Origin of the sequence: Trichormus sp. NMC-1, from assembly GCF_001858025.1 — a bacterium.
Classification (GTDB): domain Bacteria; phylum Cyanobacteriota; class Cyanobacteriia; order Cyanobacteriales; family Nostocaceae; genus Anabaena.
Genome location: NZ_LZQD01000002.1, coordinates 218,557 through 276,227, shown reverse-complemented (window position 1 = coordinate 276,227; position 57,671 = coordinate 218,557). Strand labels below are relative to the sequence as shown.

Annotated in this window: 48 protein-coding genes, 1 pseudogene and 2 riboswitches; of the genes and pseudogenes, 20 read left to right on the top strand and 29 right to left on the bottom strand. The window is 38.7% G+C overall.

Annotated elements, in window-relative coordinates:
- The first annotated feature begins 24 nt into the window (after positions 1-24).
- From A9Y75_RS08140 to A9Y75_RS08125, 4 genes are all read left to right on the top strand, one after another.
- Complete coding sequence (locus A9Y75_RS08140) at positions 25-627, top strand: helix-turn-helix domain-containing protein (protein WP_071189066.1); 603 nt, start codon at positions 25-27, stop codon at positions 625-627.
- 18 nt (positions 628-645) lie between these two features.
- Positions 646-3,696, top strand: a complete 3,051-nt coding sequence (locus tag A9Y75_RS08135) for an ABC transporter transmembrane domain-containing protein (RefSeq protein WP_071189065.1) — start codon at positions 646-648, stop codon at positions 3,694-3,696.
- Positions 3,697-3,912: 216 nt separating this feature from the next.
- On the top strand, positions 3,913-5,436 hold the full coding sequence (locus A9Y75_RS08130) for an HlyD family efflux transporter periplasmic adaptor subunit (RefSeq protein WP_071189064.1): 1,524 nt from the start codon (positions 3,913-3,915) through the stop codon (positions 5,434-5,436).
- A gap of 412 nt (positions 5,437-5,848) precedes the next feature.
- Positions 5,849-6,634 (top strand): peptidylprolyl isomerase, encoded by a 786-nt coding sequence (locus tag A9Y75_RS08125; protein WP_071189063.1) that lies wholly within the window; start codon positions 5,849-5,851, stop codon positions 6,632-6,634.
- A gap of 154 nt (positions 6,635-6,788) precedes the next feature.
- Here A9Y75_RS08125 and A9Y75_RS08120 read toward each other — a convergent pair whose 3' ends face one another.
- From A9Y75_RS08120 to A9Y75_RS08080, 9 genes are all read right to left on the bottom strand, one after another.
- The gene (locus A9Y75_RS08120) at positions 6,789-7,088 is read right to left on the bottom strand and encodes a HetP family heterocyst commitment protein (protein ID WP_071189062.1); all 300 of its coding nucleotides are present in this window, start codon (positions 7,086-7,088) and stop codon (positions 6,789-6,791) included.
- A gap of 111 nt (positions 7,089-7,199) precedes the next feature.
- Entirely contained in the window at positions 7,200-8,297 is a 1,098-nt protein-coding gene (locus A9Y75_RS08115) for a T3SS effector HopA1 family protein (RefSeq protein ID WP_071189061.1), read from the bottom strand.
- Between the two features lie 25 nt (positions 8,298-8,322).
- Positions 8,323-9,489, bottom strand: coding sequence for a phosphotransferase (locus A9Y75_RS08110; protein WP_071189060.1), 1,167 nt, complete (start codon positions 9,487-9,489; stop codon positions 8,323-8,325).
- A 171-nt stretch (positions 9,490-9,660) separates the two neighbouring features.
- On the bottom strand, positions 9,661-9,876 hold the full coding sequence (locus A9Y75_RS08105; RefSeq protein WP_071189059.1) for a hypothetical protein: 216 nt from the start codon (positions 9,874-9,876) through the stop codon (positions 9,661-9,663).
- 154 nt (positions 9,877-10,030) lie between these two features.
- Positions 10,031-10,261 (bottom strand): hypothetical protein, encoded by a 231-nt coding sequence (locus A9Y75_RS08100; protein ID WP_071189058.1) that lies wholly within the window; start codon positions 10,259-10,261, stop codon positions 10,031-10,033.
- A 53-nt stretch (positions 10,262-10,314) separates the two neighbouring features.
- Positions 10,315-10,545, bottom strand: coding sequence for a hypothetical protein (locus A9Y75_RS08095; protein ID WP_071189057.1), 231 nt, complete (start codon positions 10,543-10,545; stop codon positions 10,315-10,317).
- A 651-nt stretch (positions 10,546-11,196) separates the two neighbouring features.
- Entirely contained in the window at positions 11,197-11,445 is a 249-nt protein-coding gene (locus tag A9Y75_RS08090) for a hypothetical protein (RefSeq protein ID WP_071189056.1), read from the bottom strand.
- Between the two features lie 217 nt (positions 11,446-11,662).
- A complete protein-coding gene (locus tag A9Y75_RS08085) occupies positions 11,663-13,174 on the bottom strand; it encodes a pitrilysin family protein (RefSeq protein ID WP_177176135.1) in 1,512 nt (503 codons plus the stop codon).
- 114 nt (positions 13,175-13,288) lie between these two features.
- Complete coding sequence (locus tag A9Y75_RS08080; protein ID WP_071189648.1) at positions 13,289-14,791, bottom strand: pitrilysin family protein; 1,503 nt, start codon at positions 14,789-14,791, stop codon at positions 13,289-13,291.
- A gap of 290 nt (positions 14,792-15,081) precedes the next feature.
- On the opposite strand from A9Y75_RS08080, the gene A9Y75_RS08075 reads away from it, so the two are divergent.
- On the top strand, positions 15,082-15,696 hold the full coding sequence (locus A9Y75_RS08075) for a TetR/AcrR family transcriptional regulator (protein ID WP_071189055.1): 615 nt from the start codon (positions 15,082-15,084) through the stop codon (positions 15,694-15,696).
- A gap of 419 nt (positions 15,697-16,115) precedes the next feature.
- On the opposite strand, the gene A9Y75_RS08070 is transcribed toward A9Y75_RS08075, so the two are convergent.
- The 9 genes from A9Y75_RS08070 to A9Y75_RS08035 form a co-directional block, all read right to left on the bottom strand.
- Positions 16,116-16,634, bottom strand: coding sequence for a DUF4332 domain-containing protein (locus tag A9Y75_RS08070; RefSeq protein WP_083389523.1), 519 nt, complete (start codon positions 16,632-16,634; stop codon positions 16,116-16,118).
- Positions 16,635-16,673: 39 nt separating this feature from the next.
- Positions 16,674-17,477 (bottom strand): PhzF family phenazine biosynthesis protein, encoded by an 804-nt coding sequence (locus tag A9Y75_RS08065; RefSeq protein WP_071189054.1) that lies wholly within the window; start codon positions 17,475-17,477, stop codon positions 16,674-16,676.
- A 12-nt stretch (positions 17,478-17,489) separates the two neighbouring features.
- Complete coding sequence (locus A9Y75_RS08060; RefSeq protein WP_071189053.1) at positions 17,490-18,257, bottom strand: MBL fold metallo-hydrolase; 768 nt, start codon at positions 18,255-18,257, stop codon at positions 17,490-17,492.
- Positions 18,257-18,859, bottom strand: a complete 603-nt coding sequence (locus tag A9Y75_RS08055; protein WP_071189052.1) for an aminodeoxychorismate/anthranilate synthase component II — start codon at positions 18,857-18,859, stop codon at positions 18,257-18,259. The genes A9Y75_RS08060 and A9Y75_RS08055 overlap by 1 nt, the downstream gene beginning before the upstream one ends.
- A gap of 117 nt (positions 18,860-18,976) precedes the next feature.
- Entirely contained in the window at positions 18,977-19,432 is a 456-nt protein-coding gene (locus A9Y75_RS08050; protein WP_071189051.1) for a diacylglycerol kinase family protein, read from the bottom strand.
- Between the two features lie 240 nt (positions 19,433-19,672).
- Positions 19,673-20,179, bottom strand: a complete 507-nt coding sequence (gene ybeY / locus A9Y75_RS08045; RefSeq protein ID WP_071189050.1) for an rRNA maturation RNase YbeY — start codon at positions 20,177-20,179, stop codon at positions 19,673-19,675.
- Positions 20,180-20,192: 13 nt separating this feature from the next.
- Positions 20,193-20,348, bottom strand: coding sequence for a DUF3285 domain-containing protein (locus tag A9Y75_RS26305; protein WP_016950466.1), 156 nt, complete (start codon positions 20,346-20,348; stop codon positions 20,193-20,195).
- Between the two features lie 138 nt (positions 20,349-20,486).
- Positions 20,487-21,609 (bottom strand): peptide chain release factor 2 gene (prfB, locus tag A9Y75_RS08040; RefSeq protein WP_127051668.1). Its coding sequence is split into 2 segments (ribosomal slippage): positions 20,487-21,536 and positions 21,538-21,609, totalling 1,122 coding nucleotides; the frame shifts between segments, so codons are not numbered across the junction.
- 254 nt (positions 21,610-21,863) lie between these two features.
- Positions 21,864-22,592, bottom strand: coding sequence for a Bax inhibitor-1 family protein (locus tag A9Y75_RS08035; RefSeq protein ID WP_071189048.1), 729 nt, complete (start codon positions 22,590-22,592; stop codon positions 21,864-21,866).
- A gap of 403 nt (positions 22,593-22,995) precedes the next feature.
- Here A9Y75_RS08035 and A9Y75_RS08030 point away from each other — a divergent pair, with 403 nt between their 5' ends.
- Entirely contained in the window at positions 22,996-23,787 is a 792-nt protein-coding gene (locus A9Y75_RS08030) for an RNA polymerase sigma factor SigF (protein ID WP_071189646.1), read from the top strand.
- A gap of 122 nt (positions 23,788-23,909) precedes the next feature.
- Here the strand turns inward: A9Y75_RS08030 and bchD are convergent, their stop codons facing one another.
- Positions 23,910-25,934 (bottom strand): magnesium chelatase ATPase subunit D, encoded by a 2,025-nt coding sequence (gene bchD / locus A9Y75_RS08025; RefSeq protein ID WP_071189047.1) that lies wholly within the window; start codon positions 25,932-25,934, stop codon positions 23,910-23,912.
- A 111-nt stretch (positions 25,935-26,045) separates the two neighbouring features.
- Between bchD and A9Y75_RS26300 the strand changes: the two are divergent.
- The 3 genes and pseudogenes from A9Y75_RS26300 to rnc all read left to right on the top strand — a co-directional run.
- Positions 26,046-26,551 (top strand): annotated as a pseudogene (locus tag A9Y75_RS26300) (Uma2 family endonuclease); the annotation flags it as partial.
- Positions 26,552-27,048: 497 nt separating this feature from the next.
- On the top strand, positions 27,049-27,819 hold the full coding sequence (locus tag A9Y75_RS08015) for an NYN domain-containing protein (protein WP_071189045.1): 771 nt from the start codon (positions 27,049-27,051) through the stop codon (positions 27,817-27,819).
- A gap of 136 nt (positions 27,820-27,955) precedes the next feature.
- On the top strand, positions 27,956-28,642 hold the full coding sequence (rnc, locus tag A9Y75_RS08010; protein WP_071189044.1) for a ribonuclease III: 687 nt from the start codon (positions 27,956-27,958) through the stop codon (positions 28,640-28,642).
- Between the two features lie 55 nt (positions 28,643-28,697).
- On the opposite strand, the gene A9Y75_RS08005 is transcribed toward rnc, so the two are convergent.
- Complete coding sequence (locus tag A9Y75_RS08005) at positions 28,698-29,891, bottom strand: HAMP domain-containing sensor histidine kinase (RefSeq protein ID WP_071189043.1); 1,194 nt, start codon at positions 29,889-29,891, stop codon at positions 28,698-28,700.
- 284 nt (positions 29,892-30,175) lie between these two features.
- Between A9Y75_RS08005 and A9Y75_RS08000 the strand changes: the two genes are divergently transcribed.
- From A9Y75_RS08000 to A9Y75_RS07975, 6 genes are all read left to right on the top strand, one after another.
- Positions 30,176-30,589: an NYN domain-containing protein gene (locus tag A9Y75_RS08000; RefSeq protein ID WP_071189042.1), complete on the top strand. Its 414-nt coding sequence runs from the start codon at positions 30,176-30,178 to the stop codon at positions 30,587-30,589.
- Between the two features lie 361 nt (positions 30,590-30,950).
- Positions 30,951-31,162: riboswitch (cyclic di-AMP (ydaO/yuaA leader) on the top strand.
- Between the two features lie 98 nt (positions 31,163-31,260).
- Complete coding sequence (ntrB, locus tag A9Y75_RS07995) at positions 31,261-32,106, top strand: nitrate ABC transporter permease (RefSeq protein WP_071189041.1); 846 nt, start codon at positions 31,261-31,263, stop codon at positions 32,104-32,106.
- A gap of 278 nt (positions 32,107-32,384) precedes the next feature.
- Positions 32,385-33,827 carry an ABC transporter substrate-binding protein gene (locus A9Y75_RS07990; protein WP_071189040.1) on the top strand — a complete coding sequence of 481 codons (1,443 nt, stop codon included), beginning with the start codon at positions 32,385-32,387 and terminating at the stop codon, positions 33,825-33,827.
- Positions 33,828-34,039: 212 nt separating this feature from the next.
- On the top strand, positions 34,040-34,876 hold the full coding sequence (locus tag A9Y75_RS07985; RefSeq protein WP_071189039.1) for a nitrate ABC transporter ATP-binding protein: 837 nt from the start codon (positions 34,040-34,042) through the stop codon (positions 34,874-34,876).
- Positions 34,877-34,893: 17 nt separating this feature from the next.
- Positions 34,894-35,026: riboswitch (cyclic di-AMP (ydaO/yuaA leader) on the top strand.
- Positions 35,027-35,212: 186 nt separating this feature from the next.
- Positions 35,213-35,857: a universal stress protein gene (locus tag A9Y75_RS07980; protein WP_071189038.1), complete on the top strand. Its 645-nt coding sequence runs from the start codon at positions 35,213-35,215 to the stop codon at positions 35,855-35,857.
- A gap of 114 nt (positions 35,858-35,971) precedes the next feature.
- Complete coding sequence (locus A9Y75_RS07975) at positions 35,972-37,309, top strand: SLC13 family permease (protein ID WP_071189037.1); 1,338 nt, start codon at positions 35,972-35,974, stop codon at positions 37,307-37,309.
- Between the two features lie 490 nt (positions 37,310-37,799).
- Here A9Y75_RS07975 and A9Y75_RS07970 read toward each other — a convergent pair whose 3' ends face one another.
- Entirely contained in the window at positions 37,800-38,003 is a 204-nt protein-coding gene (locus tag A9Y75_RS07970) for a chlorophyll a/b-binding protein (protein ID WP_071189036.1), read from the bottom strand.
- A gap of 520 nt (positions 38,004-38,523) precedes the next feature.
- Here A9Y75_RS07970 and A9Y75_RS07965 point away from each other — a divergent pair.
- Positions 38,524-41,571 carry a hypothetical protein gene (locus tag A9Y75_RS07965; RefSeq protein WP_071189035.1) on the top strand — a complete coding sequence of 1,016 codons (3,048 nt, stop codon included), beginning with the start codon at positions 38,524-38,526 and terminating at the stop codon, positions 41,569-41,571.
- A gap of 138 nt (positions 41,572-41,709) precedes the next feature.
- Here A9Y75_RS07965 and A9Y75_RS30375 read toward each other — a convergent pair whose 3' ends face one another.
- Positions 41,710-43,533 (bottom strand): hypothetical protein, encoded by a 1,824-nt coding sequence (locus A9Y75_RS30375; RefSeq protein ID WP_343232380.1) that lies wholly within the window; start codon positions 43,531-43,533, stop codon positions 41,710-41,712.
- Positions 43,534-43,696: 163 nt separating this feature from the next.
- A complete protein-coding gene (locus A9Y75_RS07950) occupies positions 43,697-44,395 on the bottom strand; it encodes a rhomboid family intramembrane serine protease (RefSeq protein WP_071189034.1) in 699 nt (232 codons plus the stop codon).
- Positions 44,396-44,577: 182 nt separating this feature from the next.
- Between A9Y75_RS07950 and A9Y75_RS07945 the strand changes: the two genes are divergently transcribed.
- The gene (locus A9Y75_RS07945; protein WP_071189033.1) at positions 44,578-46,680 is read left to right on the top strand and encodes a serine/threonine-protein kinase; all 2,103 of its coding nucleotides are present in this window, start codon (positions 44,578-44,580) and stop codon (positions 46,678-46,680) included.
- Positions 46,681-46,731: 51 nt separating this feature from the next.
- On the opposite strand, the gene A9Y75_RS07940 is transcribed toward A9Y75_RS07945, so the two are convergent.
- Entirely contained in the window at positions 46,732-48,513 is a 1,782-nt protein-coding gene (locus A9Y75_RS07940) for a protein kinase (RefSeq protein WP_071189032.1), read from the bottom strand.
- 400 nt (positions 48,514-48,913) lie between these two features.
- The gene (locus A9Y75_RS07935; RefSeq protein WP_071189031.1) at positions 48,914-50,467 is read right to left on the bottom strand and encodes a GTP-binding protein; all 1,554 of its coding nucleotides are present in this window, start codon (positions 50,465-50,467) and stop codon (positions 48,914-48,916) included.
- Positions 50,468-50,632: 165 nt separating this feature from the next.
- Here A9Y75_RS07935 and A9Y75_RS07930 point away from each other — a divergent pair, with 165 nt between their 5' ends.
- The 3 genes from A9Y75_RS07930 to A9Y75_RS07920 all read left to right on the top strand — a co-directional run bounded on the left by A9Y75_RS07930 (position 50,633) and on the right by A9Y75_RS07920 (position 51,924).
- Positions 50,633-51,130 carry a DUF937 domain-containing protein gene (locus tag A9Y75_RS07930; protein WP_071189030.1) on the top strand — a complete coding sequence of 166 codons (498 nt, stop codon included), beginning with the start codon at positions 50,633-50,635 and terminating at the stop codon, positions 51,128-51,130.
- Positions 51,131-51,336: 206 nt separating this feature from the next.
- Positions 51,337-51,573 carry a DUF433 domain-containing protein gene (locus tag A9Y75_RS07925; protein ID WP_071189029.1) on the top strand — a complete coding sequence of 79 codons (237 nt, stop codon included), beginning with the start codon at positions 51,337-51,339 and terminating at the stop codon, positions 51,571-51,573.
- A gap of 84 nt (positions 51,574-51,657) precedes the next feature.
- Positions 51,658-51,924 (top strand): hypothetical protein, encoded by a 267-nt coding sequence (locus A9Y75_RS07920; RefSeq protein WP_236721357.1) that lies wholly within the window; start codon positions 51,658-51,660, stop codon positions 51,922-51,924.
- 138 nt (positions 51,925-52,062) lie between these two features.
- On the opposite strand, the gene A9Y75_RS07915 is transcribed toward A9Y75_RS07920, so the two are convergent.
- The 4 genes from A9Y75_RS07915 to A9Y75_RS07905 form a co-directional block, all read right to left on the bottom strand.
- The gene (locus tag A9Y75_RS07915; RefSeq protein ID WP_071189028.1) at positions 52,063-52,362 is read right to left on the bottom strand and encodes a transcriptional regulator; all 300 of its coding nucleotides are present in this window, start codon (positions 52,360-52,362) and stop codon (positions 52,063-52,065) included.
- Positions 52,363-52,376: 14 nt separating this feature from the next.
- Positions 52,377-52,670 carry a type II toxin-antitoxin system HigB family toxin gene (locus A9Y75_RS07910; RefSeq protein ID WP_071189027.1) on the bottom strand — a complete coding sequence of 98 codons (294 nt, stop codon included), beginning with the start codon at positions 52,668-52,670 and terminating at the stop codon, positions 52,377-52,379.
- Complete coding sequence (locus A9Y75_RS27385) at positions 52,654-52,839, bottom strand: hypothetical protein (RefSeq protein WP_143046379.1); 186 nt, start codon at positions 52,837-52,839, stop codon at positions 52,654-52,656. Before A9Y75_RS27385 ends, A9Y75_RS07910 begins: the two co-directional genes overlap by 17 nt.
- 139 nt (positions 52,840-52,978) lie before the next feature.
- Positions 52,979-57,671 (bottom strand): Calx-beta domain-containing protein (locus A9Y75_RS07905; protein WP_177176134.1); only part of this gene is annotated, 4,693 nt, incomplete at its 5' end.

Genomic DNA, 57,671 nt, shown 5'->3' with positions numbered 1-57,671 from the left:
AATAGACGGCAACTGGTAAGAATTATGTCATTTTCTTCGAGTCAAAACAACGCATTTGATATTTACGATGCACACGAGAGCAAGTTTTTAACACCTTTTCAGCGAAAGGCGCTGTTGAAAAACTTGCAATCTAATATACAACCCGAATATCGGCGACGAATTGAAATTATGTTGTTAGCAGATATGGGTAAATCTCAATCTCATATCTGTGAAATTATCAGTTGTTCTCATGAGATGGCGCGGTACTGGATAGGCATAGCTGAGGCTGGTATGGCACATAAATGGAACGAGCGACCGATAGGTAGACCAAAGACTGTTAATCATCAATATATCGAACGATTGAAAGAATTAGTCAGTAATAGTCCGCGTGAATATGGCTATGCTTTTGGTTACTGGACGGCTCAATGGTTAAGTAAACATTTAGCGAATGAATTGGGAATTGAAATTAGCGATCGCCACATTAACCGCTTACTTAAACAAATGGGACTTTCGACTAAACGTAAAAGTTCCCATCCACCAAAAAATGCTCAAACTCAGGATGCTGGTATCAAAATTGGCGATTTGCAATCTAGCTCTGAACCTAGTTTCAATTGGTCATTTAATTTGATTCAGACCAATAACTATTAGTGTTTTGGAGGTAAGGAAATGCCATCAGCGTTTTCTCAGTCACAATTAGTTGAAAAAATTACCCACAGTTTGGGTGAGTCGCTATCACAACAAGAACTTGAATATTGTGTTCAAGCATTAGAAATTATTGAACCACCAATAGCCAAGCAGTTTTGGCAATCTACAACAGCAGCACCAGGAATTTATCTTGTGCTGACAGGTAAAGTTCGGCTGTTAGATGGTTTCAATAATTTAATTACCACCCTTGGATCTGGGTCATCATTTGGAGAATTGACTTTATTTTCCGAACAGGAATTTAGTTCCTATGTGGCCAGAGCTTCTGTTAATTTAAAGGTGGGTTATCTTCCCCAAGAGGTAATTCAGAAGTTTCCCAGTGTCAGCGATAACTTGCTGATTAAGGCTGAACTTTGGGATACATTGCTGTTATTGTGCCAAAACACTGCTTTACCCCGCCATGAATCAGTAGAGGAGATGTTAAAAGCACTGTCTTTATTTGAAAGGCAAAATTTAGAAACTGGTTCTCTAAACGCCAAAATTACCAAAGATATTAAGCTGTTGCTCGTGCGTCAAGGCGAACTACAGCATTCTCAAGGACAAGTACTCACACCAGGTACTATGTTTGTCAATTCCCAACAAGGAAGTTGGCAAGCAACGCAACCTGCGATCGCTTACATTTTACGTCATGATCACTGGATAGCGGCGCTAAAACACTGGCCACAATTAGCAGAATTAATTGACACTTCACAGCCTCTAGAAATTCCCATTCCCAAGCCACCAAAGCGGGAAATTCCAACCAAAAACCGCAATTTAATTCAATTTCCCCAAGCAACGATCCAGACGCAACCACAGCCGAAAAAACGCCAAACCTACTTTCCCAGTCCCACCGTTACTGCGGGAAATTGGTGGCGCAAAATTAGCAAACGTTACCCATTTTTTGAGCAACAAAGTGCTTCTGACTGTGGTGCAGCTTGCTTAGTGATGATTAGTCGCTATTGGGGTAAAAACTTCAGTATTAACCGCTTGCGGGAACTTGCCAATGTTAACCGTGCGGGTGCATCAATGGGAAGTTTAACTACAGCGGCTGAAAGTGTTGGTTTTGCTACTCGTCCGGTAAAAGCCAGTTTAGATAAATTAGCACAACAACCCCTACCAGCGATCGCACATTGGGAAGGTAAACATTACATTGTCGTCTATGAAATTACCAAAAAACGGGTAATTGTAGCTGATCCCGCTATCGGTCAACGAAACCTAACTATTAGCGAATTCAAAGCCGGTTGGACAGGTTATGCGTTGTTATTACAACCGACAAACTCACTCAAAGAAACCCCAGAATCTAATACAACCTTTTGGCAGTTATTTGATTTAGTTAAACCTCACTCCCAAGTACTTCTAGAAGTATTTGTGGCTTCGGTATTAATTCAAATCTTTGGACTGGTGACACCTTTATTTACTCAACTATTATTAGACCGAGTAATTGTCCAGGGTAGCACCATTACTTTAAACACAGTTGGCTTTGGGTTGCTAATTTTTGGCTTATTCCGTGTTGTCATCAATGGACTCAGACAATATTTACTAGACCACACAGCTAACCGGATTAGTGTAGCATTGTTGGTAGGTTTTATTAAACATACATTTCGCCTACCTCTGTCATTCTTTGAGTCTCGTTATGTTGGCGATATTGTTTCTCGTGTTCAAGAAAATCAAAAAATTCAGCGTTTTTTAACTGGGGAAGCATTATCTATTGTTTTAGATTTGCTGACTGTGTTTATTTATGTGGGATTGATGTTTTGGTACAGTCCACCTATGGCTTGGATGACCTTAGCCATTGTCCCACCTTTTGTGTTACTAGCATTAGTAGCTACACCTTTTTTGCGCCGCATTAGCCGTGAGGTTTTTACGGCAGTAACAAAAGAAAATAGTTACTTGATTCAAAGCCTATCAGGGATTTCTTCTATTCGCTCAATGGCGATTGAACAAACAGTCCGTTGGCGGTGGGAAGAATTACTGAATAATTTGACGAAGAAAACCTTTAGTGGTCAAGTAATTAGTAATCAACTGCAAATTCTTAGTTCTACTATTCAATCCATAGCGAGTACAGTATTATTATGGTTTGGAGCTTGGTTAGTTATTCAAAACCAATTAACAATTGGGCAATTAGTGGCTTTTAATATGTTGCTAGGTAACATTATTCAGCCTTTTCAAAGACTAATTGTACTTTGGAATCAAGTCCAAGAAGTAATAGTTTCTACGGAGCGAATTAATGATGTTTTAGAAGCTGAACCAGAAGAAGATTTATCAACCCAAACCCGCCAGATTTTACCGAGTTTACGCGGACGTATTTGTTTTGATAATGTGACTTTCCGTTATCATCCCGAAAGCGAGATTAACATCCTCGAAAATTTAAGTTTTGAGATTTTACCTGAGCAAACTGTAGCAGTTGTGGGGCGAAGTGGTTCAGGAAAAACTACTCTTTCTAAGCTGATTTTGGGTTTATATCTACCGACAGATGGCAGAGTGTTAATTGACAATCAAGATGTGACTAGTATTTCTTTGCAATCGCTGCGATCGCAAATTGGAGTTGTTGACCAAGAAACCTTTTTGTTTGGCGGCACAATTCGAGAAAATATTAGCATTGCTCATCCCGAAGCCAGACTTGAAGAAATCATTGAAGCAGCGCAGCTTGCAGGTGCAGATGAGTTTATTAAACGCATGGCTATGGGTTATGAAACCCAAATTGGTGAAGGTGGGGGAATGTTATCAGGGGGACAACGCCAACGCCTAGCTATAGCCCGTGCTTTACTTGGAAATCCGCGCCTTTTAATATTAGATGAAGCTACCAGTCATCTTGATGCAGAATCTGAGCGAATTATTCAGAATAACCTCAAACAAATTCTGCAAGGACGCACAAGTGTGATTATTGCCCATCGCCTTTCTACAGTACGCCATGCTGACCTAATTTTAGTTTTAGATCGCGGCGTTTTAGTTGAAAGTGGTACTCACGAAGCATTAATTGCCAAAAGAGGTCATTATTTCTATCTCAATCAACAACAACTGGCACAAACAGGTTGAGAAATCAGGTAATTTACCTGGAAATTAATTAGTCATAAATCAACCATTTATACCTGACTATAAATCAAATGTAGAGACGTTGCATATAACGTCTCTATTGTATGTGCAACATTTTTACTCTAGTCTGAATTGGGAATTTGTCCGCATACTAAATTGGGATATTTTCTGTAGCCGCCATTATTAAACTAATCCAAAATCCAAAATCCAAAATTGATTATGCCACAATCAACTTACAATTCATCAGCCTTTGTCATATCCGGACAGGCTCAATCTTCTGCTATTCCACATGATCAAAAAACAACAGATAAACCAAAGGACTGGTTTTATGGAACCGAAGAATTATTAGATGCTTTACCGAAAGCCTGGACACGCTCAATGCTGTATTTGCTAATTAGTTTTACAGCAATAGCCTTACCCTGGACAATGTTTGCCCAAGTTGATGAAACTGGAAATGCTAGTGGACGAATTGAACCTAAAGGCGCAACCCAAAAACTAGATAGTGCAGTCACTGGTAGTGTTATCGCTGTCAATTTTAAAGAAGGCTCAACTGTTAAAGCCGGACAGGTTTTAGTGGAAATGGAATCTGATGTTTTGCGAACAGAATTGCAACAAACACAAGCCAAGCTTGAAGGGTTAGTCAATCGCCAAACACAATTGGAACTACTCAAAAATCAGGTTTTGCTGGCGATTAATATCCAAGAACAACAAAATCAGTCTCAACAATTAGAAAAATTAGCTCAACTTAATCAGGCGCGGCAAAATGTGGATGCTAAACAGAGTGCATATAATTGGCAAAAAGTGGAAAAATTAGCTCAAGTTGATCAAGTAAAACAAAGCATAAATTCTAACCAAATTGCTCATAGGTTAGCCAAAAGTCGTTTGAGTCGAGATTTTTTAGAAGTTTCACGCTATCGTCTACTTTTACAGCAAGGTGTAATTCCCCAAACCAAAGTTGTAGAATTGGAAAAAGCTGCGGAAGAAAGCCAACGTTTGCAGGAAGAAGCAAAAGCTAACATTAAACAAACTCAGTTGCGTTTACAAGAAGAATTGAGTCGCTATCAGTCAATTATGAATCAAGCTAGGTCAGATATTGAACAGGCAAAACTCCGCTTACAAGAGCAGGAAAGTAGCTATCAAAGCGTGGTTCAGGCAGGTAAATTGACATTACTGAAAAACCAGGAACAGTTTAAGGACTTGCAAACACAAGTTTCTACTATTAAATCAGAAATTGCTCAAACCAAGAGCCAGATTACATCATTGCAGTTGCAGTTACAACAAAGAGTAGTGCGATCGCCTATTGATGGCATCATCTTTGAATTACCTATCAAAAAGCCAGGATCTGTTGTTCAACCCGGACAAATGATAGCTCAAATTGCACCCAAAAATGCCGCTTTAATCTTGAAAGCACAAATGGCCAGCCAACAAAGTGGTTTTGTTAAGGTGGGAATGCCAGTTAAAATCAAGTTTGATGCTTATCCTTTCCAAGAATATGGAGTAGTACAAGGGCGCGTTAACTGGATTTCACCTAACTCAAAAATTCAGGAAAATAGCCCCAATCGTCTAGAAACTTATGAAGTAGAAATTGCTTTGGAGAAACCTTATATTCAAGTTGGCAACAAACGCATCCTCTTAACACCTGGTCAAACAGCAACTGCTGAAGTAATTGTTCGTCAGCGTCGAGTTATTGACTTTATCTTAGACCCGTTTAAAAAGCTACAAAAGAACGGTCTAGAGCTTTAGTAATTAGCCATTAAGTCTAACTTCAGTAAGTAGATGATTAATACACCTAATTGGTGCGGTTGTTGACTGTTAACATAGCAATGTTAGCAGTTAACATTTAAATTTTTGATAAGTCTAGATTTTTTTCGTTGATTTTGCCCAGATAAAGTTTTTTCCTCACAAAAATATATCATCATGTTTGATTAACTTTTTTATCTATCAGGAGATAGAGATATTTTTTCATAAATTAATTAAATCTAATATTATTGAAATGCCTCAATAATTCTTGTTTACCATATAAAATTAAGAGAATAATACCAAATTGCTATAACTTGAATTGTTTCTACCTGTTCAAACTACCTAGCCAAGATTTAGCCAAAATTGCAAGTTAAAATTCACAAACAAAAATTAGTATCATTGGAGGAATTAGATTATGTCCAAGCTGGTAATTGTTTCTCCTGAAGATATTCTTTACCATATCAAAATCTCTTGCCAAATTCCTAATTTGCTAGAAGCTATTGCTACCAGAAAAATTATTGCTGATACTGCTGTCAAAGAAGGTATTAAAATCGAAATAGAAGAATTACAACAGGCAGCAGATAGCCTGAGATTAGCTAACAAACTGATTAAAGCAGAGGAAACCTGGGCATGGTTAGAAAAATATTATCTTTCTTTGGATAACTTTGAAGAAATAGCCCATACTAATTTACTATCTGCAAAATTAGCCAATCATTTATTTGCTGATAAAGTTGAACCATTTTTTTATGCTCATCAACTAGATTACACTGGAGCCGCTACCTATGAAGTGATATTAGATGATGAAGATTTAGCTCTAGAAATATTTTATGCTCTACAAGAAGGAGAAATAACTTTCCAAGAAATTGCTCGTCAATATATCCCAAATCCAGAACTTCGTCGTGCAGGAGGATATCAAGGTATTCAACAACGTAGCGATTTTAGACCAGAAATGGCCGCAGCAGTTTTTGCTGCGAATCCACCGCAAATTCTCAAGCCAATAATTACACCTAAAGGAGCGCATATAATTATGGTTGAGGAAATTATTAAACCACAGTTAAATGAACAAACGCGCCTAAAAATTATGGGTGATTTATTTACAAATTGGATACAACAACAAATTACAACATTAGAAATTGTAGTCAAGCTAGTAGAGGAAACACTTCCTCAATCTTCTTCAGAAATATTAAGTGAGGCCAGCTAATAGCTAAAATTAATTTTTTTTAAAAGAGTCGTTATTAATCGTAAAACCGAGAATCTCTAACTAATTAAGCAGAGATTCTCGGCATATTAATAACTATCAGGTATTGAAGAAAACTTTGTTAATCTGTTTTTGTAAATGACCCAATGCCTACAATTTATTTAGAGCTATTTTTACCTTTACTCAATTTAATCCAGCTTAATTTAATATTGGATAATTTCATTTTTTTTTCATTAGTTCGATGATTATCATCACCCAAAATACAGTTTTCTTTCAATAAGTTATTGTAGGTTTCATAGGGTATGTATTCAAGAGGATCATAACCTGAAAAATGAAGAAATAAAACACAAGCCCAAGAATAGTTACCCAAAATAATGGCTTTGATAATCTGTTGAAATTGTGTAGGTTTAAATATCTTATCTAGTCGGTTATTTTGCTCAAAATTTTCTTGAATCATAACATTACCTCTTTGATGTGAACTGAAACTATCAATGCTACTTAGTGCCAACATTTATGGTATGTCATTAAATATGCTTAAAATGAATCAAGCATATTTAATATAGTTCAATTACCACAAGGGAGTGTAAATATCCTGAGATTTAGCATTGAGATAAGGACGTTGCAATTGAATTTTCTGTAATGAAAAATGCTTGATAATGAATGCCAAGCGACCTTCTGGAGTATGATCACCTTGCTGCCAAGCGGCAATTAAACCATTAGCGATAATTTGACAGCGATTTGTACCAAAACTTTCTTGTTCCCCAAATTTTTGGTCTGGTTCTTCAGCACAAGATAAACCTGGTGCTAATGGCTTAGTAAACAAAGGTACTTGATCAAGAAAATAGGATTTATTTTCTGCATAGACCCTTTCTAATACTGGGTGAACTACATTATACTGGCTTTTATTAAAGTAAAGCACGGCTGAGTCATAACGTCTATAATCGGACGGATTATATAGCGCTTTAAAAGAAAAAGAAATCGGGATTTTATTTAGTTGGTCTGTTAAACTTTCCATAACTGATGCCGCCCCTTCTGGTGTTAAATTAAAGTAAACTCGCGTAATCTCATGATTATTTTGGGAGCCTGCATTAGCTACCGCCATATAAAATCCGTTTTGTACCACATTCTTAGGCATTCTAATAGATACAAACTTGCCAACAGTTACCTCTTGGTTCGTTGGTAACACATGCAAGTTGGGATCAACGTGCAATGTTAACCCATTCTTATGCACTGCCAATGTGTTATCCGTTTCTTCCCTGACTACCTGCCAGTTATGACTCCAGTAGCCTTCGCTTTTGTTCCTGGTATGTAAGCGATCATAAAATTCTAAATCTACTCCGAATAAGCTGTTATTTTCGAAATTTTGCTCCAATTTATCATTTGTTTTTATAGAGTCAGAGCCAATGTTAGGTTTTGAAGCGGCGTTATAATAAGCACTGTATAGAAAATTACGCAGTTGTAACTTCAAATGCTGTTGCTGCATCTCCAACGGTAACTGCTCAAAACGAGAGACGACTGACTCTGGCAATTCTAAGGATTTGTACTCTGGATGCTTGATACAGTGGTGGGATTCAATTGTAATCTGATTCACCATATCTTGTAGCGATGTCTGCAATGGCTCTGGCAATTCCGAAAGTTGACTATGTAGGGAATTTAATAGTTGCATGGGTCTATTAGAGTCTAGGGTGGATTTAAGCTGGAGATAAGCTTGTGGGAATTAAGTCTGATATTTCCATCCCAAAAATGGTGGTGATAGATGGTTGGGGACGGCACAATAAACTCTTGGCCACTTGGAGAATGCAGATACCCGAATTACCAAAAGTTCTCTCATGTTGCAGTTGGGCTTGAATAGACCTAATTAAGGAAAACCCGCAGAATTGTACAACTAGCGGCAAGAAATCAGGACGAAGCTCTATAATTTCCGGGAAGTTAGCCAAATAAGCAGTTACCAAAGATGTGAGGGAAGGTTGTAGCAGTTGTAAGGGAATTGCCGCTAAACGTAAAGACTCTTCAATCGGTATCGTTTTACTAGTTACCATGCTGTGTAGCCAAATTTGTAGGTAACTAGCAATTATTGCTCCTAAATCACTAGCAGGATCTCCCCAAGTAGCGCGTTCCCAGTCAATGAGGCGAATTATACTGTCACTCAAGGGTGATTGGTGATCAATTATGGTTTCCCAATTTAAGGAGATCAGAATATTGTTCAGCTTGAGATCATTGTGAGTTAAACAACAAGGAGTAAAAGCATCACTCAAATTTGCGATCGCTTTTCCGAGATTATCGTAACGTTGATAGAGTGCAAAAAATTTCAACCCATCAGCAGGAACCATACCAAATACTTCTGGTGTAATTCTATTCAATTCTCCTGACAAGTTAGAAGTTGTATTCTCGGTCTTTTGGAAGAAGTCCCGATAGTCTTGATGATTGAGAGTTAAACGATGAATTGATGCTAAAGTCGCTCCAATTGACCGAGAGATATCAGTAGAAAAAAGATTTTCTTGAGTATAAAATTCACTCAGATCACGATAGTCATTGAGATAATTGAAAACAATGATGGAATTTTCAGCATCAAAATGAATCGCTTCTGATAAAGATGAGCGCAGATGACTAATTTCTGGGAATGTCTGGCAAAAATTATGAACTTGCCATTCGTCGAAGAACTCACCACGAGTTTTACCTTCTCGGTTGAGACGTTCTTGTTTCACCAGAAGTTGACGACCATCGGGTAAGCTGACTAATAAGTTAAAGTTTTTGGCAGGTTTTAGCTCAATTTTACTCAATGACTGCTCTTGCTGATTACACAGTCCTTGGGAAATGAGATAGTTAAAAACATTTTGAGAGCTTAAGATAAATGGCATAGGATCAAATGATGATGAAACTATTGATAAATTGCTGTTGTTGTGTCAATCAACTATAAAGACACCATGAGGCTATTCCAGTCGCAATCGTATTCCATATTTTGTTGGTCATTAGGTCATTTTTGGTCCCAATAGTATAGGTAAATCAACAGATAATAAAATGATCTGATATTAATCTTTGTTGATGAATGAAGTTGTTAGAAACGAAATAGCATCGATAGCTGCAATCACAAGAATAAACTCCAGAGCCTTAACACCAACTTCTGCAATTTGAGGACGATAGTTATCTTGACCACCAAATACAGATTGAGAATCCAGACTAGTTAGTTCATTAAGAAATACTTCTGAATCGAGGGGATGCAGATCAGCAATGATGATTCGTGCCATTTATTTTATTTTATTTTATTTGGCAAAAATGGGATTGTTTTTAGGCGGCTCTCTTGGTTTATTGGTAATTCAGCAAACTTATGTTATTCACATAAATTATATTTACCTTTAATCCTAAGAGAGCCGTCTAGCTCAGTAGTAAACTACAAAGCTATTAGTACTTGCTGTCGCTGTAGGACTTAGCTAAGTATGCAATATGACCAATGCCATATACATTAACGAAGGCTTCAGCCAATTTTGTTAATGTGGAAACATCGCTGACATCGCTGTCATAATATCCACCGTAGATGGAATTGACATCGCTCATCTCGTTGAGAAAGCTTTCGGAATCTTGGAACAATTCAGAACCAGTTGCTTGCAATTCAGACAGTTTAATACTTGCCATAATTTCCTCCTAAAAGACTTGTTTTCAGTAATTTGAAGTCAGCGACAAAGCTATTAGTACTTGCTGTCGCTATAGGACTTAGCTAAATATGCAATATGACCAATTGCATATACATTAACGAAGGCTTCAGCCAATTTTGTGAATGTGGAAATATCGCTCGCGCCGCTGTCATAATATCCACCGTAGATGGAATTGACATCGCTCATCTCGTTGAGAAAGCTTTCGGAATCTTGGAACAATTCAGAACCAGTTGCTTGCAATTCAGACAGTTTAATACTTGCCATAATTTCCTCCTAAAAGACTTGTTTTCAGTCCGTGAAACTTGTGTAGGCAGTTAAGGTTGTGTTTTCTTAACCGATGCTTCTATTTTTATTGATAAAAATCTTGAAAATCAAGGCTTAGAGCTATGTTGATTAGACATTAATCATGATCTAATGTCTTAGAAATATGACTATATAATCTATTTATATTTTGTTGCAGTTTGCCTGTGGCTGATATGATATTCGGTAAATCGTCCAGAATCAAAAGATGTTGCATACAACGCTTCTACATAGATTCATAGTTTTTTATGATGGGGTGGAACTAATACCAGTTCACTTTAAGGTGGATACAAATGGACTGACGCTATTATGCGGCAACGGGGAGACGGGGAGATTCATATATAGCTTTAATTAAGTGAATTGATATGAACATTAGATTAGGGCTGAATTCTCTAAATTAGGGTTTGCTGTTCGCGTAGCGTGCCGTAGGCATCTTTTTAACCTTTTTAACCCCTGAAGCCCTTGATTTATCTAGGTTTTACATTTATATGGCTTACGCCACGCTATCAGCAAGCCCTAATTTATATTAATCATTGCCAACACAAAAAAAATATCCCCGACTGCTTGAAGAAATCGGGGATTTGAATGTTTGAGGTTAATTACCAAGCTAATTTGTTAGAATTCTAATTCTGTTTGTCCCAAATTGTCCAGTGTTTGATTGAGTTCCAATCTCCAGTTCTGCACACTAGTATTTACGTCTTGCAGTAGTGCTGAACGCTCACTGCTATCTGTTGTACTTGTTCTCCTATTTCTGCCTCTTCTGTAGGCGATACCGCCATTGATATTCTTCATTTGTGCAGCAGTTAGGTCATGAATAAGCTGTACTTCACTGCTAGAGTATAGGTCATAAATTTGTATGCCCATTCTTGAATCACCTCCTAAAATACTAGTATGGATAGAATCAATCCACAATTTTAAAATCCTCTTCTTATATTTTCAAATTTTGTCTGATAAATTCAAGCTTTTTTGCATTATTTTCAAGACATAATTTCAGGCATTTTGTCTACGAAAAACCTATAAAAAATGAGATTCCCGACTTCTTTGTAGAAATTGGAAATCTCATCAGTAAATAATGGGAGTTTTAATTCTGTGGTTGGGTTTGAGAACTGGGAATAGTGACATCTATGGGTGTCACCTTAGCAGCTAACTCCGTCAATGGTGGTTGAATGGCGGTTTGATTACCCACTACTAGGGTGACTAGATTTTCTGGTTGCAGGTATTTGCGTGCTACTCTTTGTACATCTGCCGCTTTTGTGGCGATGACAGCTTTTTGATAGCGAAACAGAAAATCAGCCGGATAACCATAGTATTCGTAGCGCATTAACCGTGATAAAGTTTGGGCTGGATCTTGAAAATTGAACACAAACGAGTTGAGTGTAGATTCTTTTGCAATTTGCAATTCTTTTTCTGTTACGGTTTGAGTTTGCAGACGTTTAATTTCTGTTTGCAAGGCTTTGATAAACTGAACTGTAGCATCGGAGCGAGTTTGTCCACCAGCAATAAACATTCCAGGATAGTCAAAGCGGGGACTCCACATACCATATACAGAGTAAGCTAAACCTTGACGCGATCGCACTTCATTAAACAATCTACCCCCAAACCCATTTAACACCCCATTCATTACATCTAATGCCGCATAGTCAGGACTATCGAATTTTCCACCTAGATGTCCGACAAGAATATTACTCTGTGTCAGTTGGGGTTGATTAACAAAAAATACCCCACCCAAATTAGCTGGTGATACTGATGGTAATGGGGTTTTAGCGATTTTAGAGTTGGGTTTCCAATCACCAAATTGACTTTGGATGAGCGATCGCATTTTTTTGGCGTTAAAATCTCCCACAATCCCTAAAATTATATTATTGGGATGAAAGTATTCCTGATAAAACTTCAGTAAATCCTCACGGCTAATTTTATCCAAAGTCGCATATTCTACGGTACGAGCATAGGGACTATTTTGGCCATAGATTAATTTCCGCATTTCCCGACTGGCAATGCTGTTAGGATTATCATTGCGCCGAGCAATACCACCCTTAACCTGGGTTTTGATAAAATCCAACTTTTCTTGAGCAAACGCTGGTTCTCGCAACACCTCCGCAAATAGCCCAAACACCGTTTCTAAGTCTTCACTCAGACTTTCAAAACTAGCACTACCAGCAGCTTCACTTATACTGGTTTCTACTGAAGCCGCCCGTTGTTCCAATATCTCATTTAATTGATCAGGTGAATGCTTGAGAGTTCCACCAGTTCTCATTACTGAACCCACAAGATCAGCTAAACCAGTTTTCTCACCTGCTTCCCAACGGCTACCTGTCCTCACAAGCGCCGTACCACTTACCAAAGGTAGCTCATGATCTTCCATCAAATACACTACCAAACCGTTATCCAGTACAAACCGTTCATACTTGGGTAACTTAATTTCCGGTAAAGGTGCAAACTGTAAATCAGTGTAATGCTTCGCTGCTGCTGTCGCCGCCCAAGAAAAATTAAACGTTAACAGTAAAGCAATCACCAAAGCCGAAAAAAATCGCCAACTCTTGGAAAACCTAAGTAAAAATTTCAATTTCTTACCCTTCACCAAAAAATTCAACATAATTTCTCTATTTCTCTATTTCTCTCTTCTCTTTTTCTCAATTTCGTGAAAACAGCAAGAAGGGAGCAAAGGAAGAAAACTCACCTTCTTCCTATCCTTCTTTACTGTCACCTGTCACCTGTCAACTGTCACCTTCTTCGACAACAACTTACCAACTGTCCGATTTTCCGGCGTAAATGTCGCCTGTGCTACCCGCTGAATATCCGCAGGAGTCACCAACGCAATGTCATCCAACTGCTTAAACAAATTCCGCCAAGAACCAGTTTTTACTTCATATTCCAACAACTGCTGCGCCATTCCCATATTGGAATCCAGACTTCGCAATAAACCCGCCCTCGCTTGAGTTTTAACCCGCTGTAATTCAATATCCGTTACAGGCTTGGTTTTCAAACTCTCAATTTCCTGTTTTAAAGCCACCGCCAATTCATCAACTGTGTGACCAGGAGCAGTGAGAGCATAAAATAAGATCATATTGGGGTATTTATCCCCTGGAAAGCCACTGGAACCCTGAGCAGACAGGGCTAAACGCTGTTTTTCTACCAAGGACTTATATAAACGTGAAGTGCGTCCATCACTCAATAAACTACCAATAATTTCATAAACTGCATTATCAGGATGAGTAACTGCTGGACGGTGATAACCTTCTAAATACCAAGGTTGAGAAGGTAGTTGTAAGGTAACTTCCCTGGATTCGGTTTGCTTTGGTTCTGCGGGAATTTGGGGCTGGGCTTTAGGTTTAGCTTGATAACGCCCAAAGTAAACTTGTGCTAATTTTTTCACCTCAGTTGGGTTAACATCGCCGACAATAGCGATCGTTAAGTTGCTGGGGACATAGTAATTGTCAAAAAACTCTTTGACATTTTGCGGTGTTAAATTACGAATATCCTCGTCGTAACCAATTACCGGTCGTCTGTAGGGATGGACTTTGAAAGCAGTATCGATAAATCTCTCGATCATTAAGCCAATAGGAGAGTTTTCTACTCGCATTCGGCGTTCTTCCAAAATTACATCTTTTTCTTTATAAAACTCCCGAAATACAGGTTCTAAAAATCGATCTGATTCTAGAGACATCCACAATTCCAACTTATTAGCAGGAAAACTGTAAAAATAACGGGTTGCTTCCCCAGATGTGGTGGCGTTTAAGCCTACCCCTCCCGCTTGCTCAACAATTTGCCCCATTTCGTTTTGTTTAACTAGTTTGAGGGCTTGAGATTCTACTGATTTAAACTCAGTTTGTAATTTTTCTAAATCATCTTTTTTTCCTTGGGCTTTAGCGGTTCTAATTTGGGTGTCTAATTGTTCTAATCGATCTAGTAGTGGTTTTTCGGCTTGATAATCTGTAGTACCAATGCGTTTTGTGCCTTTAAATGCTAAATGCTCTAGAAAGTGTGCTACACCAGTTTGTCCATCTGGTTCATCTATGCCACCAACATCAGCATAGGTAAGAAAGGAAACTACTGGCGCTTGATGTCTTTCTAAAACAATAAATTTCAACCCATTATCGAGACGAAACTCTGTTAACTGCTTAATTACTTGATCTAAATAGGGTTGAATTGATGTTTGCTTGGGTTGTAGCGCTGTAGCGATTTCTGGCATTAACCCCCAACACAATATCATTATCGCCAAAGCAGTTGCCAACAGACGACGAAAGATTGGAGACGGGGATAATTGCTTGGATGATTGAGAGTGAAACTTGTTAGCACCATCCAACCTATCCAAAATCCAAAATCCAAAATCTAAAATTGCCTGATTCATAAGCAAAAATTAAAGTAAAGTTACACTTCGTGAGAAATAGGCTAATTAGCAAACAGAGCGTTAATCTTGTATTAAGCTTTCTGCGCTTTTTGTATTTGACGTTAGACAATAATTGCTACAAGTCATGTTCCTGAGATATAGCAATAACTACCATGCGAGTTTTTAATTCTCCTCCAACATCAGAAGCCCAGACACGCACCCGCATTCTCCAAGCGGCACAAAAGTTATTTGCTGCTCAGGGATTTGATGGTACAACCACCCGCGATTTAGCACAAGCCGCAGGTGTCGCTGAGGGTACTCTGTTTCGGCATTTTTCCAATAAGAAGGCGATTTTGGTCGAAGTAGCAACGAGTGGCTGGGTAGACATTCTCACAGATTTACTCACAGAATTGAGTGAAATGGGCAGTTATAAGGCTGTAGCCCAAGTGATGCGCCGGCGGATGTGGAATATGCAGAAAAATGTGGATATCATGCGGGTTTGTTTCATGGAAGTGCAGTTTCATCCAGATTTGCGCGATCGCATTCAAACGGAAGTCATTGATAAAATGACAGATGTGGCTGAAGCCTTCTTTCAAACGGCCATGGATAAAGGTATCTATCGTCAGACAGATGCCAAATTAGTGGCTAAGGTATTTTTAGGAATGTTTGCGATCGCAGGTTTTTCTGATAATACCCTCCTGGAACCTAACGCATCCCCCCAAGAAATGCAAAAAATGGCCGAAGGACTCGCTGATATTTTCTTGAATGGTGTACTAGTGAAGGAGTAGGAATTGGAGGCAGGGGGCAGGGGGCAGGAGGCAGGGGAGACACGGTGACGCGGAGAGGGTGAGACGCGGGGAAAATTAAGAATTCCCTGTTCCCTGTTCCCTGTTCCCTGTTCCCTGTTCCCTGTTTACGAATTACGAATTACGAATTACGAATTACGAATTACGAATTACGAATTACGAATTACGAATTACGAATTACGAATTACGAATTACGAATTACGAATTACGAATTACGAATTACGAATTACGAATTACGAATTACGAATTACGAATTACGAATTACGAATTACGAATTACGAATTACGAATTACGAATTACGAATTACGAATTACGAATTACGAATTACGAATTACGAATTACGAATTACGAATTACGAATTACGAATTACGAATTACGAATTACGAATTACGAATTACGAATTACGAATTACGAATTACCTTTGCTTGTTGACTCCATTGTTGTACTAACTCAATTGCTGGACACAAATCTCGGCGCTGCAAGGTTGCTACTTGCAAGCGCATAATTTGTTGGTGCAATCTGTGAGTGGGAGTTTGTGCTAACTGTGTTACAGAAGCAACACCAGCATGGAGTAATAAACCACAATATTGGATTCCCACACTGGGAAGACTTGCTAAATCTGCCAGTGCTAACCACTTATTTACATATTGAAGATGTACTTGTAATTTATTAGCCAAAGCTACTCTGGCTTCTGGGGTTTTTCCTTGTTTGACTAGATCTCCTGTGGTAGTAATGCCACAATTTTGCAGTTGGGATTGTTCCTCTTGGCTTAATCCAGGTAATGTTTCAATCGGCCAAGTGCAAGCTTTAAGGAAGAGACGCGGGGTTTGGGGCGAATTTCGCTTTCCCTCTGTGCCTACAAGCGAACGAATATCATCTTGTGGAAGGGAATTTCTACTATGTTTCTGTTTAGTGGTCATTTTTTTAGTTTCAACATAGGTTTATTGGCCTATTGTGACCTAAGAAAAAGTAATTAATTCACCACGCATCACTGTTACTGCTTGTCCAGATATAAAAACGCGGTTTTCACCGGCATAATAGACCTTTACTACTCCACCCCGACTAGAAGCCTGATAAGCCAAAAACTCATCTTTACCCAACTTATTACGCCAAAATGGTGCTAAACAACAATGAGCCGCACCAGTCACAGGGTCTTCGTTAATTCCTAAACCCGGTGCAAAAAAGCGAGAGACAAAATCGTACTCTGAGCCAGATTTGGCTATGCTAGTAACTATAATATCAGCCACAGGCAATGTTTTCATTAACTGGAAATTTGGCTGCATTTCTCGTACTAACTCCTCAGCTTCTACTTCCACCAAATAACCCAGAGAATTTTGCTCAACAGATTTATAAGGTATTCCCAAAACCTGACTCAATTCTGAAGGTGCTTCTACAGGTTGTGAGTGATTGACCGGAAAATTTAACTCAATCCAATCACCTTGCAATTTGGCAGTTAGTACGCCACTTTTAGTATAAAACCGCGCCTCATCATCAGCTGATAAATGCTGCTGTGACCAAAGTACATGAGCGCTGGCTAGAGTTGCGTGACCACAAAGGGGAACTTCTACTGTCGGTGTAAACCAACGTAAATTAAAACCATCATCTTGTTTAACTAAAAAAGCCGTTTCTGATAAATTCATTTCCTGGGCGACTTTTTGCATCCATTCACTAGATTTAGGAATGTCTAAAATACACACAGCCGCAGGATTGCCAGTAAATGCTTTATCAGTAAAAGCATCAACTTGAGTAATAATTTGGTTCATAAAAATAACTACTCAAAACTTATAACTCAAAACTTGAATTTCCGTATTTTCCGGCAAAGCTTTAGAGTTAATCGTCACAGTGTCATCATTACTCCGTCTCACATTTACACCCGGCATCAAATTCAGAAAATCATCTACTGGTGTAATTTCACAACTAGCGGCATCAGCAGCCTTTGTCCGGTAATGGGTGGGAATTACTAGTTTTGGATTTAATACTCCAACAGCTTGTTTTGCTTCCTGAGCATTGTAAGCTTTAGCACTACCTCCCACGGGAATCAAAGCCAAATCGGGGCGACCCATGAGGATTTTTTGCTCAATGGAAATAGGTGCAGCCGCGCCCCCTAAATGTAAAATATTCATTCCCCCTTGGTTCCACTTCCAAACGGTATTTTTTCCAAATTGCTTGCCACCTTTGCGGTCATGGTCTGTGGAAATTCCTTGCAACTTAAGACCTTTAAACTCATAAACACCAGGTTCATAAATCAGCTTGGGATTTCCTGGTAGTCCTTCTACTGCACCTTCATCTAACAGTTGGCTGCTAATCAATACCAAATCTGCTGTCACTTTTGGCAGACGATATCCAGCCGTACAGCCCACAGTCCGAAATGGATTGACGAGAATTTTCACACCACTACCTGTAAACAGAAAGCAAGTGTGACCCAACCATTGAACGGATACACCACTAGATTGGGCATTAACCCGAAGGTGGGAACCTAAATTAGTAACTAATGCTGTCACCAAACCTGCCCCAGCATAGCCCATCAACTCTCGTCGTTTCATTAATACTCTCTCGTCTGTAATTGTTCCAGAAAATTCCGCAGTAACTGCTTACCCGAAGAAGTCAGTACACTCTCTGGATGAAATTGGACTCCCTGAATGTGAGGATAGTTCCGGTGTTGTACTCCCATAATTGTGCCATCTTCCACCCAAGCGGTGATTTCTAATACTTCTGGGCAAGTTTCGCGGTTAATCACCAAACTATGATATCTGGTGGCGGTAATGGGATTTTCTAATCCTAGAAAAACTCCAACTCCAGTGTGGGATACCTGGGATGTTTTACCATGCATCAACTCTGGTGCAGAAACGATTTTACCACCGAACGCCTGACCGATACTTTGATGTCCTAAACAAACACCTAAAATCGGTAAACTAGCTCCCAATTCAGTAATTATATCTAAAGAAATTCCGGCATCTTCTGGACGACCAGGCCCAGGGGAAATTACCACTGCATCAGGATTTAACGCCTGAATTTCATCTACGGTTATTTTATCGTTACGAAAAACTTTCAAGTCGGATGCTATGGGGAAATCTGCGGCTAGTTCTCCCAAATACTGCACCAAATTATATGTAAAGCTATCGTAATTATCAATGACTATAATCACAATTTTTACCTAATTGCATTGGCATCAAAAATATCCATAACTCTCCATGAGCATTTTAAAAGGCATATTTGCCAAATTCTTCAATGTCATAGTCAAGGTTGGAGGTACAAAAATTATCTAAAAAGTGGTCATGATTAAAGCTACTAAAGGAGGAAGTAAAAGTGTAGCAGCTACTAATAAGGATACCAAAGCCGACACAAGTACAGCACCAGCAGCACAGTCTTTAGCAACTTTGGCTAAGTCGTGGTAAGTTTGCTTAACTGTTAAGTCTACCAGGGATTCAATAGCTGTATTCAATAACTCCAACGTCAAAACTAAACCGCTAGTAATAGCAATAATGGCTATTTCTACTGCTTGTAAATGCAAAAAAATACTTAATCCAATAGCGAAAGCGCAGACACTGAGATGGATACGAAAGTTACGTTGAGTTTGAAAACTATAGCTGATTCCTGCCCAGGCATACTTAAAACTAACAAATAAATTAGAGGCTATCTGCCAGGAAAGTTCCCGTTCTTTTGACACAAGGGTTGGTAAGCGGTTTGGTGTTGATGGCGGCGAAACTTGTTGTGACATGGGCTGCATAACACAAAATATTATAAGGTGGTAATTTTAGTCAATGAATTGTGGTTTTGTATCACCCACAAAGGGTGTTAGCGTCAACCGGGACTGTGGTCGGGCATGAACGTAAAACCAAAAGATCTAAAATTGTTGATCAATTTTAATAGCACAATTCAACTTTGACGTAATTTTAAAGAATTTATGACAATAATATTGTAAAAATCGCCACCAAGAATAAAACTTGAGCCACGCCCATTATTCTAAGTCAATATTAATGCTTATCTCCTTCAGTAATATAACTTGTTGTTGTAACATTTGCATCAAACTTTCTTCATCAGGATGATCCCAACCTAAAAGATGCAATAAACCATGAGCAGTTAACCAAGCCAACTCTGTAGACAAACTATGTTCCTGCTGTTGAGCTTGAAGCTCTGCCGTATCTATAGACACGACAATATCACCTAAATACAAAGGTTGGGAAGCAACCATTTCCTGACTTTGGGGCAAATCTGCCTCTAAGGAAGCAAAGGCTAAAACATCCGTGGGTTGATTTAGCTGACGGTATTGGGCATTTAATTCCTGAATTTGGGCATCATTGGTCAAACGCAGCCCTATTTCGTAACTGGGTGCAGGTGGAAGATCAGGGGTGAGAATTTCCAACCATTGATCAAACCAGGTTTCCAGAGTATCCTCCGATACTGGCAGGTTTGGGGAAGATTCTTCCAAACAATTTTCTACATATAATGCAACTGTTGGCGGCACAAAATCTCCTCAGTTAGCGAGTTAGGTAAGCAAGACCAACAAGGAGGCTTAATAGCCCTACAGCGGTCAGTGCAAAATGTTTGAGGGAGGTGCCACCTTTTCTCACCATGTTTCGCATGGCAAGTTTCACGTAGCTGGGTTGAGGTTCTGTTGAGGGAGATTTGCTCATAATTTTTTCACAATAATCTCTTTTATCACTTTAACAGGTATTTGATTTGTGAAAATTGCTCATATTCAGATCACCTCAGATCCCTGACTTCTCCAAGAAGTCGGGGATCTTGTTGATGATCTCAATGATTTTTCCCAACTATCCAGAATTGCTGTCTACCAGTTGGTTTTCTTGGCGCAAATAGGCTTGGATAAAAGCATCAATTTCGCCGTTCATAATATCCGTAATTGCTGTAGTTTCCGTATTTGTACGTAAATCTTTGACCATTTGGTAAGGATGAAACACATAATTACGAATTTGGTTGCCCCAGGAAGCTTCCACCATATCACCGCGAATTTCGGCAATTTCTTGGGCGCGTTGTTCTCTGGCAATCACTAACAGCTTGGCTTTCAGACGGGCGAGGGCTTTTTCTTTGTTTTGTAGTTGAGAACGTTCTTCTGTACAACGCACAGCCAAACCTGTGGGTAAGTGAACTATCCGCACGGCTGTTTCTACTTTGTTGACATTTTGCCCACCTTTGCCACCAGACCGAGTTGTGGTAATTTCCAAATCCTTCTCTGGAATTTCCAACTTGACGGTGTTATCTATTTGTGGCATGACTTCCACCCCAGCAAAACTGGTTTGGCGCTTACCGTTGGCGTTGAAAGGAGAAATCCGCACTAAGCGATGAGTACCCATTTCTGAGCGCAAGTAACCATAGGCATAGCGACCAGTAATTTCTAAGGTTGCTGATTTAATTCCAGCTTCATCACCTTCTGATTCTTCGGCTAGAGTTACTTTGTAGCCATGATCTTCTGCCCAACGGGTGTACATCCGCATTAGCATAAATGCCCAATCCTGAGCATCTGTACCACCAGCACCTGCATTAATTGTTAAAACTGCGCCTTGAACATCATAGGGGCCAGAAAGTAATTGCTGTAATTCCCACTGGTCAAGGTCACGATTAAGCTTGTTTATGGTAGATTCTGCTTCTTGCAAGAGTGCTTCGTCAGTTTCTAATTCTAATAGTTCAACAACTGCCCTGGTATCTTCTAGATTGGCTTGCCACTGATAATACTGTTCTAGGTGGTCTTTGAGGTCGTTGAGTTCTTGGAGTGTTTGTTGTGCCTGGGTTTGGTCGTCCCAAAATTCTGACTGGGCTGAGATTTGTTCTAAATCGTGAATTTTGGCTTTGAGTGCAGGTATGTCAAAGATAGTCCTGGGTTTTACCCAGGCGGCCAGACAACGTTTCGATTTCGCGTTTAAGTTCTAGAACGTCCATAGTTTAATCAAGTTTTAGGCGAATATAATATGGCTATCGCCTCCCGTAAGGGATACGCTACTACACAAACAAAGTCCACCTGCGTGGACTGCTGATTTAATCCATCGCTGTTAATATTTTTGATTTTAGCTGTAATTGGGCAAATTCGGTTGTGTAAATTACCGAACAGCTGATAGATGAAAAACCGTGGCTCTTGCAAATGAACCACGGTCAGTTTTTAGTTAAATTTCCTTTTTTCCTTGATCGAAAATTACTTAATCACGGCCACTAATGGCTATGAGCAACCGCAAGATAAAGATGAATAGGTTGATGTAGGTTAAGTACATCGACAAGGCTGCGGGTAAATATTCATCATCGCGGTAGGTACGGGGCAAGATGTAGAAATCAACTACAGAAGCTCCAGCGAAAATAAATACCCCTAAACCGGAGATACCGATTTCTAACCAAGTAGGTGTGTAAACACCAAATAGTGCCAAAACAAATTGGCTGAGGCACACAACCACCAAGGCTATTACGCCCAGAGAGATGGTTTTTGTCAAAGCTATTCCGTCTGATTCTGAGAGGTTAGAACCAATTTGACGGGCAGCAATAAAGGTGACACCACAACTTAGGGCTGCTATGCCAATGCCTTGAAGACCAACACCTTGGGTTCTCAAAGCCACAAACACCAAGCCACTTAGGGTATATCCAGATAAGAGGCTGTAAATCCCTAATAGTGGTAGGGCAAGGCTATTTTTACCTTTGGAAGCTACATTTTGAGCAACAAAGAAGAGAATGAACTCCAGAACTACAGCACCAAAGAAGGTGGGAAAGAATAGTTCGGGGTGGGAACGAATGACTCCCAAACCACCATAGGTTCCTAATGCGGTGAGGACTAGTCCTCCACCAACATAGGGTAAGGCGTTAGCAATGACATTGGGACCAACCAGAGCGTGATTTTGAGCTTGACGAAAAGCTTGACGAAAATTGCTGGTATTGCTCATATCTAAAAAACTGTAAAGACAGGTTTATGAGGAAATGTCCTACTAATTTCTATTTTTACCAATAGTTGGGGCTGGAAACTAGGGCGGAAATCTAGAAACAATGCTGTAACTAAAATAAAGAAAGAATAAATACAGTATTTTTACTTATAGACATTCTCTGATTTATTACGAACTTAAAAAGTATATTCCGTATGAATCGGGAATTGGTTAACAACAGTTGCTGGCAACAGATAAGAGTAAATTTTTCTAAGTAATATTATGTAGAGAAGCGATGAGGTTCAGATGAAGTTCAGTAAAACAACGATGGTTTATTATGCGTTGACTAAGGAAAATAATGACAGTTTTCAATCAAGTATACGCAACTCCATTCTTCGGGGAAAGGGGTTACTACAAGGGAATTGATATGGCAGCGAGTGAGTCCTCTGTGCAGTATGATGGTATGGATTTATTACACTTATACCACCAACATCCTTCTATTAAACTGCGTAACCAACTTGTAGAAATACATCAGGGTTTAGTGCGGAAGATGGCTTATAAATTTAGACATCAATGTCATGAGCCTTATGAAGATTTAGAACAAATTGGTTATTTTGGTTTAATTAGGGCTATTGAGCGCTTTAATCCTAATCAAGGATATGCATTTAGTTCCTTTGCTATACCTTATATTCGCGGTGAAATACTGCATTTTTTGCGTGATCGCTCTACACTATTAAAAATTCCCCGTCGTTGGCAAGAAGTTTACAATCAAGGGCAAAAAATTCGTAAAGAGTTGACAATATCTTTAGGCCGTCCTCCCAAAGATATAGAAATTGCTAATAAACTTCATATTTCTCTACAAGAGTGGCAAGAAAGCAAGTTGGCGGCTCAAAACCGAAGTCCTTTAAGCTTAGACGCGACTTGTGTTAATTATCTTGATTATCAATTAACTTTGGGTGATATCATCCCCTGTCCCCGTACTGCTGTACTTCAACAACAAGAAGAGGAAAGACAACTACTTCAGGGGGCTATGAGTCTGTTAGAAGATAACCCTCGCATAGCTGTAGAATTGGTATTTTTGAAAGAATTGACTCGCAAGGATGCTGGTAAAAAAATAGGTGCTAGTCCCATGACAGTAACTCGGTATCTGCAAAAAGGTCTGCAAGATTTGATTGGCTATTTACAGCCACCAGCTGAGTCAGGAGTACTGAGTGCTTAGTGCTGAAGATTATTGGTCAAAATCAGGATTTACTGGATTTGAGGATAAACAGGATTTCTGATTTAGACCATCTAGTTTTATTCATCCTGTAAATCTTTAAATCCTCAAAATCCTGATTCAGACTATCTATTAGATTTTATATCAGCGATCGCTCCTCTAGTCATTGCTGCGATCGCTTTATCAGTGGCTTTCGGTAGGTGATAATATTTACCACCTGCTGTTTTGGCCAATTCCTTCGCAAAGCCAGTTGATACAAACTTACTCTCAGTATCAATGACCAACAATTGCATCCCTGAAGCCCGAATTCTCCCCGCAATATCTAATAATTCGGCTTTGATATCTGGCTTTTCTCCTTGTTCTATGGGTTCACCTAAAGAACGAGCCAAAGGAATATTACCACGTCCATCAGTAATTGCCACAATCACAACTTGACCGATATCTCCACCCATTTGGGCATTTACACCTACACGCACTGCTTGAGTTAAACCATGTGCTAGGGGTGAACCACCACCACAGGGTAATCTTTCTAAACGATTTTTGGCTAAAGCAATGGAACGGGTAGGAGGTAATAAAACTTCCGCTTGTTCTCCTCTAAAAGGAATTAAAGATACTTGATCACGATTTTGATAGGCTTCTGTTAAAAGTTGCATCACCGCACCCTTAGCAGATTGCATTCTATTTAAAGCCATTGAACCAGAAGCATCAACCACAAACACCACCAAAGCGCCGGCTTTTCGCACCAACCGCTTAGAACGGATATCTCCCTGTTCCACAATCACCTTTTTATCAGGTTGTCTAGCACGTCGTGATTTTTGATACGGGGCAGCGGCTCGCAATGTGGCATCTACGGCTATGCGACGGGCTTTACCTTTGGGAATCATCGGCTTGATATACCGTCCCCTGTCATCTGAGAAGATAATACTGCGACTTCCAGATTTACCTTGACGTTGTGCCATTTGGGTAAAATAAAGCACTTCTGGGTCAAGGATTACCCCTTCAGGATCAAAAATAAACTCTTCGGGAATGTCTGGGGGTTCTTGCTGTTCCTGTTCTTCTTCTTTCTCTTCTTCCTGTTCTTCTTCTTGTTCTTCTTCTGATTCCGACTCGTCTTGATTTTCTGGTGGTGGTGGGGGAGGTGGAGGTGGTTGGTCTGGTGGTGGTGTCTGCACTATCGTGGTTCTAGGAACTATCACCAATTCCACCGCGCGACGTAAATCTTCTGCATTGACGGTATTGCGTCCTTCTAAGGCTGCTGCGGCTTTTGCAACTCTTACCGCAAACAATTCTGCACGATGTCCTTCTACACCCCCACGAATGGCTTCATTGACGAGGTAGGTAATTTGTTCTGGGGTAATGGTGACTTCTTTTAACCATTCCCGTGCGAGGATGATTTGGGTTTTGAGTGAGTCTATGTCTTCGCTGTATTGTTGGAGAAATTCTGAGGGAGATTTGGAATAGGCGATCGCTTGCTCAACTGCTTGTACTCTTTGATCTATACCCAGAACTCCGTCTGCTGATAGTGCGATCGCTATTCTATCAAGTAAATGTTCTCTGAGCGCCCCTTCTTCGGGATTATAAGTGGCAATAAACAACGGTTTACAAGGATGTTGAAAACTTATTCCTTCCCGTTCAATTTGGTTACGTCCGTCCGATAATACCGATAAAAGTTGATTACTAATTTGGTCATCTAATAAATTAATTTCATCCACATACAACACACCTCGGTTAGCTGTAGCGAGTAATCCCGGTTGAAAAATCGTATCACCTTGTTTAACCGACTGTTCCACATCCACAGAACCTAAAAGTCGATCTTCCGTAATACCGAGGGGAATTTGCAAAAAAGGTGCAGGGATAATTTCCGTTTCTATCTCCTGTCTTTCTTCAGCCAAGAGTTTATCATCCCATTCCTCTGGATGGTTGGGGTCACAGTTGCTAACGGAATCTTTAACAACTTCAATAGGTGGTAATAAAGCGTGAATAGCACGCGCCATCACAGATTTAGCCGTACCGCGACGACCTGCAATTACCACACCCCCCAAAACGGGATCTACTGCTGTCAACAGCAAGGCTATCTTAATTGCTTCTTGACCGACTACAGCAGTCAGCGGAAAAGCAGTCATTGTCGGGGTAATAGTAGGCGCAGGCATTGTTTCCTTAATAGTTATTATATTTGTAGCATAGCAATTTCTGGCACATTTAGAATATATATAACGGCAATTCCTAAAGGAGCAAGATATATGACTACGATTCAGGTTAAAATCGAGGGAAGTGTAAAAACTCGTCAAGCACCTGATGTCATGGTTGTATTTGGTAGACCAAAAGGTAGACGAGGTTCTTACAAACAATGGGAAAAGAATAATATTATTCCCTAGGTGGTATTTGAAATTCTATCTCTCGAAAATCGCAGCCAAGAAATGTCAAAAAAAAATGCTTTTTTATCAACGTCATGGAGTAGAAGAATATTATATTTATAATCCAGATACAATTGAATTAACCGGATTTATTCGTGAACAAGAATGGTTAGAAGAAATTGAAGAAATAAATAATTGGGTAAGTCCGCGTTTGGGAATAAGTTTTGAGTTAAAATCAGATAATTTAGAAATTTACTATAATTTACTATCCTGATGAAAAAAAGTTTCTGACATCTCTGGAATTAAATCAAAGAGCGGAACAGGAATATCAAAGTGCAGAACAAGAACGTCAAAATTATCAAGACTTATTAGTGAAATTGCAAGTTAAAGGAATTGATATCAATAATCTTTAAAATTTAGATCCCCGACTTCTTGAAGAAGTCGGGGATCTGGACTGGGGTTGTAGATTTTAGAACTTGGGGCTTGACATTCCAGCGTAGGTGTCTTATGATACTGTATAAAGACAGCCAAATAACTGCTATCTCAAGCAAGAATTTATCCCGCAAGGGTCGGTAGTTGTCTCAGCAGCAGGATTCCTTTATGACAAGTCCTGCGTTATATATTCGTCTGAATATTTACCCCGATGTCTTATTACATGACTAATTGCTCAATTAGTATGAAGAAAGTAAGGCTTTTGAATAAGTATTCAGCCGAGTGTATGACGCACGATTTGTTAAAAAGGAATCCTGTTACTGAGACTGAAACTGAGTTAACACTGAAATTGGTTAGCATAAAGAACCTTAATGGGGAAGAACTAATGTTTTAATTTTTCTTTCACTTAGTTTTACTGCTAATAGATATGTGATTTTTTGAAGCTGTCCAGTTTACTTAGCAAAACTGGATTTGTTATATGTCTCATCTACCTTTGAACACACAAACAGTTCAAAAACAAGACTCTGTTGCAATTTTTTGCGATATTCAGAACGTTCTATCAATCACAAAATTCTCTCATTTATTACTAGAATTTGCAGAATCTAAAGGAACTGTTTTTTGCAAAAATGGTTACTATAATTCACAGTATCCTAACCAGATTTCTATCAAAAATAAATTAGAAGTGATTGGTTTTAAATGTGTGGATGTTCCTGATTCTTCTAAGAATAGCGCAGATAAACGACTTAGAGAGGACTGTCTCAATACAGTTGCTTTTAATCCTTTTCTAAAAATAATTATCCTAATATCAGGAGACAGGGATTTTGTTGGATTAATTGCCATTCTCAAAGCTATAGGTAAAAAAGTAATTGTCTTAGCTCAAAGACATAGCGAAAGCTCAAAACTAAAGAATCTCGTCGGTGATGATAACTTCCACTTTATAGACGATTTACCAAAATTAGTTGAGATAAAAACCCAACCTCAAACGACTTTCATTAATTCTCAAATTAGTTACAATGAAGCTGAAGAATATCTGATTGAAACTGTCAAAAATGCGTTAAGTCAAGGTAAACCTACACACTACAGCTACATTGGTAGATCAATGCGTCAACTATTCCCAAAATATCAGGGTGTTTCCTCTATTTCTACACTTAATGGTCATAAATTTAAAAGCTTTGGTAAGTTTATTGATTCTGTTGTAAATTCAGGTAGAATCCAAAAGCAAAATCAGGAATTGCTTTTAATAGAGTAATATAAATTAGCTGCCTGAATTTGCTTTTGAAACTCAGTTATATTAGTTAGCTGGGTTTTACCAACACTACCGCACCTTGCGGTTTTTTCATTTTTGAAGATAATAGTTAATCTTCGCTACAAGACAAAACATAAAAATGCACAAACTTCTCACATTTCATAACGAAAAACTCCTCCGTCAAGCACTTACCCACCGTTCTTATGTCAACGAACATCCTGGAGAAGGTGAACAAAACGAACGTCTGGAATTTCTTGGTGATGCTATCCTCAATTTTTTAAGCGGTGAATATCTCTATAAACGTCACCCAGAAAAAGAAGAAGATGAATTAACTCGTCGTCGTTCTGCATTAGTAGATGAAAAGCAATTAGCAAAATTTGCGATTGAAGTAGGTTTAGACTTCAGAATGCGTTTAGGACAAGGTGCAATTCGAGATGGAGGATTTCAAAATCCTAACTTATTAAGTAGCACATTTGAAGCCGTTCTTGGTGCTTACTATCTAGATAACAATTGCAATATTGAAGTAGTTCGCACAATTATAGAACCTCTGTTTGATTCCGTCTCCGAAAAAATTGTCGTATCTCGTTCTAATGTAGACTCAAAAAATCGCTTTCAAGAATGGGTACAACGAGAAATTGGCACAAACCCCCCCAAATATATTACAGAACAAATAGGTGGACCATCTCACGCACCAGAATTTGTGGCTAAAGTAATAGTAGATGGAAAAGAGTATGGAACAGGTAAAGGACGTAACAAAAAAGATGCCGAAAAAGACGCAGCTGAAGATGCGTTAGCAAAATTGAAAAAGCGCGGGTTGCTAGAGTAAAAATTGTTGATTTTACTCAAAGCTGCAAAAATATCTTTTGTAACTTTGAGCGAAATCAACTTTCTTTCGTTTCCATTTGCAAAGGCAGAATTACAGTAAAAGTAGAACCTACCTCCGGTTGAGAAACTAGCTTAATTTCACCTTGTAATAGTTTTACCAACCGGGAAACTATTGCCAAACCTAAACCAGTACTATCAGGAAGATGGGACTTTTGATTAGTACAACGAAAATAAGGTTCAAAAATCTGCTTTTGGTCTTCTGGTCTAATGCCAATACCTGTATCAGAAACGGCAAACTCCCACTTTTGATTATCTAATACATGAGAAGTAATATTAATACTTCCCGACTCTGTATAGCGAATCGCATTACTAATAAGGTTTGTGATAACTTGTTGTATTTGAAATGCATCTGTGATTATTTTTGGGTAATTTTGTTCACAATCAACTATGAGAGACAATTTTTTTTCAGCGGCTAAAGGTTCCAACATTTCACATACATTACTAATGATTTCACAGACATCAGTTGATGTAAGTTCAATTTTGATTTGTCCGGCTTCATACCGCGATAATTCTAGTAAATCATTAATTAAACGTAGCAAGTGTCTGCCATTACGTAACACTCGTTCAATATGTTCAATATTGTGATAAGTATTTTTTACAGGCGTTTTTTTATGTTCACGTAAAAATAAATCAGAGTAACCTATAATTGAGGCTAGGGGTTGTTTTAAATCATGAGTTAGTAAGGAGAGGTGTTCTCGATGAGAATTAACTAAGCGGGTTAGTTCTTGATTATGCAACGTTAAAGTGTTTTGCAGAATATCCAATTCTCGTAATCGTTCATCGACATAACTATTAAAACACCTAGCGATTGCTTCATCAATTACGACGTTAATCAACCGCATAGCCCGAATAATATCTGTTGGCTCTGCTTGCAATAAGTCTGCTTGTATAGTGTCAAATATTACCGTGCTTAAGTGATGATATTCCCTAGCAATTTCTGCTGAATCAAAGCCTTGTGTAGCTCGAATCACTCCATGTTCCCAACTGGCGGTTACTATCGATTTAAAATCATTACCCTGAGATGTTGAAAGTACTGTCACCATTGCTTTTAAGACATATGGAATGTGATTTTCAATTGCACTATAGGATAGATTATCAGCACTTTCAATCCGCCGATCTTGGCGAACGGCTGTCACCCATTTATCTACGATGCTATCAGTTCGATCAGTTAATAATTGACTAAAATCCATTTTTTTCAACTCAGTGAATCTAATTGTATATGCAATTAGTTTAGCGATTCTAGGGGTTTGTCCTCACAATTATTGATATAACTCACATATAGGAATCCGGTTTGGTTTCTAAAAGGAATCCTGTTACTGAGACTGAAACTGAGTTAACACTGAAATTGGTTAGCATAAAGAACCTTAATGGGGAAGAACTAATGTTTTAATTTTTCTTTCACTTAGTTTTACTGCTAATAGATATGTGATTTTTTGAAGCTGTCCAGTTTACTTAGCAAAACTGGATTTGTTATATGTCTCATCTACCTTTGAACACACAAACAGTTCAAAAACAAGACTCTGTTGCAATTTTTTGCGATATTCAGAACGTTCTATCAATCACAAAATTCTCTCATTTATTACTAGAATTTGCAGAATCTAAAGGAACTGTTTTTTGCAAAAATGGTTACTATAATTCACAGTATCCTAACCAGATTTCTATCAAAAATAAATTAGAAGTGATTGGTTTTAAATGTGTGGATGTTCCTGATTCTTCTAAGAATAGCGCAGATAAACGACTTAGAGAGGACTGTCTCAATACAGTTGCTTTTAATCCTTTTCTAAAAATAATTATCCTAATATCAGGAGACAGGGATTTTGTTGGATTAATTGCCATTCTCAAAGCTATAGGTAAAAAAGTAATTGTCTTAGCTCAAAGGAACTCTTAACAGGGAACAGAGAAGAAGGAATCAAGGTATACGGAGTTCTGTTCAAAATTCAAATAGGAGTCCTATATCACAGTTGTTAGATAGCAACCAACCTGCAATCTACAGCCTTTAAAGTAAACTTTACACCATAAAGATAATAAATTAGCAAACATACCCAAATAAAATCCATAATTGTTGATAGTTACTCTTGTATATATGTCTCTAGGTAGAGATTGACTCACAAGACAATTTTATAGATGGGAATTATTACTGAAAACTAGGATACTTAAGAAAAATAAGTGGTTAAATCAATAATATTGATCATGAATACAGATGCTTTTACTGTACATTAATGTTATTGTGTGGCAGTGATTATATATTTAGAGTAAGTCAGCCTAATCCAGCAACTAGCTTAACGCTGGAGCGGAGGAACCAAATTGTGGGGCGTATCTCTCAGAAAGTAACCAGTTAAGAGTCAAAAGTGAAGAATTAGTCAATATTTAATTCGGCACTCAAAACTCATTAATTCTGAAAGAGGGGCATCTCTCAGCCCTAGCCCGTCAGCTAACTTCGTAGGCATTGAGAGGAGACTGAAGAGACAGCATTTTGATAATGTTTTGATCTCATCAGTGTCCAAGGCTGGTACTGCTCAGTTTCAGTGTATGTGTGCTGAACTCTGTTGAGGTTAGAATATGATTTTGCAACTGAATTTAGCTGCAACGATTGCCGTTGCTGGACAATTTGCTTGGAAAAAAGCAAAGCCTGTCATTTTTCGTGATGAATTCTTATTGCCTGCTGTGGGTTTTTTGGGAATAATTTTACTTTGGTGGGTGGTAGCACTTACTAATCGTGAATTGATGCCTACACCACCAGAAGCTTTAATGGCAAATTTGGACTACATCTTAAATCCTTTCTATGAAAGAGGTCCTGGTAACTTAGGAATAGGTTGGTTATTATTAGCGAGTTTACGCCGGGTATTATTGGGTTTTGGATTAGGTGCGTTAGTCGCTATTCCCTTGGGCTTTTTGATTGGGATGTCTAGACCGGCAATGCTGGCTTTTAATCCCATTATTCAGATATTTAAACCTGTTTCACCCTTAGCTTGGTTACCCATCTCTTTAGCTATTTTCAATTTAGCAGATCCTTCTGCTATTTTTGTCATTTTCATTACCTCCCTTTGGCCAACTATTATTAATACAGCCTTGGGAGTTTCTAGCGTTTCCAAAGATTATTTAGATGTAGCGCGGGTGTTAGAAATGCCCCGGTGGCGACAGATTATCAAAATTATTTGGCCTGCCAGTTTGCCTTATATTTTCACAGGTTTGCGAATTAGTTTAGGCATTGCTTGGCTGGTAATTGTTGCCGTAGAAATGCTCACAGGTGGTGTAGGAATCGGCTTTTTTGTCTGGGATGAATGGAGTCGTTTAAATCTTAGTTCCGTATTTCTGGCTGTGTTTGTAATTGGATTAACTGGCTTAGTTTTAGATTACGCTGTGGGCAAAATTCAAGAATTAGTTACTCATCGTCCGGGAAGTTGATGATTTTATTTCACGCTCCAGACGCAGAGACACAGAGAGAAATCAGCGTCAAGAGGTACAAGCACCCCACCCCCAACCCCCTCCCCGCAAGCGATGAGGGGGCTAAGATGTACCTCATAAGAGCGGAAACCGCTGTAAGAGTTTGGCGTTGCATAATTACAGGATGAAATCATTAAATTTCACTTGGAAAACTTTTTCTTTTTGCGTCTTTGCGTGAGAAAAAATCATCCCATTAATCAGCAATGCGAAAAATCTAAAATCCAAAATTGGATACGATTATGAGTGAAAATCATTGGACTCGCAGAGATTTTATTAAGGGAATAGGTGCAACGACTGCGGGTTTAACGTTGTCATCTTGTGCTATTTCTGGAGATAAGTCTGTTAAAGGATTAACAGAAGAAGCTTTTGCTGTGGAACCGTTAGTCAGACCCCAAAATTTAGAGAAACCCGATATTACTGTTGGTTATGTTCCTGTTAATGATTGTGCGCCATTTGCGATCGCATGGAAAAAAGGTTTCTTCCGCAAATATGGCTTAAATGTCAAACTCAACCGCGAAGCTAGTTGGGGAAACTCCCGCGACGGCTTAATTTTTGGTCGTCTTGATGCTGCACCAGTCGTCTCCGGTGCTGTTACCAACGCCAGAATTGGCGCTGAAGGTGCGCGTCATGCTCCCCTATGTGCAGCTATGACCATACACCGTCACGGTAACGCCATGACCATGAACAAAGAGATGTGGGACTTTGGCATCCGTCCTTGGTATGAATATCAGCAGAAATATGGTGATGGTGCTTTAGAAGCCTTTGGCAAAGATTTTCGCGGCTATTTCAACCAACAACCCCCAGAAAAGAAAATTTGGGCGGTAGTTTTGAGTTCTGCTATTTATGAATACTTTGTCCGCTATTTATCCGCTGCTGCTGGTATAGACCCCTTTAAGGAATTTCGGGTCATCATCGTTTCCCCACCGCAAATGGTGACAAACATGAGAATTGGCGCAATGCAAGCTTACATGGTAGCCGAACCTTGGAACAGCAGAGCAATTACAGGTAACGAAGGTATCGGTTTTACATTTGCACAAGGTAAAGAAGTTTGGCAAGGACACCCAGACAGATTGTTAGGAGTAATGGAATCTTTCATCATTAACTATCCCAAAACTTACCGTTCTTTGGTAAAAGCAATGATTGAAGCCTGTCAGTATTGCAGCAAACCCGAAAATCGGCCAGAAGTAGCACAATTAATGACAGAAAAATCCTTTACTGGCGCAAAACCCAAACAAAAAGATGCGCCCATAACTAAGTTGACTTCTCCGGGAATTATTGGCAATTACAACTATGGTGGGTTTGACGGTAAAGACCGCACTATTAAAGCTGCTGATACCACAATTTTCTACGATATTCCTGAGAATATTCCCCAAGAAACAGGAGAACATTCGACATTTTTATGGCGTTCTCGAAGTATTTGGTTCATGACTCAAGCCGCCCGTTGGGGACAAATCAAAGAAATTCCCAAAAATGCCAATCAAATAGCCGAAAGAGGGTGGCGAACAGATTTATATCGAGATATAGCTGAGGAAATGGGAATTCAATGCCCCAAGGATGATTATAAGGTTGAATCGCCTGAAGTATTCATAGATAAAAAAGGTTTTGATCCTAGTGATCCTGTAGGTTATCTCAATAGTTTTGCCATCAGGGCTAACGCTCACACTCGCATTTTTATGTCCTAATGTAGGGGCATATTATCTCGTTATCTCGTTCCCAGTCTCTGACTGGGAATGCAATCACAAAGGCTCCGCCTTTAGGGACTTTAGAGGCAGAGCCTTCTAGAATTCATTCCCATACTCTGTATGGGAACGAGAAAATGTAGGGGCGTATTGCAATACGCCCTTACCGGGATTTTTAGGTACAAAAAATTTAACTAATTCAGGAATATTTAATCATGCAATATACCTCTTTTTCAAACGAGTCTTATCAAGAAGTTAAGCCCCAGCATGGATTTCTGGAAATTGAAAATTTGGTGAAGTCTTACCCGAAACCAGACAAAGAAGATGCTGTTGTTTTAGATGGTGTTAATCTGACGATTGGTGAAGATGAGTATATTTCTGTAATTGGTCATTCAGGTTGTGGTAAATCAACATTACTGAAGATTATTGGTGGGTTTCAAAAAGCCACATCTGGCTCAGTACGTTTAGATGGTAAAGAAATCCGCAAGCCAGGTGCAGATAGAATGATGGTATTTCAAAATTATTCCTTGTTACCTTGGTTAACGGTGCGCGAAAATATCCGTTTAGCTGTTGATGAAGTGCTAAAAAATGCTAATCGTGCCGAAAGAATTAGCATTGTTAATGAACACTTGGCAATGGTAAACTTAACATCGGCTGCCGATAAATATCCCGATGAAATTTCTGGAGGTATGAAACAAAGAGTAGGTATTGCTAGAGCTTTGGCAATTCGTCCGAAAATGTTATTAATGGATGAACCTTTTGGCGCACTAGATGCTTTAACTCGTGGTAAATTGCAGCGTCAGGTATTAGATATCTGGGAAAATCATCGTCAAGCGGTAATGATGATTACTCATGACGTAGACGAAGCAATTTATATGTCGGATCGGATTGTCTTAATGACCAATGGCCCATCTGCTACAATCGGAGAAATTCTCAAAGTTCCGTTTCAGCGTCCACGTGATCGAAGTGTGATCCGAAATTCTCAAGAATATTTTGAACTCCGCAACCACGCTCTAAATTTTCTAGATCACCACTTTACTTCAGAAGAATAAAATAGTATTATTATGTTTTTAGTGGGTAGCCTAATTCAAATTCATGAAAGCTGGATTTGAAGCGGAGGAACCAAAAATTGGGGCTAATCTAACGAGAGACACCTTCCAGTCTTAGCCCGTCAGCTAACTCCGTCGGCAATGGAAGGAACCCCCAAAACCTTGGCTGTAATACCAGTTATGATTGGGGTTTCCGGAATCAATGTTAGATTCGAGATTTTAGATTCATAGGTAATCCAAAATCCAAAATCCAAAATCCAAAATCTAACATTGTTTACCCTGCTTCTCATTCGTCACTCATTTCATGGGAGAGAAGTTAAAACTGTGAAAATTAAGCCAATGTTAGCACGTTTAGAAAGTGCTATGGGTCGTGATGACCTAATCGAACAAATGGTATTGCTACCAGAACCTGAAAAACTCGTTTCTCAACAACATCAAATAGCCAACTCCATTAATTTAATTGTTGGCTATGATGCTTCCCCTCAGAGTCACACAGCCCTAGATATTGCCTGTTGGATTGCTCACCAAACGAGGTTAGCTACTAACACACTAGTTACAGTTCACGCTGTGTATGTATTAGAAGAAAGGTTGAAAAATCAGTATTTTGATATTTTCAAAGTTGCTTACAATCAGCCTCAATTAGAATGTCCAGTGAGCAATATATCAAAATCAGTTACGTTGGTATTAACTCAACCAAAAATAACAGCAAGTTTACCACAGCTACAAAGAGAATCAAGAACTTTTCTGCAAGAAGCAGACACAATTCTCTCGCAAGCAAAAACTCTAGCTGAAGAATGGCAGGGATCATTTAAATCACATCTGCGGTTTGGTAGTATTGGTGCAGAACTTAAAAAATTTGTTGAATCAGAAGCCGCTGATATTCTGTTTTTAGGGTGCAAATCCATCAATCATCCAATGATTAAGACGCTTGGTAATAATTTTCCCTGCGCTGTCTTGGGTATTCCCAGTTGTATTGATGAATAATTGCTGTTTTCAATTACAGTGATGGGAAATTAAATTAAAATTATGGAAAAGTCACCTCAAGTATAGGTGGCTTTTTCGCTACTATTCAAGCAGTAATATTTTGAGGTTTAGAGTGTGGAAAACTGGCAAGCTGTCTTTAGTGTAATCATATTTATTTCCGTCATTTTTTTAATCATGACGGAATGGGTACATCTGACAATTGCGGCTTTATTGGGAGCATTGTTACTAGTTTTTGCTAATATCATGACTTTACCAGAAGCTGTTGGTTACATTGGCAAAAGTCATGGAACATTGGGTTTATTTTTTGGTGTGATGGTATTAGTAAGAGCATTTGAACCGACTAATATTTTCAGTTATATAGCTACACAAATAGTCATTCTTGCTCAAGGTAGTGGCAAGAAATTATTATTAGGTATAGTGGCATTAGTAACACCAATTTGTGCAGTTTTACCTAATGCCACTACAGTGATGTTGTTAGCGCCTTTAATTCCACCAATGGCACAAGAAATAGGAGTCAATTTTGTGCCTTTATTAATTTTAATGGTATTTGTTGCTAATAGTGCTGGGTTGTTAACCTTAGTTGGAGATCCTGCCACTTTTATTGTTGGTGATGCTGTAAATATTAGCTTTCTAGATTATATATGGAACTTGAGTTTAGGAGGTGTACTTGCTGTTGTCTCTGTGATTGTTGCATTACCATTTTTATTTAGAAAAATTTGGAATACAAGACTAGATGATTTAGCAGAACTACCACATCCACAAATCAATCATCCACGAGTTTTAATGGTGGGTGGATTGATTGTAGGTTTTGTATTGATATTTTTTGTAATTGGTGAATCCTTACCAATACCTATTTCACCTGCTGCTGTAGCTTTGTTAGGTGCTGCCTTAGCTTTATTATTATCTCATCACAGCCGCATTGATACTGTCAACAACATATTGCGGGATGTAGATTGGAGTACCTTAATATTTTTTATGAGTACCTTTGTGCTAATTGGGGGACTGGATAAAACAGGTGTAATTCAAGGTTTATCAGGTATTTTAGGAACGATTTTGGGGAAAAATATTCTCCTAGGTTCCCTAGTATTGTTATTCTTGGTGGGGATATTATCTAGCGTTATTCCTAATATTCCTTTAGTTGTGGCGATGGTTCCCTTACTTAAACAATATATTGTCAATGTAGGATTAGCACCAGCAGAAGTTTTAGCTTCAGACTATCAAGGACAGTTCCCCCCGGAAGTTTTACCACTGTTTTACGCGATGATGTTTGGTGCAACATTGGGAGGTAATGGAACTCTAGTAGGTGCATCTTCTAATATTGTTGCTGCGGGGATTTCTGAACAGCATGGAAGAAGGATTTCCTTTAAGACTTTTTTACATTACGGTATTCCTGTAATGTTGCTGCAACTTGTGACTTCGGCTTTGTATGTGTTGGTGCGTTTTTTACTTTAAGTTGTGCAAATTATATCGATTCTCGGTTGAGTGAGATAAAAGAACCCCACCCCCAACCCCCTCCCCGCTTGCGAGGAGGGGACTATGATCTACCTCATATGATTAGGAAACGCTATATAAAAAACCCCTTTTAAATCAAGAATATAAAAAAGGGATTGTTTAAATGATAATTATAGGAAAATAGGATTCAGTTAAAGAGAATTGTAGGTTGGGTTTCGCTTTGCTTAACTCAACCTACGCTGTTTAAGGTTGTTGGTGCTAATACCATTTCTTTGTGAGCCTGCGCCAAATTTTTTGATCTTTTATTTCTTTCTTTGCTACGCAACGCTACCGCGAACGCGCCTATCCCTACGGGAAGCTACCGCGAACGCGGTTCGTTTCCTATCTAATTTGGCGCATCTTCATAGAGAATTGGTATAACACCAAGCTTATTAAATTATAGGAGTCCTATTTTATTTTTCAGAAATTATTTAGGATTCCTATAGTTTAACTAATATCTCATGATGTGCAGCACGTCACGGAGAACACTGTAACCGAATAAATCCCACACTAAATAGGCAAGAAATCCAATCATTGCCAAGCGTCCATTCCACAATTCGGCCTGGGGATTCCAGCCAAAGATAAAGGCATTACGATCTACGCCATTATAGGCTTTAGCAACAGCTGGTATATCAGTAGAAGAGCGAGTTTCCATTTTTTACCTCCAAAATTAAGCGGGTTTGAGGTCTTGACTTTTTTGTCATCAACAATTTAATGCTTAACTTCAAGGTAACATTAGTACACAAAATTTATTTATGCCTAGAGGTACAAACTAGAGGCACTACTTGTGGAAGATAATAAGAAAAGTATTGATGCAGACAAATCCACCCTGAGAGGTTGACAAAACCATTGATTATAAATAAGTGTAAATCCAGCTAATTAAGCTATGATTTATGTTCCGCAAAAACTCAAAATATATAACTAAATAAATAGCAAAACTTATATTAAAAAAGCGATAATTTTAACACAAATTAATAATCTAAAATCCGCAACTTCTGTCTAACGTTATATAGGATTTTCCCACCTTAGATGGATGTGGGGATCAACTACATTCCTGGATTCTGAAAGCTAGAGGAGTTGGATATTGCCAAAAATACTAACGAAATCTTTAATTTCTCAAATTTCTCAAATTTCTCAAATTTCTCAAATTTAATTAGAGGCAGGAAATACAAATCATGCTGGAACTGTACAAACATTTATGGTGGATGGCACAAATACCTGTAAACCCCGCCAACGTCACACCAGCACAAGCATCGGTACTCACTTCCGGTCCCCGCTTTTTTGTGGCTTTAATTTCTGGTGTGATTCTCGCCTTTGCGTTCCAATTAGTTCTTACAAATCTCTCAGTTGCTGCTGGTATTTCATACTTGGGACATTCATCGGAGTCAGATGAAATTGAAAGTTTCGGCGGCACGATTCGCAAAATTGGTACGGGAGTGGGGATTTGGACATTAGTCACAGTTACACTAGCCTTATTAATCGCTTGTTTCTTGGCTGTGAAATTGAGTCTGTTGATTTTAGATCCCAGTTTAGGAGCAATTTTAGGATTGGTTATTTGGGGGTCATACTTTTTATTACTGGTGTGGGTAAGTACTACTACGGTGGGTTCCTTGATTGGTTCAGTGGTAAATACAGCCACTTCTGGTTTTCAGGCAATTATGGGAACAGCTACGGCTGCACTCGGTGCTAAAGCTGTGAATCAGCAAGTGGTAGCAACGGCTGAAGCGGCTGCATCGGCTGTCAGGCGAGAATTTGGCAGTGCCATAACTCCAGCAAATATTCATGAGAATATAGAAGACTACATAGAAAAGCTACGTCCCCCAGAAATCGATATCTCTAAGATTCGGGGTGAATTTGAAAGGTTACTCAATGAACCACAATTTAAAGCGATCGCAAATAATCCAGATCTCCGCAATATTGACCGTCAGCGCTTTATCGATTTAGTTAGTAGTCGTACCGATTTATCTAAAAAAGAAGTTAACCGCATTGCTGATGCTTTATACAAAATTTGGCAACAGGTAGTAAGTACACAAGCACCAAGCACAGACCGCGTGGGTGAGTTGGTGGATTATCTGAAATCACTTCCCCCAGGACAAACTAAAACAGATGAACTCAATGCTAAACTTGAGCAGCTAATTGCGGAAACCCACGCTACCAAAGAGGTAGAAGAAAAACCTGGTTTTATTCAACAGACACTTTCAGCGCTGACTGGTGTGGTGTTGGGTCGGGCAGATTTATCTGATTTGGATGTGGAGAAAATTTTGCGTACCTTTGGTAATGCTAGACAAAAAGTCATACAACAAGTTACAGAACAACCTTACAGCCCAATTCGCGCCGATATTGAAAACTACCTGCTTAACACCTATGCTTGGCAACTAAGCCAGGAAAGAATTGCTCAAGAATTTCGGGATGTGATTTATGATCCTGCTGCTGACCCTGGTACAATCCGCAGGGAATTAGAGAAAATATCTCGCCAAGATTTTGTGAATATTCTCCAACAGCGGGGACTGTTGACGCAAACACAAATTAGCCACATTGCTGACCAATTGCTGGCTGTGCGTGATAACGTGCTAGTAACAGTAACAGCCCAGGAAGAAAGAGAAATTGTTCAAGATTTGCAACGACGAGTTGAAAGTTATCTGTTGGTGACTCCGAAAGCAAATTTGACACCAGAAGGAATTGAGCGAGATTTTAAACCGCTTTTGGCAGATTCAGAAGCAGATCATGAAACTCTATCCCGGCGATTGGCACAAGTTGAACGGGAACAAATGGGGGAAATTCTCTTAGCACGCAATGATATTCAAGAACGGGAATTAGATCCGATTTTGGATGAATTGGAAATACAGCGCGATCGCACTTTGGTAGAATCCTTAGGACTGGCACAACAGGCACAACATCAAGCAGAAACCCTTTGGCTAAATGTCGAGTCATATCTGCGTAATACAGGCAAGGAACAATTAAATCCTGATGCTATCCGGGCTGACTTAAAAAGACTTTTAGAAGACCCTCAAGCGGGACTGGCGGCAATTCGCTGGCGTTTGTCTCGGTTTGACAGAGATACTGTGGTGCAATTGTTGAATCAACGTCAAGATTTGAGTGAGGAACAAGTTAATCACATTCTTAATGCGGTTGAGGAATCATGGCATAGCATCCGCCATACACCGCAACTGGTGGCAGACAAAGCCAAGGAACAATATGATTCTGTTACTACCACGATTGCAGATTACTTGCGAAAGACTGGTAAGGATGAATTGAATCCTGAAGGAATCCAGCGGGATTTGACGAGATTGTTTGAAAATCCTCAACAGGGTGCTGTGGCAATTCGTCGCCGCCTATCACATATTGACAGAGATACTTTGGTCAAGTTGCTGAGTCAACGTCAAGATTTGAGTGAGGAACAAGTTAATCAAATTATTGATGGTGTGCAGACATCCATTCGGAACATTGTCCGTGCGCCGCGTCGTCTTGCAACCCGGACACAGCAAAGTGTACAAAATTTCCAAGCTTATCTGCAAGAGTATTTACGGCTGACTGGTAAGGAAGAATTGAACCCGGAAGGGATCAAGCGGGATTTGCAATTATTGTTGCATGATCCACGAGTGGGAATGGAAAGTTTGAGCGATCGCTTGGCGCATTTCGACAGAGAAACCATTATCGCTTTGTTGAAAATTCGGGAAGACATAACTGATGAAGATGCAGCCCGAATTGCCGATAATATCGTCCTTGTACGTGACCAATTTGTGGAACAGGTACGGGGGATTCAAAGGCGGATTCAAGATGTGATTGAGGGCGTTTTTGCCACTGTTCGTAATTATCTCAATTCTCTAGATCGCCCAGAACTTAATTATGATGGCATTACCCGTGATCTCCGCCAATTGTTTGATGATCCCCAAGCTGGATTTGATGCATTGCGCGATCGCCTGTCATCTTTTAACAGGGATACCTTGGTAGCCCTTTTGAGTTCTCGTGAAGATATTTCTGAAGAAGATGCCAACCGGATTGTTGACCAAATTGAACGCGCCCGGAATAATGTATTGCAACGAGCCGAACGCCTACAGCACGAAGCCCAACACCGCCTAGAACAGGTGAAACACCAAGCCCAGCGCCAAGCCGAGGAAACGCGCAAAGCTGCTGCCAATGCTGCTTGGTGGTTGTTTACAACAGCAGTTGTTTCCGGTATTGCTGCGGCTTTAGGAGGTGCGATCGCTGTAGTGCTTGTCTAGGTTTAGTAGGGGTGAAGCATTCGCCGATAGAGGTTATCGGTTGGTTCCATATTTTTCCGGCGCAGGGCGAAGCATTCGTGTATGGAGGTTATCTATTTGTTCCATATTTTTCTGGCGTGAATGCTTCGCCCCTACGGTTTAATGCGATCGCACTGTCTTAATATTTGTAGGATTTTCTTGGTCATCTATCCAATTCATCGGATTACTGACGGTGTACTGACGAATATTATTTAATGCTTCCTCATTGCGGATAATATGTTCATAATAATTACGCTGCCAAATTACATTTCCTTTATTCTTATTAATGCGATTAATTTGGCGTGTAGAAACAGATTTATAATTTTGAATTATTGCCGCCAAAGATTGCGGTTTCGTACCATTAATTTTATTTTTTTCACCTGTAGGGGCGAAGCATTGGCTCGATAAATTTTGTTTTTGTTGAAAATCTTGCTTTGCCAATGCTTCGCCCTCCACTTCAGAAAACGATTGTGAAAAATCTTGCTTTGCCAATGCTTCGCCCTCCACTTCAGAAAACGATTGTGAAAAATCTTGCTTTGCCAATGCTTCGCCCTCCACTTCAGAAAACGATTGTGAAAAATCTTGCTTTGCCAATGCTTCGCCCTCCACTTCAGAAAACGATTGTGAAAAATCTTGCTTTGCCAATGCTTCGCCCTCCACTTCAGAAAACGATTGTGAAAAATCTTGCTTTGCCAATGCTTCGCCCTCCACTTCAGAAAACGATTGTGAAAAATCTTGCTTTGCCAATGCTTCGCCCTCCACTTCAGAAAACGATTGTGAAAAATCTTGCTTTGCCAATGCTTCGCCCTCCACTTCAGAAAACGATTGTGAAAAATCTTGCTTTGCCAATGCTTCGCCCTCCACTTCAGAAAACGATTGTGAAAAATCTTGCTTTGCCAATGCTTCGCCCTCCACTTCAGAAAACGATTGTGAAAAATCTTGCTTTGCCAATGCTTCGCCCTCCACTTCAGAAAACGATTGTGAAAAATCTTGCTTTGCCAATGCTTCGCCCTCCACTTCAGAAAACGATTGTGAAAAATCTTGCTTTGCCAATGCTTCGCCCTCCACTTCAGAAAACGATTGTGAAAAATCTTGCTTTGCCAATGCTTCGCCCTCCACTTCAGAAAACGATTGTGAAAAATCTTGCTTTGCCAATGCTTCGCCCTCCACTTCAGAAAACGATTGTGAAAAATCTTGCTTTGCCAATGCTTCGCCCTCCACTTCAGAAAACGATTGTGAAAAATCTTGCTTTGCCAATGCTTCGCCCTCCACTTCAGAAAACGATTGTGAAAAATCTTGCTTTGCCAATGCTTCGCCCTCCACTTCAGAAAACGATTGTGAAAAATCTTGCTTTGCCAATGCTTCGCCCTCCACTTCAGAAAACGATTGTGAAAAATCTTGCTTTGCCAATGCTTCGCCCTCCACTTCAGAAAACGATTGTGAAAAATCTTGCTTTGCCAATGCTTCGCCCTCCACTTCAGAAAACGATTGTGAAAAATCTTGCTTTGCCAATGCTTCGCCCTCCACTTCAGAAAACGATTGTGAAAAATCTTGCTTTGCCAATGCTTCGCCCTCCACTTCAGAAAACGATTGTGAAAAATCTTGCTTTGCCAATGCTTCGCCCTCCACTTCAGAAAACGATTGTGAAAAATCTTGCTTTGCCAATAATTCACTTTTAACGATAATAATAATTCCATGTAAATGATTGGGCATGATCACAAATTCATCTAATTCTACATTTTGAAAATGCCGAGGAATAGATAACCAAGAACCCCTTGCTATTTCACCATTTGTATTTAATTTCATCTCACCATCTACAATTTCACCAAATAAACAATTACGTTGATGGGTGCAAATGGTGACAAAATATGCTCCCATTTGGGTATAGTCGTATCCTTTTAATCGGATGGAACGGCGGTGGTGAATGTCGGGATTATAGGGCATAAATTAAATTCCTTTTCATAGCGTCATGGTTATGGGGAAGGGTGAAGCATTCGCCAATACAGGTGATCTGTTTGTTCCATATTTTCTCGTGCGAATGCTTCACCCCTACGGATAATGGGATATATTCTATTATTTTAAGCTGCTGTTGATACAATATAATCATTTACCAACGCCGTTGCACGATTCGCATGAAAGCTGCACCCGTTACTAATCCTGCAAATTGTCCCCAATAACCAAGATTAGCTACACCACCAGAAATATTTAAACCCCCAATTCCATAAAATAGCTGCTGGAAAAACCACCAAAATAAATAGAAAAAAGCTGGTATTTCAACAGGGATGAATACAATAATTAAAGGCAGTATCGAATCTATTTTAGCTTGAGGAAACTTCATAACATAAGCTCCTAAAATAGATGCAATTGCACCATTAGCTCCAATTACTGCTACACTTAATTTTGGTTCCATGAAAATTTGCACTATTCCAGTAAAAATACCAGCGGCTATATAAAGTAATAAATATCTTTGTTGTCCTAAAATTCTTTCTATAGTCTTACCAAACACCCATAAAAAAATTAGATTGCCGAGTATTTGACTAAAACTGCTATGCAAAAACAGCGACAAAGGTAGAGCAATTAACCGCCAAAATACAACTATCCAAGCGGCTGAATTGTTAAAAATTACATTTGCTATCGCTGCATTAGTTTGATATGGAATTATCCCCCAACTATTCACAAAAGAACTTAATTCTCCGTTTATATCTATTTGGATTTCCCAGAAAAATATACCAACATTAATACCAATTAACCAATAAGTAATAATTGGCTTTTTCCAACTATGAATGTTATCACTAATAGGAATCATATAATTCGTAATGCCTCTTTCAGAGGAGCTTCGCTAACGTAATTCGTAATTCGTAAACAGGGAATTCTTAATTTTCCCCGCGTCTCCGTGTCTCCGCGTCTCCGTGTCCCCGCGTCCCCATCTCCCCAATCTCTTGTGGCAAGATGTAATCAGGTAATATTGCACTCAACTCAGCAACCGAGATGCTAGGAAACACACTTGTTGGAAGATACCAGATTATCAGCCACCTGGGAGGAGGGGGATTTGGTGAAACTTACGTAGCTTATGATACTCATTTACCTGGCTCACCTCAATGCGTTGTCAAGAAACTCAAGCCTCAGTCAACTAATGCAGCCACTTTGGAAACAGCTAGGCGATTATTTGATACAGAAGCACAGGTTTTATATAAATTAGGAACTCATGATTGTATTCCCCAACTTTTAGCCTACTTTGAGGAAAATGCCGAATTCTATCTTGTACAGGAATTCATTATCGGTCATGATCTCAGTCAGGAGTTACCACCGGGAAAAATCCTCAGTCAAGATGAAGTAGTTTTGTTGTTACAAGAAATTTTAGAAATTTTAGATTTTGTACATCAACAAAAAGTAATTCATCGTGATGTTAACCCCCTAAATATTCTGAGACGTGAGCAAGATAATAAATTAATTTTAATTGATTTTGGTGCAGTTAAAGAAATAACTACCCAAGTCATTGCGCCCACAGGTAAAACTAAGTCTACCGTCGCTATTGGGACACCTGGTTATATGCCGGGAGAACAAGCGCAAGGAACACCAAAATTAAGTAGTGATATTTATGCATTGGGAATAATTGCTATTCAAGCAATCACAGGATTATCACCTGAACAAATAGAAAAAGATTCCGAAACTAATGAACTGATTTGGCGAAATCATGCCACAGTTACATCAGAATTTGCTGATTTTTTAGACAAAATGGTTTGTTATGATTTTCGTCAACGTTATAGTTCCGCCACTGTAGCATTAAAAGCGCTCCAAGAATTAATTAAACCCCTATCGGGGACAATAGCTTTAAGTCCTGCTACTCCAATCAATCATATCAAACCTCAACAATCTAAAAAAGGTTTATTGATCAAATTAGGATTAAGCATATTTTTATTAGGTTTGGGGGGAACTGCATCAATATTTATTTTCAACAAAATTAATACTCAGAATGCGACAGAATTATATAATCAAGGAAATACACTTTTGCAGTTACACCGCTATGAAGAGGCACTGGGAAATTATGAAAAAGCAGTTAATGTTAAAGCGAATTACGTTCAAGGTTGGTATGGACAAGGTAAGGCATTATTTAAATTAAAAAAATATCAAGAGTCCCTATTATCCTATGATAAAGCCATTCAAATTCAACCTGATTATTTAGAAGCTTGGGCTGGGAGAGGTTTTGCTTTAGCAAGTTTACAACGTTATGCAGAAGCAATTTCTGCTTTTGATAAAGCGTTACAAATGAAAAATGATTATCCAGAAATGTGGAATGCTAAAGGTGATGCATTCAGAAATTTAAAGCAATATGATAACGCCATTAAATCTTATGATCAAGCAATTGAATTGCAACCTGATAATTATGAAATTTGGTATAAAAAAGGTTTAACATTACAGACTTTAAAACAATATGATGATGCAATTACAGCATATACAAAAGCGGTAGAATTAAAACCAGACCATGAAGCAGCTTTGTATAATTGGGGAAATTCACTGGTGAATTTAAATCGCTATGAAGATGCTTTTAAGGCATATGATAAAGTGGTGCAGTACAAACCCAATTATTATCAAGCTTGGTTTTCCAGAGGTAATATCTTAATTACTTTACGAAGATATGCAGAAGCAATTGATTCTTTTAAACAAGTGATTAAATATAATCCTGATAACTATCAAGCATGGTATAATATCGGCTGGTCACTACATCAAACTCAACGATATGCAGAAGCAATTGAATCTTATAAAAAAGCAATTTCGTTGAAAAAAAATAATTATCAAGTGTGGTATAATTTAGGTAATTCACAATATCTTTTACAAAAATACGGAGATGCCATAGAATCCTATAATAAAGCCGTTCGTTATCAGCCAAGTCATTACGAAAGTTGGTATAGCCGAGGTAATGCTTTTTTAAATTTAAAACAATATCAAGAAGCGATTATATCTTATGAACAAGCTATTAAATACAAACCTGATTACCAACAAGCAATAGATGCTATCAAACAAGCAAAAACTCAATTATCAACTGAAAAATCTCGCTCGATAATTGTACCGATTTTGCGAATGCCTAATTAAAACTCTTAAAGAAATAATCTTAAATGGTGTTAATTGTTGAAATCAGGTTTTCTAGCTGCCAATATTTATTTCTCTCGGAGAATCGGGTGAAGAAAAATATGCAGTTTTAGTATTTGAGTCTATCTTTCCTAATGTAGTCGATTGATTGATAGGAGAAACTTTTTTCAATCTAAGAGTATTTTGAACTTTTTCTCGAATTTCTAGTTTTGTCTTATACTCCTGTAATTTGATTTGAGCTTGAGGATAAACATCAGTATCTTGAGAAATTTTTTCTAGGAATTTTATCGCACTAGAAAAATCATTAATTAAAGCTTTTTGATAAGCAGTATGTAAAAAATATGCTGCTCTCATTTGCTTTTTTTGATTGTATTCAGCTAACTTATTTTGGATAATAGTACCAGCAGAACTTTCCGGAGGAACTTGACGCAGATATTCTAAAGCAGCGGAAAAATCTCTGTTTTCTGCACTAGCGTAAGCTTTGTTTAATAAGGTGCGTGTTTTTTCCTCTAAGTTAGTTATTGTTGTTTCAACTAATTTTTCTCTTTTAGTACGCCAATATGAAGTGTATGGAATTTGAGGAATAACATCCATCACTTCTGACAATTTACCATCATTTAAAGCCTGTTCAGCTACTAAATACTTTTTTGTATCATTGTGCCATTGCTTTTGCCATTCGGCAATTGTATCTTGAGCTTCTGGATAAACGTTGCTATAAGAGGGAATTGATTTAGCTAAATTAATGGCTTTTTCCAAATCTCCTGCTTGATATTCTGCTATTGCTTGAGATAAAGTTCCTGTTTCTGAAGAACTGAGAGAATTATTAACTAAACCATATACTCCCAATCCTACTACCACAGAATTAATAGTTATACCCAATCGCATTCCTGCTAATAATGGAGCAGATTTTGTTTTTTTATTGTTTTTATTGTTGTTATTTTCTACAGAAATGGGAGACTTGACGGCGGCAATTTCTCCAAGGTGATTTTCCCATCTTATATGTTTGAATACCCACAGTGCTTCCTTTGCAGATTGAAAGCGCTCTTGGTAGTTATAGCGGATCATTTGACTGAGGAAAACAGCTAGATAATCATTACCTGGTTTATTATCATGATCCCAAGGTATTTCATTAGTAGCCGGATCAATGTTGAATTGTAAAGGTGTTAATCCTGTTAAACCTTGGATAGCAATCATCCCCAAAGCATAAATATCGCTATTAGGTTGTGTTTGTCCCAGAAATTGCTCTGGTGGGATGTAACCTAATGAAGTTACGGGAATTTGGGAAATGGGTAATTCGGCATCTGTGCTAAAGTCAATTGGCTGAATTGAGCCAAAGTCAATTAACACTAATTTATCATCAGTACTACGTCTAATTAAGTTTTCTGGTTTGATATCACAGTGAATAAATCCTTGAGAGTGAACAAATTCGAGAATGCCTAAAGCATCTTCGAGAAATGCCAAAGCTTCAGGAACACTCCACAACTTTTCCATTTGTTTATTTTTGTGTAATTCAACTGACAAAGGTTGCCCAGCAATATATTCTTGCACCAAGTAAAATCGTTCATTTTCTTCAAAGCAGGTGATAAGTTGAGGAATTTGGTTATGAACTCCCAAATGCTTGAGAGTTTCAGTTTCAGTCAAAAACCGTAATCTCAGGTAGTCAAAATAGGAAGTAGATTGATAGTTGTTGACTTTCAACTGCTTGACGACATATCTGGGTTTTTCTGGATCATCGATATCTTCAGCGATGTAGGTTTGTCCAAATACCCCTGCACCAAGGCTTTGAAGAATTTGGTAACGCCCTTGTAGTAAGCTATTAATTATTTGCTGATTCATATGTTGGTTACTGAGGAATTTTTACATTGTTGTTACATACCTTTTCTGAAGTTCCTTTTCCTATCCGGAATACTGAGCAATAATTATTTGTATCTTTAAATTAAGCTAGGTTCGAGAAACCTCTTCCTCTCAACTGCCGTCTTCTTTTAGTTATTCTCATTAACAGAGTAATTCGCGGCTTTTTCAGCCTCTCTCTATGTTGAGGAGATATTTAAGTATTAGTGAAATCAACTACATCTTAAATTGATAAATTTATAAAACGATAAATTAATTACTTACGGATTTTTACTTGAAGTCATAAATTTGATAATACACACATACGAGGGAATGGGGTGATGGGGTGATGGGTTAATTAACAGAAAAACAGATTGCCTAGCATTATTGAATCGATGCTCTAAATTCAATGAGAATCTTTGCCGTTTTCTTGTTTATCCTCAAAGGTGTCTGTGAGAGGTTTGACTACTTTAGCGATCGCTTCTTGGATAAATACTTTGATAAACTCATCTCGGCGATTAATCTGAAACTGCTGCTGTACTACTTCTGTCATTCCCCCATCACCCCAATCTTGATCATGGCGAAAATATTCAATAAAGCTTTTTCCCGCAATGCGCGTTAAATAAGCTGCTGTCACGCCTTGGATAGCTCTACCAATCAGAAAAGTGGCAACATGAAATTGTAGTGCAGTTGAGAGTAATTCTATTGCGCCTTTGACAATTCCTAAACCTGCAATGGTTTTACCTAAAGACAGGGCTAATTCTCCTCCCCGTTCCATGTTCAATTCACAACCGTACACTCTACCAATTTCTACTACCATTTGGGCATTAACTGCGGCGGTGGCGAGTAAATCTACCATTGGTAAAGGGGTGACAGATACCACACCAGCCCCAATCCACTGAAAACGCTCGACAATTTTATCAGCTTGACGACGACGTTGAGAATCAATCAATTTTCGGGCTTCTTCTCCCAACCGCAGAGATTGCAAAAGAATATTATCTGCAACTAAATCTTCACCTTCAGCCCGTAGGACAGAGGCCATACGTCGCAAAAGAGGGATAATATCAGGTTCTGGTTGGAAGGTTTCGCCGGTTTCTAATTGTGCAGTTTGGGGATTAGCTGCGATCGCCACAACATCATTAGGAGCGATAAATCCTAGTACCCGTTGACGCAATCGAGCGAGGATAGTTTCCTTGTCGTCATCTGTATATAAATCAGTTTTGTTGAGAACTAAGAGCGATCGCTTACCAATTTCCGCCAAACCCTTTAACGGCTCATATTCAGAACGCCTTAAATCATTATCTACCACAAATAACAGTAAATCTGCTTCCGTCGCCAACGCCCTCGCTAATTGTTCCCGTTCTGTTCCGGCTACTCCCGCTTCTAAAATTCCTGGCGTATCCGTAATTAAAATTTTGCGTTCTAATCCCTTTAGGCGCAAACAATAGGTTTCCCCTACCTGGGTTGTCCCCATCGGTGCATCTACTTGACCGACTATCCGTCCCATAATGGCATTAACTAGGGAAGTTTTGCCAGCACTCCCTGTCCCAAATACCACTACTTGAATTTCTCCCCTAGCTAAATTCGCTTCAATTTCCTTAGTGCGACTTAGTAAAGCTTGGCGGGTAACTTCATCTTGAATTTGGGCTACCTGTTGGCGCACTGCTTGGAGAGTGGTAGAAGCTGCATCCGATTTAGCCGCCGGAATTTGAGCCGGAGTAACTCGTCTGCGGTTATAGCGGGATTTTTGCTCACCAGATTGCAGCATCAGCACATAATAGACAAAAGCCGCAACCAATCCTCCCAGGAGTACAATCAACAGCAACAGCAGTAGATTACCTAACAGGGGAGAATAGGATATTTGCCAGTAAAGCCGTGACAGTGAATCAATCAGCCACACGGCTAACCCCAAAATGATAATCAAACCAGCAATAAGTGTGACTATGCGCGACAGAGGCATGAATAGCAAGGATAAGTAGATATTAAGAAGCTAGATGCTTCTGATCTTAATCGGTTTAATCAGTTAAGTGTTTTTCTCCAGAAGATAAAAAAGCCAAATTTGCTGGATTGAGGAAAATTTGCCAGGGTGAACTACTAAAATCAGAAAAAAGGGAGAAAAAACTGAATGGGACTTTTTGATCAAATTCTCGGTGCAGTCAGTAGTTCTAATCAACAAGGCGGTTTAGGTTCACTGCTAAGTATTGTTAATACTGTTCAACAGATAAGCAATAACACTGGTGCTGATACCTCCACCATTCAATCAGTTTTATCAGTAGTCGGAAAACAGGTACATTCATCTTTGCAAGATAAGCAAGCTACAGAGGGAACAGAAGCTGTACAAGATTTGGTGAATCAATTTGCAGGTACTTCTCCAGATTCCCAAGCTGTCGATACACTATTTTCTCCAGCCATTCAACAACAAGTGGCAGATGTTGCAGCCCAGCGCACAGGCTTAGATGCGGGAATGATTCAACAATTATTACCTACATTAGTACCTTTAGTTTTGAATTTCTTGCAATCTGGCGGAAATCCAATGCTGAATAAATTCCTGGATGCTGACGGTGATGGTGATGTTGACATTGCTGATGCTCTTAAGTTAGCGAGTCGGTATTTGGGCAGGTAATTATTAACTGAGTAGTAGATAGTCAGCAACCGTGGATTAATCAAGTTTTTGACTTTGTTTAATCCACGTTTAGTTTTTGTGGATTTTGTAGTCAACTAGACAAGCGATATATTTGGTCAGCTTTCCTGCGGAACAATACGTAAAATTTCAAAAATCAAATATTAGTCCTATATAATAAAAATATCAAGTTATATCTTAAAGAAAACATGACGCTAAACAACTTATTAGAAACTCAAGGAATTATTCACTCCGATCCTGAAATTATGAGTGGAGTTCCAGTGTTTGTGGGAACTCGTGTTCCTTTACAAACATTTTTTGACTATCTCGAAGGTGAGGGTGGATTAGCTGAGTTTATTAATGATTTTCCCTATTTAGAGGCTCAAACTATGAAAGTCTTGGAAAATGCAGCAAAATTGATAATTGCTCAGGAACGTTGCGCTTAATGATTATATTACTAGATGAAAATCTTTTGAGTAAAAAACTCAAACAACCTTTTTTAAATAAAGGTTATATTATTTATAACGTTAATGGGATGGTGTAGTTTTAAAGATCACCAAATTCTTGATTTAGCTAAAAAACATCCTTTTGATGTGTTTATTACAGCCGATAAAAATCTTCCTTATCAGCAAAATTTAACTGATAAAACTTTGAAAGTTATTATTTTAAACTCTCGTAGCACTCGTCCTGATGATTTAGTACCTCTAATGGAAAAAATTAGTGAAATGATTTTATTTTTATCAATGGGTTCATCTGTATTTATCAATGACGTAGGTGAGATTGAATTGGTTGGTTAATTATTTAGTTACTAGCAGATAATTATTCCTAGCAATTGTCACAATGAAAAAGCATCGCATCCCATCATCCCCAAAATAGCGAACTGACAAAAGCCCTCCAGGCATCCAAGAAACAGCGCGTGCGCTATCGCTCTCTCATCATCCGTGAGTCATTTCATTTAAAGCAGTATTAATTATTTCTTCACTAACTCCATAACGTTTTAAATTTTCAATAAAAGAGTCAACCCCTTGATTACGACTTTCTAAATAATATAAAATTGCTGCTATGGGAGATGGAGGATCAATAGGATAATTTTGTTGTTCATAAACTTCTACTAAAGTCGCTAAAATATCTAATTTTTCATATTCTGGTGTATTAGGTTCAGCATCGAATATTTGTTCAATTTCTCTTAAAGCTTGTTGATAATCTGTTGCAGTTTTAATCGGTTTCAAATTCATAATATTAAACCTCCTTAAATGATTGTAGCATCTATCTTGTCATATTCTTGATGAGTACCAATAAAGCGAATAAAAATAATACCAATTTCATAACGGATGTGAACAATTAAACGATAATTATTACCTTTAATATTAAAAACTACACGATTATTGGCAACAATACTGGCATTAGCATAAACTTCTTTAATCTCTGATGGACTTTGCCAATTTCCACGAGAAGCATCATCAAACCATGCTTTTAAAGGCTGTTCTGTATCAGGATGTTTTTGCCAATATTCTCTTAGGGTACTTCTAGCAATAATTCTCATTGTAATAATTTTTATCAGAAATTAGTTGACTTGGTATTTGCAGTTTAGTTTCAAGATAATAGCAAATAAGCGATCGCATCCCATCATCCTCTAAAAGCGATCGCATCCCATCATCCCCAAAACAGCGATCGCTCCCACATCCACAAAAAGCGATCGCACCTCCCCACATCCCTAAAAATTGCTCTCCCCATATCTACCTAACAAGCGATCGCACCTCCCCACATCCCGCATTCCCTGACAGCGATCGCATTCCCACTTCCCCAAACAGAGGAGATCGCACTCCCTACACCAGAAAAAGAAAATAAACATTATGCTGGTGGTTGGTCTAGAATAAGTCCTAGTGCTTTTGCTTCAATAAAAGCATTTAAAGGATTATCCATCCGTGCCGAAACATGAGACTTTGTATTGCGATAAATACTAGTAGAAAAAGCATAGAAGGTATTACCCTGACTATCTTTGTATGATTGAGGTATATCTGTTTTAGGTTGAGATTTTACTAGAGCCTCTAATTCAGCATCATCTTGAACTTCAAAGTGTAAATGAACACTACCTGGCGATCCTACATCAGACACTATACCTATAGTTTGACCAGCAACAATCTGAGTTCCTTTTTGAACTGTTATATTGCTCATGTGAAGATAAACAAAAGTTTTTTTCATTACCTCATTGTGAATTGCAACAGCACCAACACCTTTACCAGGAGCGTCAATAACCGTTCCTGCAACTAAAGCTTTAACTTCAGTTTTTCCGGTGAAAGAGATATCAAATCCAGTATGAAATAGACCATCAAGCGGATGATATTTATCAAGATAACCTCCTCCCAATGGGCTATCTTTCTCCCAAGTTTTGTTAGCCGCAGCTTTGCCACCCAAATATTCAGCCAATTCTTTGATCTTCTGGTTATTCTTGAGTTCGCTAGGATTATCTCCAGAAGCATCAAGTTTATCTACGTTTTCAACATTCTTGCGGCCATCAACATCTTCATCTCTGAATAATGTATAGAAAGCCGGCACTCCTGTATTGTCACGCCACCTTTGATCATTACGACGAATATCAAGATAGAACATAGGACTATCTATAAAAGGCTTCTCTCCATACTCATTAATTATCTTTGTCTCTTTTGTGATCACTTGAGCAGCGTTCAAATCATTAGGAATTGCTCTAACTGTCACAGTCCTCGTTGCATAATTATTAGGATCTGAAGAATCGTCTTCATAATGAATAGCAACACCACCTTTGGTTAGCTTGATAGTACCTTCCCATTGGCGACTCCCCCAAGTAATAGTGACCAAGTGATCCTTACCTTCGTTGCCCCTTTCTGGTTGAATGATAGTCCACACTGAACCTTTGTAGGTTCGTGGATCAGCATAAGTAGATTCAACACCAGCCCTGATATCTGTTGCCCCTGTTCGTATTAGAGTAGAACCATAATTATAAACTGTTTGACCATTGTAATAAAGAGTCCCATCAACATTAGTAGCACCACTTAGGTTTTCAGGATTAGTTGGGGAACTGGATGAAGCATCAATGTATGGAGTGTCTTGTGTTGGATTACCTATAATATAAGCACCAGCAACCCAATTATTTGTACCTTTAATTCTGAACCATTGATCCTGTTGTTGACCTGTAATATCTTTGTAAAGACTACCATTCGTCCAGCCATCAAAAATAAGCTGAGTTCCTGATTGCAAATCTCCAATATCGTTATAGCCAGTACCAGGACCAGAGCGAATATTGAGAGCGACGGACATATTCATCACAGTACCGAGAAACTCTGAATAACTAAGATTAGTTTGTTGTCCTGCAACTCTTGAGAACAAACTCAAATTGTAATTCGTATTTGCCCCACCAATCCGAACTGTGTAATAGCCTGCTTCCAAATTAGTAGTAATTGTCTCAGCACTTGTCCCTGATTTATTCGACTGTTCCAATAAAGTGTAATTAGTGTAACCACCAGAGCTACCTTGATTCTTGAGCAACGTAACATTTGCATCATTGCTCAGGTCATCTAGCCTTAAACTGAAGTCACTGTTACTACCCAAATAGAACTTATAGTCAATAGGACTATTACCATCCAGATATCCACTGTAATTCGAGCTACCGCTGAGAGTCCCAATGTTAAAAATCCCTGGATTTGTGTTAGTAACAGGTACAACATTCAGAGAGTAGCTTCCAGTCTGACCAGAATAATAGCTAGTAGTCCGAACCATGTAGTTCCAACCACTTGGCATTGTAAATTCTAGCACCGTATTATTCCCATTATTAATAATGTAAGACTGAGCCATCAATTCCCCAGTAGAAGCATTCAACAACTGCAACTGTGGAGTAAATCCATAAGAAGTTAAACTAACTCGAACTTTCTGCCCTGAAGTAACACCTGTTAGACGGTAATCATCAGTAAAGTAACCAGGTCGGAGTCCATCTACTACATCTGTACTGCTCAAACTACCATTAATCGTTTGATTAATCTCAATATTGGCATTTGTCCAGATTGTCCGTCCATTTTTTTGAACTACAATCCGATCATCTTGAGTTTGAGCAATAAAACCATATTCAAACTGCTGATAAAGTTTATAGCCGTTATAATTAGCCCGTTCTTGAGACATAGTTGGGAAGCCTATTCCCCATATATCCTCATAACCGCCTACAGAGCGATAAATATTTAAGAAATATCCTTGTACACGATAGGGACCACCCTTGGGAATATTATTCCCATCAAATCCGCCTTGAACAATTTGGTTATCTTTTAGTAAGAAAATGCTATCTCCATCCCCTCTAGGACTACCTGTAAACTCTTGCACCCATCCTCCATTAATGCGGCGAACAGGACTAATTGGCTGCCCTACACTTCCAGGATTCCAGTAAGCATAATCATTCTTCCACAGCAATTCTGCCCCATCAGGCGCACCCATACCCACCAAATCAAATCTATCTCCATTTTTCTGGTAGTAATAAGGTGTCACTACACCATCTCGATTTGTTAGTGTTCCTCCTTCAAACTCCATCACCTGACTACCATCAGCCTGCGTATAAATAGATGATGTTGGTAAACCTAAGCCAGAATAGTTACGAAATAAACCATTTTTAGAATCAGGGTTATTGAAATTATTATTGTTGTAATAATCAGCAATAGAACCATACATCAATAAATTCCCATACTGACTCTGATAAGTAGAAACTCCAAAGCTATTAAAGAAAGAACGAATTACATTTGTTCCAAAATATGACTGAACAGATGATGGATCTATGTAATTAGCATTACCCAAAGATGTAGCAGACAGGCTCAAATTATAATAAGTATTGCCACTATAGGAATAAACTCTAACAAAGTATTTTCCTATTCCCAAATATCGACTAATCGAGTCTTGATTAGTTCCACCCTGAGTTGAAAGACTCAAAATCTCACGTTCATCTACCTGACCATTACCATTGCGATCTTGAATTAGTTGTACATCAGCATCATTACTTAAGCCATTGAGTATCAAATTAAAGTTACTAGGTGTATTAACATTGAAACTGTAGAAGTCATTAGAATCACCATCACCAACAAAGTCAGTTTTGTATTGTGTATATGTAAGATTGCCAAAACTTAAAGCTTGAGTAAGATCATTCCCCGCGCTATCATAAGGAGCAGGTGAAACTGTAAAGTAATTATTTCCCCAATCGTAAACATTACCATTGCTAACACTGCTAATCTTAATTTGATAATCAGAACCACTGGCTAAATTGCTAGGTACAGACCACGTTTCACTACCATCACTTGCTGTAGAACTGAACAAAGTGCTGTATAAACTACCAGCTTTGTACAAATCTATCTTCACATTTTCTGAAATATTGTCATTCCAATTAATGTTGTAGCTACTACCAGCTTGGAAACTTTCTCCACCATTAGGACTTGTCACATAGAGATAAGAAGGAACAACTATACTGAAATAGCCATCACTCCAGTCATAAATATTACTATTCGCAACGCTTGTAATCTTAACCCGGTAATCAGAGATAGTCTCTAGTTCAATAGGTGTATATAACAATTGACTACCATCACTTGGAGTATTAGCCATCCAAGTTTTTATCCAAGTATTACCTCTATACAGGTCAATGTTAACATTCTCACTAATATTATCAGTCCATGTAATATTAATTTGTCCCCCTGGTAAAGATTCCCCACCATTAGGACTTGTCACCGTGATAGTTGATGAATCATTATCAACTATCTTTACAGTAGCAGTTTTCACTGTTCCCAGATTATAGTTTGTATTACTGCTAAGGTTAACTACCACTGTTTCATCACCTTCAACTAATGAATCATTAATGGGAGTCAGATTAATAATTGCAGTGGAAGAAGCAGCAGAAAATGTAGCCGTTCCACTCAACGCATTGTAATCAACCCCATTAGTTGCAGTACCCGCAACAGTATAATTAATCGTTAGAGACGAAGCTGTACTTCCTGTACGCGTCAGCGTAAACCTACCAGGATTTGCAGTTTGTCCAGTTAATGTTTCCCCTGCACTTGCATCTGTCGCACTAATAGTAATTGTCGGCTTAACATTAGTTGGCGAATCATTATCAACAATAGTTACAGTAGCAGTTTTCGCAGTTCCTAGAATATAACTTGTACCGCTTGCTAATGTAACAATTGCTGTTTCATTCCCCTCATATACAGCATCATCTTTGACATTAACATTAATTAATGCTGTAGCTGAACCCGCTGCAAAAGTCACACTCTTAGTTAAAGTATTATAATCTGTCCCATTTGTTGCCGTACCCGCAACCGAATAACTAACTGTCAAAGGTGCAGTTTTATTCCCTGTGCGCGTCAGCATAAACCTACCAGGATTTACAGTTTGTCCAGTTAATGTTTCCCCTGCACTTGCATCTGTCGCACTAATAGTAATTGTCGGCTTAACATTAGTTGGCGAATCATTATCAACAATAGTTACAGTAGCAGTTTTCGCAGTTCCTAGAATATAACTTGTACCGCTTGCTAATGTAACAATTGCT

Bases quoted from the DNA above. Each gene is read 5' to 3' on its own strand.
- A9Y75_RS08095 (WP_071189057.1), bottom strand. From the start codon at position 10,545: ATGGCAAGTATTAAACTGTCTGAATTGCAAGCAACTGGTTCTGAATTG.
- A9Y75_RS08135 (WP_071189065.1), top strand. From the start codon at position 646: ATGCCATCAGCGTTTTCTCAGTCACAATTAGTTGAAAAAATTACCCAC.
- A9Y75_RS07985 (WP_071189039.1), top strand. From the start codon at position 34,040: ATGCAATATACCTCTTTTTCAAACGAGTCTTATCAAGAAGTTAAGCCC.
- A9Y75_RS08035 (WP_071189048.1), bottom strand. From the start codon at position 22,592: ATGAGCAATACCAGCAATTTTCGTCAAGCTTTTCGTCAAGCTCAAAAT.
- A9Y75_RS07915 (WP_071189028.1), bottom strand. From the start codon at position 52,362: ATGAATTTGAAACCGATTAAAACTGCAACAGATTATCAACAAGCTTTA.
- A9Y75_RS08115 (WP_071189061.1), bottom strand. From the start codon at position 8,297: ATGCAACTATTAAATTCCCTACATAGTCAACTTTCGGAATTGCCAGAG.
- A9Y75_RS08110 (WP_071189060.1), bottom strand. From the start codon at position 9,489: ATGCCATTTATCTTAAGCTCTCAAAATGTTTTTAACTATCTCATTTCC.
- A9Y75_RS08130 (WP_071189064.1), top strand. From the start codon at position 3,913: ATGCCACAATCAACTTACAATTCATCAGCCTTTGTCATATCCGGACAG.
- A9Y75_RS07990 (WP_071189040.1), top strand. From the start codon at position 32,385: ATGAGTGAAAATCATTGGACTCGCAGAGATTTTATTAAGGGAATAGGT.
- A9Y75_RS07970 (WP_071189036.1), bottom strand. From the start codon at position 38,003: ATGGAAACTCGCTCTTCTACTGATATACCAGCTGTTGCTAAAGCCTAT.
- A9Y75_RS07930 (WP_071189030.1), top strand. From the start codon at position 50,633: ATGGGACTTTTTGATCAAATTCTCGGTGCAGTCAGTAGTTCTAATCAA.
- A9Y75_RS08005 (WP_071189043.1), bottom strand. From the start codon at position 29,891: ATGGATTTTAGTCAATTATTAACTGATCGAACTGATAGCATCGTAGAT.
- rnc (WP_071189044.1), top strand. From the start codon at position 27,956: ATGCACAAACTTCTCACATTTCATAACGAAAAACTCCTCCGTCAAGCA.
- A9Y75_RS07940 (WP_071189032.1), bottom strand. From the start codon at position 48,513: ATGAATCAGCAAATAATTAATAGCTTACTACAAGGGCGTTACCAAATT.
- A9Y75_RS08070 (WP_083389523.1), bottom strand. From the start codon at position 16,634: ATGACCACTAAACAGAAACATAGTAGAAATTCCCTTCCACAAGATGAT.
- A9Y75_RS07950 (WP_071189034.1), bottom strand. From the start codon at position 44,395: ATGATTCCTATTAGTGATAACATTCATAGTTGGAAAAAGCCAATTATT.
- A9Y75_RS07910 (WP_071189027.1), bottom strand. From the start codon at position 52,670: ATGAGAATTATTGCTAGAAGTACCCTAAGAGAATATTGGCAAAAACAT.
- A9Y75_RS08075 (WP_071189055.1), top strand. From the start codon at position 15,082: ATGCGAGTTTTTAATTCTCCTCCAACATCAGAAGCCCAGACACGCACC.
- A9Y75_RS07935 (WP_071189031.1), bottom strand. From the start codon at position 50,467: ATGCCTCTGTCGCGCATAGTCACACTTATTGCTGGTTTGATTATCATT.
- A9Y75_RS08100 (WP_071189058.1), bottom strand. From the start codon at position 10,261: ATGGCAAGTATTAAACTGTCTGAATTGCAAGCAACTGGTTCTGAATTG.
- A9Y75_RS08125 (WP_071189063.1), top strand. From the start codon at position 5,849: ATGTCCAAGCTGGTAATTGTTTCTCCTGAAGATATTCTTTACCATATC.
- A9Y75_RS08060 (WP_071189053.1), bottom strand. From the start codon at position 18,257: ATGAAACGACGAGAGTTGATGGGCTATGCTGGGGCAGGTTTGGTGACA.
- A9Y75_RS08030 (WP_071189646.1), top strand. From the start codon at position 22,996: ATGGCAGCGAGTGAGTCCTCTGTGCAGTATGATGGTATGGATTTATTA.
- A9Y75_RS08085 (WP_177176135.1), bottom strand. From the start codon at position 13,174: ATGTTGAATTTTTTGGTGAAGGGTAAGAAATTGAAATTTTTACTTAGG.
- A9Y75_RS07945 (WP_071189033.1), top strand. From the start codon at position 44,578: ATGCTAGGAAACACACTTGTTGGAAGATACCAGATTATCAGCCACCTG.
- A9Y75_RS07980 (WP_071189038.1), top strand. From the start codon at position 35,213: ATGTTAGCACGTTTAGAAAGTGCTATGGGTCGTGATGACCTAATCGAA.
- A9Y75_RS30375 (WP_343232380.1), bottom strand. From the start codon at position 43,533: ATGCCCTATAATCCCGACATTCACCACCGCCGTTCCATCCGATTAAAA.
- A9Y75_RS08050 (WP_071189051.1), bottom strand. From the start codon at position 19,432: ATGTCACAACAAGTTTCGCCGCCATCAACACCAAACCGCTTACCAACC.
- A9Y75_RS07965 (WP_071189035.1), top strand. From the start codon at position 38,524: ATGCTGGAACTGTACAAACATTTATGGTGGATGGCACAAATACCTGTA.
- A9Y75_RS07925 (WP_071189029.1), top strand. From the start codon at position 51,337: ATGACGCTAAACAACTTATTAGAAACTCAAGGAATTATTCACTCCGAT.
- A9Y75_RS26305 (WP_016950466.1), bottom strand. From the start codon at position 20,348: ATGAGCAAATCTCCCTCAACAGAACCTCAACCCAGCTACGTGAAACTT.
- A9Y75_RS08000 (WP_071189042.1), top strand. From the start codon at position 30,176: ATGTCTCATCTACCTTTGAACACACAAACAGTTCAAAAACAAGACTCT.
- A9Y75_RS08080 (WP_071189648.1), bottom strand. From the start codon at position 14,791: ATGATATTGTGTTGGGGGTTAATGCCAGAAATCGCTACAGCGCTACAA.
- A9Y75_RS08065 (WP_071189054.1), bottom strand. From the start codon at position 17,477: ATGAACCAAATTATTACTCAAGTTGATGCTTTTACTGATAAAGCATTT.
- A9Y75_RS08105 (WP_071189059.1), bottom strand. From the start codon at position 9,876: ATGGCACGAATCATCATTGCTGATCTGCATCCCCTCGATTCAGAAGTA.
- ntrB (WP_071189041.1), top strand. From the start codon at position 31,261: ATGATTTTGCAACTGAATTTAGCTGCAACGATTGCCGTTGCTGGACAA.
- A9Y75_RS08015 (WP_071189045.1), top strand. From the start codon at position 27,049: ATGTCTCATCTACCTTTGAACACACAAACAGTTCAAAAACAAGACTCT.
- A9Y75_RS27385 (WP_143046379.1), bottom strand. From the start codon at position 52,839: ATGTGGGGAGGTGCGATCGCTTTTTGTGGATGTGGGAGCGATCGCTGT.
- A9Y75_RS07920 (WP_236721357.1), top strand. From the start codon at position 51,658: ATGGGATGGTGTAGTTTTAAAGATCACCAAATTCTTGATTTAGCTAAA.
- A9Y75_RS08140 (WP_071189066.1), top strand. From the start codon at position 25: ATGTCATTTTCTTCGAGTCAAAACAACGCATTTGATATTTACGATGCA.
- A9Y75_RS08120 (WP_071189062.1), bottom strand. From the start codon at position 7,088: ATGATTCAAGAAAATTTTGAGCAAAATAACCGACTAGATAAGATATTT.
- A9Y75_RS08090 (WP_071189056.1), bottom strand. From the start codon at position 11,445: ATGGGCATACAAATTTATGACCTATACTCTAGCAGTGAAGTACAGCTT.
- bchD (WP_071189047.1), bottom strand. From the start codon at position 25,934: ATGCCTGCGCCTACTATTACCCCGACAATGACTGCTTTTCCGCTGACT.